General features: G+C 41.0%; 59 protein-coding genes and 1 pseudogene (2 of these 60 cut by a window edge). 23 read left to right on the plus strand and 37 right to left on the minus strand.

What is annotated here, in order from left to right; genetic code table 11:
• The 5 genes in view from SMUL_RS09535 to SMUL_RS09555 are tightly spaced (at most 44 nt apart) and all read right to left on the minus strand, a layout consistent with a single transcriptional unit that may run on beyond the window.
• Positions 1-103, minus strand: the start of a protein-coding gene (locus tag SMUL_RS09535) for a ketopantoate reductase family protein (RefSeq protein WP_025345043.1). Its footprint begins 839 nt before the window's first position; the window shows 103 of its 942 coding nt (coding positions 1-103); its start codon is at positions 101-103; its stop codon lies off the left edge, out of view.
• A complete protein-coding gene (gene hisD / locus SMUL_RS09540; protein WP_025345044.1) occupies positions 100-1395 on the minus strand; it encodes a histidinol dehydrogenase in 1296 nt (431 codons plus the stop codon). The genes SMUL_RS09535 and hisD overlap by 4 nt, the downstream gene beginning before the upstream one ends.
• Before the next feature lie 26 nt (positions 1396-1421).
• Positions 1422-2294: a 1-aminocyclopropane-1-carboxylate deaminase gene (locus tag SMUL_RS09545; protein WP_025345045.1), complete on the minus strand. Its 873-nt coding sequence runs from the start codon at positions 2292-2294 to the stop codon at positions 1422-1424.
• 44 nt (positions 2295-2338) lie between these two features.
• A complete protein-coding gene (gene fbaA / locus SMUL_RS09550) occupies positions 2339-3415 on the minus strand; it encodes a class II fructose-bisphosphate aldolase (protein WP_025345046.1) in 1077 nt (358 codons plus the stop codon).
• A 25-nt stretch (positions 3416-3440) separates the two neighbouring features.
• Positions 3441-4253 (minus strand): peptidylprolyl isomerase, encoded by an 813-nt coding sequence (locus SMUL_RS09555; RefSeq protein WP_025345047.1) that lies wholly within the window; start codon positions 4251-4253, stop codon positions 3441-3443.
• 118 nt (positions 4254-4371) lie between these two features.
• Here SMUL_RS09555 and nth point away from each other — a divergent pair, with 118 nt between their 5' ends.
• The gene (gene nth / locus SMUL_RS09560) at positions 4372-5013 is read left to right on the plus strand and encodes an endonuclease III (RefSeq protein ID WP_025345048.1); all 642 of its coding nucleotides are present in this window, start codon (positions 4372-4374) and stop codon (positions 5011-5013) included.
• Position 5014: 1 nt separating this feature from the next.
• Here nth and SMUL_RS09565 read toward each other — a convergent pair whose 3' ends face one another.
• A complete protein-coding gene (locus tag SMUL_RS09565; protein ID WP_025345049.1) occupies positions 5015-5578 on the minus strand; it encodes a thioredoxin family protein in 564 nt (187 codons plus the stop codon).
• Positions 5579-5581: 3 nt separating this feature from the next.
• On the minus strand, positions 5582-6871 hold the full coding sequence (locus SMUL_RS09570) for a M20/M25/M40 family metallo-hydrolase (RefSeq protein ID WP_025345050.1): 1290 nt from the start codon (positions 6869-6871) through the stop codon (positions 5582-5584).
• Between the two features lie 45 nt (positions 6872-6916).
• Between SMUL_RS09570 and SMUL_RS09575 the strand changes: the two genes are divergently transcribed.
• The 3 genes from SMUL_RS09575 (at position 6917) to SMUL_RS09585 (ending at position 8664) form a co-directional block, all read left to right on the plus strand.
• Positions 6917-7147: a hypothetical protein gene (locus tag SMUL_RS09575; RefSeq protein WP_025345051.1), complete on the plus strand. Its 231-nt coding sequence runs from the start codon at positions 6917-6919 to the stop codon at positions 7145-7147.
• 6 nt (positions 7148-7153) lie between these two features.
• Positions 7154-8053 carry a tRNA 5-methoxyuridine(34)/uridine 5-oxyacetic acid(34) synthase CmoB gene (gene cmoB, locus SMUL_RS09580; protein ID WP_025345052.1) on the plus strand — a complete coding sequence of 300 codons (900 nt, stop codon included), beginning with the start codon at positions 7154-7156 and terminating at the stop codon, positions 8051-8053.
• Positions 8054-8118: 65 nt separating this feature from the next.
• Positions 8119-8664 carry a PaaI family thioesterase gene (locus SMUL_RS09585; RefSeq protein WP_051492691.1) on the plus strand — a complete coding sequence of 182 codons (546 nt, stop codon included), beginning with the start codon at positions 8119-8121 and terminating at the stop codon, positions 8662-8664.
• Here the strand turns inward: SMUL_RS09585 and SMUL_RS09590 are convergent.
• Complete coding sequence (locus tag SMUL_RS09590; RefSeq protein ID WP_025345054.1) at positions 8656-9252, minus strand: MBL fold metallo-hydrolase; 597 nt, start codon at positions 9250-9252, stop codon at positions 8656-8658. The two genes, SMUL_RS09585 and SMUL_RS09590, sit on opposite strands and share 9 nt — an antisense overlap.
• Positions 9253-9386: 134 nt before the next feature.
• On the opposite strand from SMUL_RS09590, the gene SMUL_RS09595 reads away from it, so the two are divergent.
• The 7 genes from SMUL_RS09595 to SMUL_RS09625 all read left to right on the plus strand — a co-directional run bounded on the left by SMUL_RS09595 (position 9387) and on the right by SMUL_RS09625 (position 15884).
• On the plus strand, positions 9387-10154 hold the full coding sequence (locus SMUL_RS09595; RefSeq protein ID WP_025345055.1) for an NAD+ synthase: 768 nt from the start codon (positions 9387-9389) through the stop codon (positions 10152-10154).
• 9 nt (positions 10155-10163) lie between these two features.
• The gene (locus SMUL_RS09600) at positions 10164-11297 is read left to right on the plus strand and encodes a DegT/DnrJ/EryC1/StrS family aminotransferase (RefSeq protein WP_025345056.1); all 1134 of its coding nucleotides are present in this window, start codon (positions 10164-10166) and stop codon (positions 11295-11297) included.
• Positions 11290-12228, plus strand: coding sequence for a tetraacyldisaccharide 4'-kinase (locus SMUL_RS09605; protein WP_025345057.1), 939 nt, complete (start codon positions 11290-11292; stop codon positions 12226-12228). Before SMUL_RS09600 ends, SMUL_RS09605 begins: the two co-directional genes overlap by 8 nt.
• Before the next feature lie 66 nt (positions 12229-12294).
• On the plus strand, positions 12295-13113 hold the full coding sequence (gene argB, locus SMUL_RS09610) for an acetylglutamate kinase (protein ID WP_223809817.1): 819 nt from the start codon (positions 12295-12297) through the stop codon (positions 13111-13113).
• A 13-nt stretch (positions 13114-13126) separates the two neighbouring features.
• Positions 13127-14623, plus strand: a complete 1497-nt coding sequence (gene thrC / locus SMUL_RS09615; protein ID WP_025345059.1) for a threonine synthase — start codon at positions 13127-13129, stop codon at positions 14621-14623.
• Entirely contained in the window at positions 14620-15324 is a 705-nt protein-coding gene (gene kdsB, locus SMUL_RS09620; protein WP_025345060.1) for a 3-deoxy-manno-octulosonate cytidylyltransferase, read from the plus strand. Before thrC ends, kdsB begins: the two co-directional genes overlap by 4 nt.
• Before the next feature lie 29 nt (positions 15325-15353).
• Positions 15354-15884 carry a hypothetical protein gene (locus tag SMUL_RS09625; protein WP_025345061.1) on the plus strand — a complete coding sequence of 177 codons (531 nt, stop codon included), beginning with the start codon at positions 15354-15356 and terminating at the stop codon, positions 15882-15884.
• A 26-nt stretch (positions 15885-15910) separates the two neighbouring features.
• Here the strand turns inward: SMUL_RS09625 and SMUL_RS09630 are convergent, their stop codons facing one another.
• A complete protein-coding gene (locus SMUL_RS09630) occupies positions 15911-16201 on the minus strand; it encodes a hypothetical protein (RefSeq protein WP_038533272.1) in 291 nt (96 codons plus the stop codon).
• Positions 16202-17941 carry a protein-disulfide reductase DsbD gene (dsbD, locus tag SMUL_RS09635; RefSeq protein ID WP_084613115.1) on the minus strand — a complete coding sequence of 580 codons (1740 nt, stop codon included), beginning with the start codon at positions 17939-17941 and terminating at the stop codon, positions 16202-16204.
• Positions 17942-18101: 160 nt separating this feature from the next.
• Here dsbD and ppk2 point away from each other — a divergent pair, with 160 nt between their 5' ends.
• Positions 18102-18935, plus strand: a complete 834-nt coding sequence (gene ppk2, locus SMUL_RS09640; RefSeq protein WP_148295330.1) for a polyphosphate kinase 2 — start codon at positions 18102-18104, stop codon at positions 18933-18935.
• Positions 18936-18989: 54 nt separating this feature from the next.
• Here the strand turns inward: ppk2 and dnaK are convergent, their stop codons facing one another.
• From dnaK to rpsO, 6 genes are all read right to left on the minus strand, one after another.
• The gene (gene dnaK / locus SMUL_RS09645; RefSeq protein WP_025345063.1) at positions 18990-20876 is read right to left on the minus strand and encodes a molecular chaperone DnaK; all 1887 of its coding nucleotides are present in this window, start codon (positions 20874-20876) and stop codon (positions 18990-18992) included.
• A gap of 21 nt (positions 20877-20897) precedes the next feature.
• Entirely contained in the window at positions 20898-21464 is a 567-nt protein-coding gene (gene grpE / locus SMUL_RS09650) for a nucleotide exchange factor GrpE (RefSeq protein WP_025345064.1), read from the minus strand.
• Between the two features lie 3 nt (positions 21465-21467).
• Entirely contained in the window at positions 21468-22271 is an 804-nt protein-coding gene (locus tag SMUL_RS09655; RefSeq protein ID WP_025345065.1) for an HrcA family transcriptional regulator, read from the minus strand.
• Positions 22272-22439: 168 nt separating this feature from the next.
• Positions 22440-22610 carry a hypothetical protein gene (locus SMUL_RS17255; RefSeq protein ID WP_169730525.1) on the minus strand — a complete coding sequence of 57 codons (171 nt, stop codon included), beginning with the start codon at positions 22608-22610 and terminating at the stop codon, positions 22440-22442.
• Positions 22607-22855 carry a helix-turn-helix domain-containing protein gene (locus SMUL_RS09660; protein ID WP_025345066.1) on the minus strand — a complete coding sequence of 83 codons (249 nt, stop codon included), beginning with the start codon at positions 22853-22855 and terminating at the stop codon, positions 22607-22609. The genes SMUL_RS17255 and SMUL_RS09660 overlap by 4 nt, the downstream gene beginning before the upstream one ends.
• Positions 22856-23176: 321 nt before the next feature.
• On the minus strand, positions 23177-23455 hold the full coding sequence (gene rpsO / locus SMUL_RS09665) for a 30S ribosomal protein S15 (RefSeq protein WP_025345067.1): 279 nt from the start codon (positions 23453-23455) through the stop codon (positions 23177-23179).
• 240 nt (positions 23456-23695) lie between these two features.
• Here rpsO and SMUL_RS09670 point away from each other — a divergent pair.
• The 4 genes and pseudogenes from SMUL_RS09670 (at position 23696) to SMUL_RS09685 (ending at position 27640) form a co-directional block, all read left to right on the plus strand.
• Positions 23696-24099 (plus strand): annotated as a pseudogene (locus SMUL_RS09670) (RrF2 family transcriptional regulator).
• A gap of 9 nt (positions 24100-24108) precedes the next feature.
• A complete protein-coding gene (gene flhA / locus SMUL_RS09675; RefSeq protein WP_025345068.1) occupies positions 24109-26301 on the plus strand; it encodes a flagellar biosynthesis protein FlhA in 2193 nt (730 codons plus the stop codon).
• A 41-nt stretch (positions 26302-26342) separates the two neighbouring features.
• A complete protein-coding gene (locus SMUL_RS09680) occupies positions 26343-27368 on the plus strand; it encodes a DHH family phosphoesterase (protein WP_025345069.1) in 1026 nt (341 codons plus the stop codon).
• 2 nt (positions 27369-27370) lie between these two features.
• Entirely contained in the window at positions 27371-27640 is a 270-nt protein-coding gene (locus tag SMUL_RS09685) for a hypothetical protein (protein WP_025345070.1), read from the plus strand.
• Positions 27641-27655: 15 nt separating this feature from the next.
• Here SMUL_RS09685 and cmoA read toward each other — a convergent pair whose 3' ends face one another.
• Positions 27656-28366 (minus strand): carboxy-S-adenosyl-L-methionine synthase CmoA, encoded by a 711-nt coding sequence (cmoA, locus tag SMUL_RS09690; RefSeq protein WP_025345071.1) that lies wholly within the window; start codon positions 28364-28366, stop codon positions 27656-27658.
• Positions 28367-28610: 244 nt separating this feature from the next.
• On the opposite strand from cmoA, the gene SMUL_RS16680 reads away from it, so the two are divergent.
• Complete coding sequence (locus SMUL_RS16680; RefSeq protein WP_025345072.1) at positions 28611-29393, plus strand: GGDEF domain-containing protein; 783 nt, start codon at positions 28611-28613, stop codon at positions 29391-29393.
• On the opposite strand, the gene SMUL_RS09700 is transcribed toward SMUL_RS16680, so the two are convergent.
• Genes SMUL_RS09700 through SMUL_RS09745 form a run of 10 tightly spaced genes read right to left on the minus strand, consistent with a single transcriptional unit; the run spans position 29372 to position 38293 of the window.
• On the minus strand, positions 29372-30235 hold the full coding sequence (locus SMUL_RS09700; protein ID WP_025345073.1) for a bifunctional riboflavin kinase/FAD synthetase: 864 nt from the start codon (positions 30233-30235) through the stop codon (positions 29372-29374). The genes SMUL_RS16680 and SMUL_RS09700 overlap by 22 nt on opposite strands.
• Entirely contained in the window at positions 30195-30911 is a 717-nt protein-coding gene (gene tlyA / locus SMUL_RS09705; RefSeq protein WP_025345074.1) for a 23S rRNA (cytidine-2'-O)-methyltransferase TlyA, read from the minus strand. The genes SMUL_RS09700 and tlyA overlap by 41 nt, the downstream gene beginning before the upstream one ends.
• Positions 30908-32854: an NAD-dependent DNA ligase LigA gene (gene ligA, locus SMUL_RS09710; protein WP_025345075.1), complete on the minus strand. Its 1947-nt coding sequence runs from the start codon at positions 32852-32854 to the stop codon at positions 30908-30910. The genes tlyA and ligA overlap by 4 nt, the downstream gene beginning before the upstream one ends.
• Positions 32851-33612 (minus strand): TSUP family transporter, encoded by a 762-nt coding sequence (locus SMUL_RS09715; protein ID WP_025345076.1) that lies wholly within the window; start codon positions 33610-33612, stop codon positions 32851-32853. Before SMUL_RS09715 ends, ligA begins: the two co-directional genes overlap by 4 nt.
• A complete protein-coding gene (locus SMUL_RS09720; protein ID WP_025345077.1) occupies positions 33602-34300 on the minus strand; it encodes a hypothetical protein in 699 nt (232 codons plus the stop codon). Before SMUL_RS09720 ends, SMUL_RS09715 begins: the two co-directional genes overlap by 11 nt.
• Before the next feature lie 8 nt (positions 34301-34308).
• Positions 34309-35454 carry a dihydropteroate synthase gene (gene folP, locus SMUL_RS09725; RefSeq protein ID WP_025345078.1) on the minus strand — a complete coding sequence of 382 codons (1146 nt, stop codon included), beginning with the start codon at positions 35452-35454 and terminating at the stop codon, positions 34309-34311.
• Positions 35451-36077 (minus strand): DNA polymerase III subunit delta', encoded by a 627-nt coding sequence (locus tag SMUL_RS09730; RefSeq protein WP_025345079.1) that lies wholly within the window; start codon positions 36075-36077, stop codon positions 35451-35453. The genes folP and SMUL_RS09730 overlap by 4 nt, the downstream gene beginning before the upstream one ends.
• Positions 36064-36615, minus strand: coding sequence for a HobA family DNA replication regulator (locus SMUL_RS09735; protein ID WP_025345080.1), 552 nt, complete (start codon positions 36613-36615; stop codon positions 36064-36066). The genes SMUL_RS09730 and SMUL_RS09735 overlap by 14 nt, the downstream gene beginning before the upstream one ends.
• Positions 36616-36618: 3 nt before the next feature.
• Positions 36619-37821 carry an aspartate kinase gene (locus SMUL_RS09740; protein WP_025345081.1) on the minus strand — a complete coding sequence of 401 codons (1203 nt, stop codon included), beginning with the start codon at positions 37819-37821 and terminating at the stop codon, positions 36619-36621.
• Between the two features lies 1 nt (position 37822).
• Entirely contained in the window at positions 37823-38293 is a 471-nt protein-coding gene (locus tag SMUL_RS09745) for an RNA pyrophosphohydrolase (protein ID WP_025345082.1), read from the minus strand.
• Positions 38294-38369: 76 nt separating this feature from the next.
• On the opposite strand from SMUL_RS09745, the gene hemW reads away from it, so the two are divergent.
• A complete protein-coding gene (hemW, locus tag SMUL_RS09750) occupies positions 38370-39425 on the plus strand; it encodes a radical SAM family heme chaperone HemW (RefSeq protein WP_025345083.1) in 1056 nt (351 codons plus the stop codon).
• Between the two features lie 139 nt (positions 39426-39564).
• Here hemW and SMUL_RS09755 read toward each other — a convergent pair whose 3' ends face one another.
• From SMUL_RS09755 to SMUL_RS09765, 3 genes are read right to left on the minus strand one after another with little or no spacing between them, the layout of a single operon-like run.
• The gene (locus SMUL_RS09755) at positions 39565-41175 is read right to left on the minus strand and encodes a cation:proton antiporter (RefSeq protein WP_025345084.1); all 1611 of its coding nucleotides are present in this window, start codon (positions 41173-41175) and stop codon (positions 39565-39567) included.
• 2 nt (positions 41176-41177) lie between these two features.
• On the minus strand, positions 41178-41552 hold the full coding sequence (locus SMUL_RS09760; RefSeq protein ID WP_025345085.1) for a heat shock protein transcriptional repressor HspR: 375 nt from the start codon (positions 41550-41552) through the stop codon (positions 41178-41180).
• 18 nt (positions 41553-41570) lie between these two features.
• Positions 41571-42458, minus strand: coding sequence for a DnaJ family protein (locus SMUL_RS09765; RefSeq protein WP_025345086.1), 888 nt, complete (start codon positions 42456-42458; stop codon positions 41571-41573).
• A gap of 171 nt (positions 42459-42629) precedes the next feature.
• On the opposite strand from SMUL_RS09765, the gene SMUL_RS09770 reads away from it, so the two are divergent.
• The 4 genes from SMUL_RS09770 to SMUL_RS09785 all read left to right on the plus strand — a co-directional run bounded on the left by SMUL_RS09770 (position 42630) and on the right by SMUL_RS09785 (position 46473).
• Positions 42630-44051, plus strand: coding sequence for a Do family serine endopeptidase (locus SMUL_RS09770; protein WP_025345087.1), 1422 nt, complete (start codon positions 42630-42632; stop codon positions 44049-44051).
• 63 nt (positions 44052-44114) lie between these two features.
• Positions 44115-44795, plus strand: a complete 681-nt coding sequence (locus tag SMUL_RS09775) for a response regulator transcription factor (RefSeq protein WP_025345088.1) — start codon at positions 44115-44117, stop codon at positions 44793-44795.
• On the plus strand, positions 44792-46024 hold the full coding sequence (locus tag SMUL_RS09780; RefSeq protein ID WP_025345089.1) for an ArsS family sensor histidine kinase: 1233 nt from the start codon (positions 44792-44794) through the stop codon (positions 46022-46024). The genes SMUL_RS09775 and SMUL_RS09780 overlap by 4 nt, the downstream gene beginning before the upstream one ends.
• A gap of 47 nt (positions 46025-46071) precedes the next feature.
• The gene (locus SMUL_RS09785; protein ID WP_025345090.1) at positions 46072-46473 is read left to right on the plus strand and encodes a hypothetical protein; all 402 of its coding nucleotides are present in this window, start codon (positions 46072-46074) and stop codon (positions 46471-46473) included.
• An 18-nt stretch (positions 46474-46491) separates the two neighbouring features.
• Here the strand turns inward: SMUL_RS09785 and SMUL_RS09790 are convergent, their stop codons facing one another.
• Both SMUL_RS09790 and secA read right to left on the minus strand, forming a co-directional pair.
• On the minus strand, positions 46492-47694 hold the full coding sequence (locus tag SMUL_RS09790; RefSeq protein ID WP_025345091.1) for an ABC transporter permease: 1203 nt from the start codon (positions 47692-47694) through the stop codon (positions 46492-46494).
• Positions 47695-47703: 9 nt separating this feature from the next.
• Positions 47704-50277 carry a preprotein translocase subunit SecA gene (gene secA / locus SMUL_RS09795; protein WP_407701815.1) on the minus strand — a complete coding sequence of 858 codons (2574 nt, stop codon included), beginning with the start codon at positions 50275-50277 and terminating at the stop codon, positions 47704-47706.
• A gap of 131 nt (positions 50278-50408) precedes the next feature.
• Between secA and lolA the strand changes: the two genes are divergently transcribed.
• A complete protein-coding gene (gene lolA, locus SMUL_RS09800) occupies positions 50409-50924 on the plus strand; it encodes a LolA-like outer membrane lipoprotein chaperone (RefSeq protein ID WP_025345093.1) in 516 nt (171 codons plus the stop codon).
• Positions 50925-50927: 3 nt separating this feature from the next.
• On the opposite strand, the gene SMUL_RS16685 is transcribed toward lolA, so the two are convergent.
• The 5 genes from SMUL_RS16685 to yidC all read right to left on the minus strand — a co-directional run.
• Positions 50928-53507: an EAL domain-containing protein gene (locus SMUL_RS16685; RefSeq protein WP_025345094.1), complete on the minus strand. Its 2580-nt coding sequence runs from the start codon at positions 53505-53507 to the stop codon at positions 50928-50930.
• Positions 53508-53558: 51 nt separating this feature from the next.
• Complete coding sequence (gene nhaA / locus SMUL_RS09810; RefSeq protein WP_025345095.1) at positions 53559-54746, minus strand: Na+/H+ antiporter NhaA; 1188 nt, start codon at positions 54744-54746, stop codon at positions 53559-53561.
• A gap of 63 nt (positions 54747-54809) precedes the next feature.
• Positions 54810-56147, minus strand: a complete 1338-nt coding sequence (gene mnmE, locus SMUL_RS09815; RefSeq protein WP_025345096.1) for a tRNA uridine-5-carboxymethylaminomethyl(34) synthesis GTPase MnmE — start codon at positions 56145-56147, stop codon at positions 54810-54812.
• Positions 56144-57121 (minus strand): Jag N-terminal domain-containing protein, encoded by a 978-nt coding sequence (locus SMUL_RS09820; protein WP_051492693.1) that lies wholly within the window; start codon positions 57119-57121, stop codon positions 56144-56146. Before SMUL_RS09820 ends, mnmE begins: the two co-directional genes overlap by 4 nt.
• Positions 57118-57671, minus strand: partial view of a membrane protein insertase YidC gene (gene yidC / locus SMUL_RS09825; RefSeq protein ID WP_038533978.1) — the end only. It continues 1009 nt past the right edge of the window; 554 of the gene's 1563 nt are visible here — the last part of the coding sequence; its start codon lies off the right edge, out of view — the gene reads right to left on this strand; the stop codon is at positions 57118-57120. The genes SMUL_RS09820 and yidC overlap by 4 nt, the downstream gene beginning before the upstream one ends.

The following is a 57671-nucleotide window of genomic DNA, read 5'->3' on the forward strand; positions in this document are numbered from 1 at the left end:
AATGATCACCTCGCGCAACCAGCAAAACCTCATGCCCTGCTTCTAATAATTTGGCGGCGAAGTAGCTCCCTACTCCGCCAGCGCCAAAGATGATAATATTCATTTGGAAGAGAGGCGAACGCGCACACTCGCTTCATGCGCACCAAGCCCTTCGGTATGTGCCAGAAGTGCGCACGCTTCACCGATCTCATCAATGCCCTGCTTGCTCATGCTAATGATGGAGGAGCGCTTCAAGAAGTTCTCAACACCCAACGGTGAGTAAAATTTTGCCGTGCCACCCGTTGGAAGCGTGTGGTTTGGTCCAGCGATATAATCGCCAATCGGCTCAGGCGTGTATGCGCCCATAAAAATAGCACCCGCATGACGAATTTTAGGCAAAAGATCAAACGGGTGTGATGTGACGATTTCTAAATGTTCAGGAGCGATTTGATTCATCAAATCCACCGCTTCATCCATCGAAGAGGTCACAATAATCGCTCCTCGCTCTTTGATGGAAACTTCGGCAATCGATTTGCGATCTAAGGTCTCAAGCCACGCATACACTTCGGTACGTGTTTTCTCCGCAATCTCTAAAGAAGGGGTAATCAAAATGGAACTTGCCATCTCATCGTGCTCCGCTTGGGAGAGCAGATCAATCGCTAAAAGATGCGGATCGGCACTCGTGTCAGCTAAAACGCCAATTTCACTAGGGCCTGCGATCATATCGATGTTAACGTCACCAAAAACCAGTTTTTTAGCCGTCGCAACGAAAATGTTACCTGGTCCCGTGATGACATCCACTTTTGGGATGCTCTGCGTACCATACGCCATCGCACCAATCGCACTCGCTCCGCCAACTTTAAATGCCTTAGTGATGCCACAGAGGTGCATCGCCGCAAGCAGTAATGGATTGAGTTCATTATGAGGCGCGGGAGTACAGACGACAATCTCTTTGACTCCCGCAACACGTGCTGGAATCGCGTTCATCAACAAACTGCTTGGATACGCCGCTTTACCGCCAGGAATGTAAAGCCCTGCACGGTCGACTGGGGTTACTTTTTGACCTAAAACCGTGCCATTGTCTTCAAAATCAAGCCAAGATTTTGGCATCAATTTTTCATGGTACGCGTAAATGCGTTTATACGCCAATTCTAACGCTGATTTTAGTTTGACATCCAACACATCATAGGCTTTTTTCATCTCTTCAGTTTTAACTTCAAGCGCTTCATCACTTCCAACATGCCATTTATCGAATTTTTCAATGTGATTTTTTAAGGCGCTATTGCCCTCGGCTTTAATCTCAGAAAGGATCCCTCCCACAATTTTGGAGACATTTTCCATATCCATATTCCCACGACGGAGAAGTTCATCGAATTGGACTTGAAAATTTGCTTCATTGGTTTTTAAAAGTAACATGATTTATCCTCTTTATAAGTGCTTTATTATAGCATATTTGCCTTACGCGCATACCTTTGAATCATAGAAGTATTGCCCAAAACTCCTCCTTGATGGAGATAAATGGGCGTTCCGTTAAGTGATGAAAAATGTTCCAATAAAACGCTCCAGCCCACAGGATCATACACCAAATCAAACTCTACGCCCATTTCATCCTTTAAATATTGCCATAATACATATAATTCTATGTACAATTTTCCGTAATGATACTTTTTTGTACTTTCCAAAATAGTAGGCAAAGACGCTAATTCAGGTTCAACCATCTTCCACTGCTTTTGCAAATACGCACTATTGCCAACCGTGTTACATGTAAAGACCGGAAAGGGAAGATGCTTTTGCAAAAAGAGTGCCGTTGTGCCCGTTCCTGAGGGTAAGAAGAGATAAGGATTGGGAATGGAATGCGTTTGAATATCGACTAAAAGCTCGTTCGCTAAAATCTTTATGCCCTCTTCCGCCTCTTTTTGCCTACCACCTTCGTTTACATGTAAACTCTTTGCATCAAACCAGTTTAAAACTTCGTCCTCACGCGTCAGCGATTCAACGATCTTCATGCCATTTTCGAGTGCTGCTTTGTAATTTCCCATAGGATTGTCTTTCAAAAAACGTGGAATATGATCGCAAACATAAATAAACTCCCACCCTTTGAGGCGCGCTAAAACGGAGAGTGAATACATCGCATTGGATTGGTTGGAACCTGAACTTACGACACGAGTGATGTGAGGAAAATCGTGCGTTAAAAAGAAGTGAAATTTTCGGGCTTTATTGCCTGAGAAATCTTTGTCTATCAGATCATCGCGTTTAAGGTAAAAAAGTTGGTTTTGGAAGGTTTGTTTTTCAAAAGGAGAAGGAGGAAAAAACATTTACATGTAAAGCCAAAGAAGCCCTATTTTAGGGCTTCTTTGGATTAGCAACGGTTTAAGCAATTAAGGTCTTCAAAGGCTTTTAAAAGACGATTTTTAACGCTCTCTTCACCGGGGCGAAGCCATTTGCGTGGATCATAGTATTTTTTATTGGGTTTATCATCACCTTCAGGGTTACCAATTTGCCCTTGAAGATACGGTGCATATTTTTCAACATATCCCTTTGTTCCTTCCCAAAATGCCCATTGGGTGTCGGTATCGATGTTCATCTTGATGACGCCATAACCAACCGCTTCACGAATGTCACAAAGTTCGCTTCCGCTTCCACCGTGAAATACAAAATTGACAGGTTTGGCATCGGTTTTAAATTTTTCCTCAATGTACTTTTGAGAATTATCTAAGATTTTTGGCGTTAAATTGACATTACCTGGCTTGTAAACCCCATGAACATTACCAAAAGAGGCTGCAATCGTAAAATTAGGGCTGATTTTCAAAAGCTCTTCGTACGCATACGCGACATCTTGTGGCTGTGTGTAAAGGGCTGCATTGTCCATGTGGGTGTTATCCACGCCATCTTCTTCACCACCCGTACACCCAAGCTCAATCTCCAAGGTCATCCCCATTTTGCTCATGCGTTTGAGGTACGAAACACAGGTTTGCACGTTTTGCTCTAATGGCTCTTCGGAAAGATCTAACATGTGCGAACTGTAAAGTGGCTTGTTCGTTTTTGCAAAATGCATCTCACTTGCACTGAGAAGCTCATCGATCCATGGAAGCAGTTTGCGCGCTGCATGATCGGTATGTAAAATCACCGCAACCCCGTACGCTTCAGCCAATGTATGTACATGTAAAGCACCACTGATGGCGCCAAGTACGCCCGCTTTGAGTCCATTGACACCTTTTCCTGCGTAAAACTCAGCTCCACCGTTAGAAAACTGAACAATCACAGGAGAATTTGCCGTTTTGGCTGCCTCTAAAACAGCATTGATCGAATTTGTTCCCACAACATTAACAGCAGGAATGGCAAATTGGTTTGCTTTTGCAATCGCAAAAACCTTCTGCAGATCACTTCCTGTAATAACACCCGGTTTTACAAAATCAAAAATTTTCGCATTTACCATACACTACCTTTGGATTAATCTGGAATTACTTGATCGTTACTTTTGCATTTTTTCTGAGTGTTTTAGCTTTATCGGCTACTAGAATACGGAATTTTTCCATTTTTAAGCCATTTTCAATTTGCGCTTTAACCACGTCAAACGTTGCTTTTTCAGCTGCTTTGGTATCTTCCACTAAAATAACATGGAAACCGAATTGTGTTTGAACAGGCGTTTTAGTGATTTCACCTTTTTTAAGTGCAAATGCTGCATCTGAGAAAGGTTTTACCATTTGATTTGCTGCGAACCAACCAAGTTCACCGCCACCTTGACCACTTGGACCTGTTGATTTAGTCGTTGCAAGCTCAACAAATTTGTCATTGAGTTTTTGACCACTAAGACCGTCCAATTCTTTAATGACGTCTTTTGCTTCTTGCTCCGTTTTTACAAGTACATGGCGTGCTTTAACCGTTGCAGGTTGCATAAATTTGTCAGCGTTTTTGTCATAATAATCTTTCACATCTTTTGCATCCACTTTAACGCCATCGTAGATTTTTTTCATCCAAACTTCAAGAGCAAGGTCTGCTTTGATACGTTTAAGCGCCGCAGCATAATCTTTCTCTTTTTCAACACCACTTTTGGTTGCTTCTGTGGTTAAAAGTTTACGCTCGACTGCTTGCTCAACAATTTTTTGCTTTGCATCAGCAGGAAGTTCTTCAAACTTTGCACCTTGCATTGCACGCATAAGCACGGCAATGTCTTGATCGTTCACATCTTCGCCGTTAACAGTTGCATAAACGGTTGCATTTAAACTTACACTTAATACTGCCGCAGCAATACTGCTTAGAATAACTTTTTTCACTAATATCCTTTGATAAATTAATACGCGTATTGTACCCCAAATCTTATTACTATTTCTTAAATGAAATGTTAATTTTAAGGATTGTCGGTATAATTTTTCAAAAACAGATGAGAATGAAATGAAAAAAGCCACCCAAAAAGAGATTGCCGCCATTAAAGCTCTTTTTTTAGAACACTATGAAAGCGCTGTTACCGAACTTAAATACACCTCTTTGTACGAGCTCTTAGTCTCTGTGATGCTCTCAGCCCAATGCACCGATAAACGGGTCAATCTCATCACTCCTGCACTATTTGAGCGCTATCCTGATGCTAAAGCGCTTTCCATTGCTGATCTTGATGAGATCAAATCATTCATCAACTCGTGCTCATTTTTTAACAATAAAGCGGTCAATCTTCTTAAAATGGCTCAAAAAGTGGTCGAACTCTATGATGGTGAAATTCCCTTAGATGAGCAAAAACTGATGGGACTGGCAGGTGTGGGGCAAAAAACAGCCCATGTTGTCATGATCGAATACGCCAATGCCAATTTAATGGCAGTTGACACCCATGTTTTTCGTGTATCACACCGTTTGGGACTCTCAAGCGCTAAAACAGCGATTAAAACCGAAGAAGAGTTGACGAAGATTTTTAAAAATGATCTGCACACCCTTCACCAAGCGATGGTGCTTTTTGGCAGATACACCTGTAAAGCCGTCCATCCCATGTGTGAAGCGTGTTTTTTAAACGCCTATTGTAAAACAACGCAAACGTTTAAGGTCTAAATTACCCCGTAACGGTGTCGATCCATTTAATGGAACAACCTTGCGAAGGGTGTTGCACTTTTGGGGCATCTTGTTTGCTAAAGAGCATCATCACCGCTTCTCTGAGTTCTTCTTCTTTGACACTGCGCGCATCTTGCCAGTTATCATCCAACCGTCCATGATAATAGAGCTTTGCGTCACCATCAAATAAGAAAAGGTCAGGCGTACAGACCGCTCCCAAGCTTTTGGCGACATCTTGGTTTTCATCGATAAGATACGGAAAGTCGATGTTCATCTCAGCGATTTTATCGAGCATGTGTGAAGGCGAATCTTCAGGGTAATTAGGGTGAATATTGGGATTGATCGCCACAGTGCCAATGTCTAATTTTTTCGCAAATTCAGCCACCGTGATCAATCTCTTCCAAATAGCGTTGGAATACGGACAATGATTGCACATCACGGCGATCATAAAACCACCTTTTCCAAACAGTTCTTGACTCTTAAAACGTTTTCCATTCGGATCTTCAAGTTCAAAATGCTCGAGTGTTTTGCCAAGCTTTAGTAAAGCAGAGTGTACCAGTGCCATGATTTAATCCTTATAGGTATTTATAATTTTTTGAACGATGGAAGCCGTGTTGTGAACAGAATTTAAATCGCACTCTTCTCGAAGAGAATGCGGATAACGAATGGTAGGTCCTATCGAGACCGCTTCGATTTTTCGAGGTTGTCGTGCAATTAACTCCCCACACTCAAGCCCTGCATGAATCGCTTTAAACGGAGCATGTGCATAAATGCTCTGCATCGCTTCTTGAACACGAAGCGCAAACGGTGTGACTTCGGGCTTCCATGCACCATGCCAACCTTCTTGCGCTACTTCAAAGCCAAGTGCTTTAAAAAACGCCTCTGTTTCTCCTGCTAGTATAGCCAAATTTTCATCATCCATCGCTCTAGCTGCGCAGTCCAGTTGTAGCATGCCATTGCTATTGGAAATCACTCCCAGATTGATGCTCATCGAAGGAATATCAAGCACCCTATCCCACTCACGAACCCCTTGTGCAAAGGCGCTAAGCGCTTTAATGATAGCATTGGACGCTGCAATAAAATGCGTATAATTTCCTCGCTCTAATGGCTTTACATGTAAACGTAAATCGTTTACATGTAAAGGTGTTTTGGACGCCACAATCGCCGTTGCACTCTTAGGAATGGCATTGCGTCTCTCACCGCCTTCTAACGCGATCAAAACAACATCTTGGTTTAAAAGTTCATACCCAAGCGCTTTAATAGCAGAAGGGATTTTTTTATCAATATCCACACCCGAATGACCGCCTAAAAAATCAAACGCGTGAATCTCATACACATATGCAAAATCTCCCAAAGGTTCATACGGAAGGCTCAAAGAGGCAATGACATCCACGCCACCAGCGCACCCAATGTAAATTTCACCCTCTTCTTCAGCATCCAAATTGAGTAGGCATGCAGATTTTAAAGGCAGGCTAAACTGCATCGCACCAATGAGCCCCACCTCTTCATCGACGGTAAAAAGGCATTCAAGATTTTCATTATGTTCCATCGCCCAAAACATGATCGCCATACCCATGCCATTATCGGCACCAAGCGTAGAGTTTTTGGCTCGTATGATCCCCTTTTCTATCACAATTTCTATGTTTTGAGTATTGCCAATGCAAACCATGTCGTAATGCGCTTGCAAACAGACTTTGGGAGTACCTTTTTGGCATAAGATATTGCCAACCGCATCTTCGAGCACTAAAAAATCATGCGTTTGAGCGAACGCTTTAATCGTCTCTTTCATCTGAGTGGTATGATAGCTGCACCGAGGAATGGCGGTAATTGATCTAAAATGTTCTACTATTTGCTCCATTAAAACCCTTGAAAATTTAATAAATGAAATGCTATTATACAACCCATGAAAACAATATTAATCCTTCTCACTGCACTTCTTTTACAAGGTTGTCTCTATTTTAACGATCGAGGTGTCTCAAATCGCTACTACAACGGTTGTAAAGAATACTACGATGGTATGGGCATCTATCATAAAGAGTGCGATGAAAATTTGGTCGAATACAAAACCGTAACTGATGGCGTTTCAAAAGGCGTCGACAAGAGTGTTAATGCCACCAAAAGCCTATTTGAATAAGCCTGTATGCCTTTAAATAAAATTCGCCAAGAGCGACTAGCGTGGCTAGAATGGAAAGATATTGCACCGATGAGAGAAGCCCTCGCCTCTCTTCCTGAGATTGAAAACATCACCACAACTTTGGGCAATAGCATTCATCTGGATGCTTTACATGTAAACGATTCTGACAAAGAAAAGATCCAAGAATGCGCCCTTGCCCTTCGTCCTTGGCGCAAAGGTCCTTTTGAGCTGTTTGATACCTTTATAGACACCGAATGGCAAAGCTTTATCAAGTACAATCTCTTAGAGCCCTATTTTAATCTAGAAGGCAAAATCGTTGGAGACATCGGCTGTAACAACGGCTATTATCTCTTTCGTATGCTTTCACACAAACCTAAAAAACTGGTTGGGTTTGACCCTTCCGCTTTGTATAAAACGCAGTTTGATTTTATCAACCATTTTCTCAAAAGTGATATTGTCTACGAAATGTTAGGTGTCGAGCATCTGCCTTTGTATGAACATAAATTTGATACCCTCTTTTGTTTGGGCGTTCTCTACCACCGAAGCGACCCAATTCAAACCCTTAAAGCGCTCTACCAAGGTCTCAATCCTGATGGAGAGCTCATTTTAGATACGTTTATGATAGATGGAGATACCCCTGTGGCACTTTGTCCTTCTAAAACCTACTCTAAAATTCCCAATGTCTATTTTGTGCCAACCATTCCAGCCTTGACAAATTGGTTGGAACGCGCAAAATTTAGGGACATTGACGTCCTAGAGATCAAAAAAACCGACGCTTCTGAACAGCGTAAAACCGAGTGGATTTACGGTGAAAGTTTGGAGCATTTTCTTGACCCACTTCATCCTGATTTGACGATAGAAGGCTACCCTGCACCTCAAAGGGTCTATATTAAAGCAAAACGTTAAATCAGTCGATTTGCTCACATCTAAAGAATAAAATGAATGTTTTATAACAACAGCAAGGATGCTTTATGGCAAAGAATAACGCGGGATTAGTCAAAGATATGATCGACAACACCACCAATTTTGAAGATGACTTAGAACTGTTGGATGACACGTCTCTTGATTCTGCCAATTTTTTAAATGACGATCTTAAAACCCATCTCAAAATTAAAAGTACTCTCGTTGGCAATCTTGTAGCCATGTCAAAAAACAGTTCTAAAGTTGTTTTACAAACCACACATGATATGAGCGTTGATGAGTTTGGGCTGATTCACAGTGGATTTCTCTTTGGTTCAGCAGAATATGCAGCCGTTGCCGCTGTGAATGAACCCAATGTCGTTGTTATTGGCTGTCGTTCAAAGTTTTTTGCTCCTGCCAAAGTGGGGGATCTAATCACATTTGAAGCCAAAGGGCGTTTTGAAGATGCACGTAAACGCGAGATCAAAGTGATTGGCATGATCAATGAAATCAAAGTGTTTGAAGGTCTCTTTCAAGCTGTTTTACTTGAGAGACATATCCTTCAAACAAAAATTGATGAGTTACAAGCCAGTTTCAACCCCAAAGATTTAGCCTAAAAAACTAAACCAATACGGTACATTTTTTTGCTCCACTTTAAGTGTGGTACTGGCTCCATGTCCTGGAAAAATCTCCCAATCTGCATCGATTTGTAGGAATTTTTCCAAACTTTGACGCATTTGTTCACTGCTGCTATAGGGAAAATCATACCGACCAATCGAATTTTTAAAGATAAAATCTCCGCTAAACAGTGTATTGTCGATTAAAATAGCACTGCAACCAGGTGTGTGTCCTGGAAAATGCAAAAATTGCACCGCTATGCCTTCAAGGTCAAAGCGTTGATCACCCACAACTTTGACATCGGCGTAACTTGCGGGTGTGCCTTGAATAAAAGGATCACTCTCTAACATAAAACAGTCATCAATCGGGGCATAAAGAGGAATATGAAGCGCTTTTACCAGTGCTGCATTGCTCCAAACATGATCAAAATGACCGTGCGTGTTTAAAATGGCAATAGGATTCGATACCTGAGCTAACACCCATTCAGCCGCTTCCATTCCAGGATCAATAATAATCTCTTTACCGTCAAGTGTAACGATGTAACAATTGGTTCCATAAGCGCCACACGCTCTACTTTTGATCTGCATCATTCACTTCTTTTGATTGTTTTTTCAATTCTAACACAACTCATCTTATTTTGCTTTGGAAGCTTAAAAGATTGCATTAATTTTAAGTTTAGTATAATTGGAATGTTGCTCAAATTGCTTATAAGGTTACCATGATGAACAAATACCAAACCATTGAAAATTTTTTAATTAAGTTCCTTCAAGATGAGGTGCAAAAAGCTGGTTTTTCTAAAGTGGTTTTGGGTATCAGCGGCGGCGTAGATTCGGCTGTTGTTGCTATTCTTGCCCATAAAGCTTTTCAGGATAATTTATTAGGAATCATGCTTCCTGCGTCGACTTCAAGTCGTGCAAGTTTAGAGCATGCGAGCGAGCTTTGCCAAAAATTTGGCATCAAGGTCGAGAAAATTCCTGTTGGTCCCCTCGTAGATACCTACTTTCACGATAAAAAAGATGCTTCAAAACTTCGCATTGGTAATTTTAGTGCACGCATGCGTATGTCGGTTCTTTATGATATTTCAGCACGTGAAAATGCGCTTGTATTAGGTACGGGCAATAAAAGTGAAATTTTGCTCGGATACGGCACCATTTTTGGCGATCTAGCGTGTGCGATCAACCCTATTGGCGGACTCTATAAAACCGAAATTTTTGAATTTGCAGCCTATCTTGGTGTTCCAAGTTCTATCCTCACCAAAGCACCTTCCGCAGATCTTTGGGAAGAGCAAAGTGATGAGGGCGAGTTCGGATTTAGTTATGCCCAGATTGATAAAGTGCTGTACGCACACATTGAAGAGGGAAAAGACAAAAAAGCCCTCCTTGCCTCTGGTTTTGAGAAAGAGCTTGTTGAAATGGCACTAGAGCGCATCGCAAGTAATCTTTTTAAAGGAAAACTTCCAACCATTGCTGATTTGACAGCGGTAAAATAAAGGATAAACATGAGAGAAATACCGTTTTATAAACCATTTATCGATCAACGTGAAAAGAGCCTCATCAATGAAGTTTTAGATTTAGAAAAAGCGAACAAAGTTGAAACACTTGAAAAAGAGTTTATAAAATACACAGGATGCGGTGACGCTATCTCCACCGTAAACGGAACAGCGGCAATGCACCTTGCAATGTGCGCTCTGGATCTTAAACGCGGTGATAAAATCATCTGCTCCGTCAATGCGTTTCCATCCGTTGCCGAGGTTGTGCGCCATTTTGATGCTGAGCCTATCTTTGTAGACATTGACAAAGATGATTTTAACATCGATATTGACCAACTTGAGAGTGTTTTGAAAAACAACAAAGCCAAAAAGCTCAAAGGGGCATTTATCAGCCACATTGCAGGTCAACCTGCGGACATGGCGCGTATTTATGAGTTGGCTAAAATCTACGATATTAAAATTATCGAAGATGCGACAGCCGCACTTGGGGCTACTTACAATGGTAAAAAAATTGGTTCATTGGATGCAGACATCACGGTCTTTCGTTTCAATCCGCAATCTAATAACTCCGTCTCCAGTGCAGGAATGATGACCACCAAAGATCCTGAACTCTCCGAGCGTGCACGCTTACTTCGTAACCACGCACTTGTGGGCGAAGGTTGGGATAAATTTGGTAACCTTGGATATGTGTATGATGTGGTTGATATTGGTCTTAAATACGACCTTAATGAGCTTAATGCAGCTTATGCCATTGGTCAACTGGAAAAAAATGAGAGCTTTATTGAACGTCGAATGGAAATTGCAGACATTTATAACCGCGAACTCGCTTCGTGCCCCCATGTAAGCACTCCGATTAAAAAACGCGATCACGTTTATGCACAGTACATTATCAAAATTGACAAAAACCGAGATAACTTTGCCAAAGAGCTTAAAGAGCGCGGTATTTACACAGGGCTTCATTACATTCCATTGCACCTTTTAAGCTACTACAAACACAAATACACCTTACGTGTCAATGACTTTCCGAAAGCGTTGAGCAATTACCAACAAATTTTATCACTCCCCATCTACTCAAGTCTGAGTGATAAAGATGTGCTTCATATTTGTGAACAGATTAAAGAGATTGCTAAGAACCGTGTTTAACCGCTCACGTTTTGTTCTCTGGGTAGAAGCCTATCTCTTCTACCCTACCTCTTTTTTTCAACGACTTTTATCGTACCTTTTACTCCCACTTAGTGCCGTGTATTGCGCCGTTGTTCTGGGCAAACGCTTCTTCTGCCGTAAACGAAAACTCTTTTTTACCATCCCGATTGTCAGCATTGGCAATCTCACTGTCGGTGGCAATGGCAAAACACCGTTTTGCATAGCTTTGGCTAAAAATCGTAATCGTGTAGCTATTATTCTTCGAGGTTATGGACGAAAATCGCATGGACTTATTTTGGTCTCCGATCACGGTCAAATTATGTGCGATGCAATGGCAAGTGGGGATGAAGCGATGCTGTATGCAAAATCTCTCCCTGACGCGACAGTCATCGTGAGTGAAGACCGTGTCGAGGCGATTCGCTTTGCCAAAAAAAGAGGCGCAAAAATTATCTTTTTAGATGATGGCTTTTCAAAAAGTTATATCTCAAAGATCGACATTCTCCTTAAACCAAATCCTGAGCCACGTAACAGCTTTTGCATACCCAGTGGACCATATCGCGAACCACGGTTTCTTTACAAATTTGCCGATCTGATTGTCTCTGAAGGCAATGACTTTGTGCGCCATGTCGAAGTGTTAAACGCAAGCAAGCGCATGCTTTTAATCACGGCTATCTCCAAACCCAGTCGTTTAGATGCGTACCTTCCAGAGAATGTCATTGGAAAAATTAGCTTTGAAGATCATTACATGTACACTGAAAAAGAGCTTGAGACCTTACTTCTTGAACACAACGCCACAACCATTTTAACCACTCAAAAAGATGCTGTCAAAATGGCAACGTTCGATATTCCGCTCTCCATTCTCAAACTTGAAATCGAAATCTTCCCCGAAACACTCGCAAAAATCAACACACTTTTAGCTCCTAAACGCTAAAATAAAGGATTAACCTTTACGCAAGGATTTGCTGTGCAACATAAAATACACCAAGCACAAATCTTGATGGACGCCCTGCCGTACATTAAACTTTTCAATAAAAAAACCATTGTAATCAAATACGGTGGCGCCGCACAAATCAACCCAGAGCTCAAAGAGCAGTTTGCAAAAGATATTGTTCTGCTCTATCTTGTTGGCATTAAGCCGATCATCGTCCATGGCGGTGGCAAAAAGATCAATGCACTCTTAGACAAACTCGAAGTCAAAAGTACCTTTGTGGATGGCTTACGCGTAACGGATGATCAAGTGATGGAAGTCGTTGAGATGGTGCTTAGTGGAAGCATCAACAAAGAAATCACCACGCTTTTGAATCATCATGGTGCAAAAGCGATTGGGATTACCGGTAAAGATGCCAATTTTATCCACGCAAAACCGATGGACGATGGCAAATACGGACTTGTGGGTGACATCACCAAAATCGATAAAAAAGTGCTCAAACACCTTATTCGTGAAAAATTCATCCCAGTTATTGCCCCCATTGCAGCAGGTGATGATGTAGATCATCCAGGCTATAACATCAACGCAGATCTTGCTGCAAGTAAAATTGCAGTGGCAATGAAAGCCAAAAAAATCATCTTTCTAACAGACACTCCCGGTGTACTGGATAAAGAAGGACATCTCATTTCAAGCCTCGATAAAACAAAAATCAAAGCGCTTAAAAAAGATGGCACCATTAGTGGTGGCATGATCCCAAAACTAGACGCTTGCTTAGAAACCATTCGTGGTGGGGTTGAATGCGCGCACATCATTGATGGAAGAGTGCAACACTCCATTTTACTAGAGCTTTTTACCAAAGATGGTATTGGCACGATCATTAAAGAATAAAGAAGGAAATTGTATGTTTATAGAAACCAGAGGTAATGACGGGCAAAGACCTAATAAAGTTCCCTTTTCATTTGCTATCTTAAATCCAAGCGCAAGCTTTGGCGGACTGTATGTGCCAGAGAATTTACCTAAAATCGACACAACCTTTTTAGAAAAAGCTTCAAAAAAAAGCTACAAAGAGATCACGCTGGACATTTTAAGACTCTTTAACATTGACATTGAAGAAGAAGTCATGCAAAAAGCAGTCGCATTGTATGATACGTTTGATGATGCGAGTGAGCCTACTCCACTGTCTCAAATTGAAGAGGATTTGTTTGTCAACGAGCTCTATCATGGCCCAACACGCGCCTTTAAAGATATGGCATTGCAACCTTTTGGCTACATTCTCTCTCACCTTGCACAAAAGCTCAATGAGCAGTACCTCATTTTGGCGGCAACCAGTGGCGACACAGGGCCTGCCACACTTGATACCTTTGCCAATAAACCTAACATCAAAGTCGTCTGTCTTTACCCTGATGGTGGAACGAGCGATGTACAACGTCTTCAAATGACGACGCAAAAAAGCCCCAATCTAAAAATCATTGGTATTCACGGAAATTTTGACGATGCTCAAAATGCGCTCAAAAGCCTGCTCGCATCTCCTAGCTTTAAAGAAACGCTGAATGCGAAAGAGATTAAACTCAGCGCCGCCAATTCGGTCAATTTTGGACGCATCATTTTCCAAATCATCTACCATATTTATGCCTATGTTGCGTTGCTGAAAAAAGACAAAGTCGAACTTGGCAAGCCTTTTTACACGATCATCCCTAGTGGCAATTTTGGTAACGCTTTAGGAGCGTATTACGCGAAAAAGATGGGTCTTCCGATTGAAAAAATTCTGATCGCTTCTAACATTAACAACATCCTCACCGATCTTATCACGACAGGTGTGTACGATCTTCGCAACCGAAGTCTGCTTCAAACAACCTCCCCTGCGATGGATATTTTAATTTCATCCAATGTCGAGCGTGTTTTGTTTGACAAATTTGGCGCAGCGCGAACCAAAGAGCTGATGGATTCGCTTAAAGAGAATAAATTTTATACGCTAAGCAAAGAAGAGCTTGCACAGCTACAAGAAGATTTTGAAGCCGTTTACTCCGATGACGCCTTTGGAAAAGAGCAAATCAAGCATTACGCCGATCAAGGCTACATCATGGACCCACATACAGCAACGTGTCTTAAAGCCTACAAAGAGCTCAAAGCCAAGCCACTTCCGTGTGTGCTTTGTTCCACCGCAGAATGGACAAAATTTGCACCAACGATGTTCAATGCCATCCAACAAAATAGCGTCAAATACAGCGATAAAGAGGCACTTGAGGGCATCAGCAAAGCGTTACATGTAAAGATTCCAGAGTGCATTAGCACACTGTTTAACGAGCCTGTCATCCACAATAAAATCGTTGAAAAAGAAAGCATCGAAGCGGAGATTTTTGATTTTTTAAACCTTACATGTAAAAAGGAATGCCAGTGATTATTATCCCAGCACGCCTTGCGTCCACGCGTTTTCCTGGTAAAATCTTAGCCGATATTCACGGTCTTCCCATGGTCATTGCCACGGCAAAACGTGTGCAAAATCTGGATGATGTTGCTATCGCAGCCGACACAGAAGAAGTCGTAACACTCGCTCAAAAGCATGGTTTTAAAGCCATTTTAACGTCTCAAAATCATCAAAGTGGGACGGATCGCATCAATGAAGCCGCTTCAAAACTAAGTCTTCCTGAGGATGAGATCATTATCAACGTGCAAGCTGATGAGCCATTCATCGAAGAAGCGGTGGTAAAAAGTGTGATTGAACGCGCCCAAAAGACAGAGGCGATGATCACCAGTGCATGCAAGAAAATTGATCTCTTACATGTAAAAGATCCAAACCTTGTTAAAGTCATTTTAGACACACATGATAATGCCATTTATTTTTCAAGAAGCGCCATTCCGTATGACCGTGAAGGTGGATTTGAGGGCTATTTTGGACACTTAGGCATTTACGCATTTCGCAAAAATGCACTTGAGACGTTTTGTGCCCTTCCCTACGCGCCTATCGAGCATATCGAAAAATTAGAACAGCTACGTGCCATCTACCACGGATATAAAATTGCGATGGTGGAAGTGCAAAGTCAAAGTTTTGGCATCGACACGCCTGAGGATTTAGAACGAGCCCTCGCTTTTTTTAGTTAAATTTAACCCATTTTATTTCAAGGAAACCTATGCAAAATACCCTTTCGGACGAATCACAAAAAAGTTTAAATGCGCTGATGGTGAGATGGTTTATCATCGCGGCAAGCTTGGTGGTATATCTTTTTATCGGTTACATGCTTGTCGTAACGCAAACCTACACATCACCCTATACCGTAGAAATTTTACAAACCACTCTCTTTAGTGGTATGAGCATTCATGCAGCACTTTATCTCTTTGCAGCGATTATCTTTGTAGGTGGCGATGTTCACGCTAAATCTTCCTATAAAAAACTGCTTCAAGCCGCAAGCGAGCAAAAATTTAAAAATAAAGACGATGAATTTAATTTCTATAGAATACGCTATGCGTCCATTATGTTCGTACATATCGCTATTTTTAATGTTATAGCGATTTTAGGCGTCATTGTATTTTTGGTAACATTGGATTTTGCAACATTGATGAATCTTACTATTGTCTCATTATTGGGATTCGTACTGATGTTTCCCCATAAAGCAAAATTTGAATTTCAAACTGAGAAGAGTTGCCCTCTTAAGAAGAAATAACAGAAAAAGGGTTCAACCCCTTTTTCTTAAAGCGTAACCTGCTCGAACGTATCGTTTTCGTGATTGAAAAGATAGGCTTCCATCTCGTTTTCACCCACTTGAAACATGATCTTACATGTAAGAAATCCTGACTTTTTAAGCCCTTTTTCGACCACTTCCAAGATAAACGCCCGTGTACTAAACAGATGCGTTGTTGTATTGCCCTCGTACGCAAACACTTCACCCTCAATCGGTGTAAATCCCTCTTTTTTAAGATGCTTTTCAAACACCCCTTTTTCATTCAAACCTTCTACATCAACAATCAGTATAACCTTCATTTACATCCCTACTTTTTCTAAATGCGCCAAAAATTCATCGGCATTTTTAAATCCCGCTAAACGAAGTTCACTTACCTCTTTGCCCTCTTTAAAAAACAAAATGGCAGGAGGTCCGTAAATCGTAAAGGCTTTTTGCAGTGCTTTATCGTCATCGCTATTTTTGGTCACATCCGCTTTTAAAAGCGTGAATTTTTCAAGCTTTGCTTTGACCCGAGCATCGCTAAAGGTAAACTGCTCAAACTCAACACAGTTCACGCACCAGTCTGCATAAAAGTCCAACATCACAGGTTTTTCGGCATTTTTTAACGCAAGATTGAGCTCTTCAATCGTTTTTATCTTTGTAAACAGTGTCGAAGAAGTGGAGGCGCTAACACCCTCTTTTGCCGTAAACTTCTCAAAAGGCGCTAATGGATTGGTAGCACCGCTTAAAAAGCCAACCAAAAGTGCCACACCATACACAAGCGCCATAAACAAAATGCTTTTGAGCACTTTTTGCCACCCTTTGGTCTGCTCGCTAAAAGACTCCAACGCACCAAAATAGATCGAACTACTGATGATCAGCACTGCCCACAAAGACATACTCACAAAAGAAGGAATGATGCGTGAGAGCATCCAAATGGCAACGCCAAGAAGCATCACACCAAAAAAAGCGGTAATATTTTGCATCCACATACCAGGACGAGGCATATAACGCCCCGCCGTTGTGCCAATGAGCAGAAGTGGAACGCCCATACCCAAACTCATCACAAACAGTGCGCTTCCACCCAAAAGAGCATCGCCACTTTGTCCGATGTAAATGAGCGCACCTGCAAGCGGAGCTGCGACACAAGGTCCTACGATCAATGCCGATAAAAAGCCCATCACCGCAATGCCAAAAACACCTTGGGCTTGCGCTTCGCCTGTTTTTTTATTGATTCTATTTTGAATGAAGCTTGGCATCTTAAGCTCATAAAACCCAAACATCGAAAGCGCTAAAAGCACAAAGATGGCACTAAAAACACCAATGATCCAAGGATTTTGCATCGAAGCTTGAAGGTTTGCACCAAAAAGTGCCGCTAGAACCCCTGCTATCGTATACGCCAACGACATCGCAAGCACATACACTAAGGAGAGCCAAAATCCTTTTTTGGCATTCATTGAGACGCTCGGTTGTGAGACGATGATGGAAGACAAAATGGGGATCATTGGAAAAACACATGGTGTTAAAGAGAGCAAAAGTCCAAATCCAAAGAAACTGAGCAGTACTAGCGCACTATTACCACTCATAAAACTTTGCGCAATCGTATCTTGTTCGGAAAGTGGCGTAGCGCTGCCCCCTTTGAGTTTAAACGTAAACTCTTTAGTCATGGGCTGATAGCAAATGCCCATCTCAGAACAGCCTTGATACGAAAAACGGAGCGTAAAACTACCTTTTTTGACCTCATTGTCGAGTAAACTTTGAGGCACAAAAAGCTCAAAAGATTTACGTTGCGTTAGGGTATCGTGAAAATACTCTGCTTTGGGGCGTTCGACCCATTGTGTCATATCAAGCGTTTTAGGTTGAGTCAGCTCTAAGCTAATTTTGTCATCGTAAAGATAAATTTTCTCACCCAACGTAACATTGATCATAACACCTTGGTTACTGTGGGTTGCGGTGACATTAAAAGCCTCTTCCGGCGTTAAGAGTTTGGGCTTTTCAACAGCAAAAAGTGTGACCACGAGGAGAAAAAATAGAGAGAAAAAGCGTATCGTATGTTGCACAAAATCACCTTTGGTAAAATTTTTCTTTATTGTAGCGAAGAAGACTAAATGTTTTTTAAATTACAACGATTTTTGGAGTATTATACTTTTACATGTAAAACAGGAGCGGGCAGTGGGCAAAAAGAAAAAAGAGAAGATTGTCTTACAAAATGAGGAGCTTGTGGTTTCAAAAGAGAAAAACGACAAAGTACAAATTTGGGTTAAAAAAAGTGAACTAAAGTATGAAAAAGAGCTTAAGAATCTTCAAATTGAGCTGCTAAAATTTCAAAACCATGTGAAAGATAAAGGGCTAAAGGTGCTCATTCTTATCGAAGGGCGTGACGCTGCGGGTAAAGGTGGAACCATCAAACGTATTACAGAGCATCTCAATCCAAGGGGTGCGCGCATTGTAGCCCTTTCCAAACCCTCTGACACCGAACGCTCTCAGTGGTATTTTCAACGCTATACGGCACATTTACCTTCCGCTGGAGAGATCGTTCTTTTTGATCGTTCATGGTATAACCGAGCGGGTGTTGAGCCTGTGATGGGCTTTTGCAGTCAAGAAGAACATAAAGAATTTCTACGAGAAGTGCCTAAATTTGAAACCATGTTGGTCAATTCTGACATTATACTTTTTAAATTTTACTTTTCTGTGGGCAAAGAGGAACAAGCCAAACGATTTCATGAGCGTAAAACTGACCCACTCAAACAGTTCAAACTCTCTCCCGTGGATGAAAAATCACAAGAGTTGTGGGACCAATACACTGTAGCAAAATACTCGATGCTCTTAGCCTCCAATAACCCTCGCGCTCCATGGACTATCGTCCTCTCAGACGATAAAAAAAGAGCACGCCTCAATACAATTAAATACATCTTAAAAAATGTTGAGTACCCTGAGAAAATCAAGAAAAAACACCTTCAGATGGATGAGGACATTATTCGTACCGCAAAACAGGAGATTGAAATTATGGAGAAGAGCTTACCGAGTGAAAATCTTTCACACCTAAACGGATAAACGTTACATGTAAGAAGGTGACCTAGCCCAAGCGGCTAGGTCATTAAGCGTTTTTTACTCTACTTCAGCATCGATGACATCGTCATCTTTTTTAGCTTTTGGTTTTTCACCACCAGCAGCACCCGCTTCACCTTGATCTTTTTTGTACATTGCTTCCGCGAGTTTATGACTTGCTTCACTCAAAGATTTGACTTTCGCATCAATCTCTTCTTTGCTTGCACTCTCATTGGTAAGCACTTCTTTAAGCGCTTTAAGCTCTGCTTCGATTTTTGCTTTTTCTTCAGCGCTAATCGCATCACCCATTTCACCTAACGATTTTTCTGTTTGGTGAGCAAGCGCATCGGCTTGATTTCTAGCATCTACAGCATCTTTTCGTTTTTTGTCTTCTTCTTTGTGAAGCTCAGCATCTTTCACCATTTTCTCGATTTCAGCATCATCTAGTCCTGAACTACCAGAGATTTTGATCTCTTGAACTTTACCTGTTGCTTTGTCTTTAGCCGAAACCGTCAAGATACCATTTGCATCGATGTCAAATGCAACTTCAATTTGTGGAACACCACGAGGTGCTGGTGGAATACTCTCAAGATTGAACTGTCCTAGTGATTTATTATCTCTAGCAAACTCACGCTCACCTTGAAGGGCATGAATCGTAACGGCAGGTTGGTTATCTTCCGCAGTTGAGAAAACTTGAGATTTTTTAACAGGGATCGTTGTGCCTTTCTCAATAAGCTTAGTCATAACGCCACCCAAAGTCTCGATACCAAGGCTTAGAGGCGTAACGTCTAGAAGAAGAATGTCTTTTACGTCACCCTTGATAACCGCGCCTTGAATCGCAGCACCAATCGCTACAACTTCATCAGGGTTCACAGATTTGTTAAGCTCTTTCTCGAAAAACTCTTTTACTTTTTGTTGAACTAAAGGAACACGCGTTGATCCACCAACCATTACGATCTCTTTGATTTCGCCTTTTTTAAGGTCAGAATCATTCACAACTTCTTTGATTTTTTTAATCGTAAGAGCGACTAAATCTTCGATCATTGACTCAAATTTTGCACGTGTGAGTTTTTTAACCAAGTGTTTTGGACCCGTTGCATCCGCAGTGATAAACGGTAAGTTTACCTCTGTCTCATTCGAAGAAGAGAGCTCTTTTTTCGCATTTTCAGCCGCTTCTTTAAGTCTTTGAAGTGCCATAACATCTGATTTAAGATCGATGCCATTGTCATTTTTAAACTCTGCAACCAACCAGTCGATCAGTCTGTTATCGAAATCATCACCACCTAAGAAAGCGTCGCCACCGGTTGCTAAAACTTCAACAACATTATCACCTGTCTCAAGAACGGTAACGTCAAATGTTCCACCACCCAAGTCGTAAACAACGATTTTTTCAGCCTCTTTTTTATCTAGACCATAAGACAAAGCCGCGGCTGTTGGCTCGTTGATAATACGAAGAACGTTTAAGCCCGCGATCGTACCAGCTTCTTTGGTCGCTTTTCTTTGGCTATCGTTAAAGTATGCAGGCACGGTAATAACTGCATCTGTTACCTCTTCACCAAGATACGCTTCCGCATCTTCTTTAAGTTTCATCAACACTTTTGCGCTGATCTCTTGTGGCGTATAGACTTTACCATCAATTTCAATCGCGCAGGCACCATTTCTATCAACAACCGCATACGGAAGACGTTTTTTAGCTTCGTTTGCTTTGTCTTCGTTGCTCATAAGACCCATAATTCTTTTAATAGAATAGATGGTTCTTTTTGGGTTGGTAACCGCTTGACGTTTCGCCGTATCACCGACTAAAACCTCTTCTTTATCGGTAAATGCAACGACAGAAGGTGTTGTATTTTTACCCTCTTTATTTGGTATAACTTTGCTCTCACCGCGCTCGTATACAGAGACACATGAATTTGTCGTTCCTAGATCAATTCCTATAACTTTTCCCATTTTTTATCCTTTTACTTTAATTTATTTTACGATACTGACCATTGCTGGTCTTAAAATGCGCTCTTTGATTTTGTAGCCCTTTTGAAAAACCTGCAAAATCTCACCACTATTTTTCTCTTCACTCTCTAATTGCATAATGGCTTCATGGAAGTTTGGATCAAATGTTCCATCAATTGCAACTAATTCAACACCATGTTTTTCAAAAGCTTTTCTAAACTGCTCAATAGTTAACCCTAAACCCTCTTTGACCTTACCAAGAAGCTCACCACTTTCAATCTCCGTGTTACTTCCTGCAAGAATTGCCATCTCCAAAGAGTCAATGACAGGTAAAAGATCGCGTGCAAAGACTTCGTGCGCATAAGAAATCGCTTGCATTTTCTCTTTTTCCAAACGTCGTTTCATATTGTCAAAATCAGCGTTGGCTCGTAAATACCGATCTTCAAGTTCCGCCACTTTGGATTGGAGCTCTTCAAGTTCACTTTTTTGCTCGCACTCACACACGAGCTCTTCATCATTTTCAGAACACTCAGGAACTATCTCTGCAGAAACATCAGAGACACTCTGTTCCTCTTTTAGTTTTTCATCCACATTTTACTCCTTAACTTGATTAAAAAAGTCTTCAAAATCACTCTCGATGCGACCAAAACAGAAAAGATCTACCGTTGTGTCTTCATCTTTAAGCTGAGCTTTTTGTTTGATTGCCATGCATCCTTGCGGAACAAAACCATCAAAGTAGAGTCCATCTAACATAGATTCTACAAAATGAAGCGTTTGAAACCGTTGGATAAACGCCTCATTTTGGAGCTCGTGTGCAATGGAATACATCTCTTTCTCGCCTTCTCTTAAAATCGGTGCTTGCGAGAAAATGGCGGAGAGTTTTTCGTGCAACTCATACAACCCAACTTGCGCTGAAATGTCTTTGAGTTCACGCATTTGGCACCCAACAAGGCGTTGTAAAAATTGCTCCACTTTGGCATTAAATTTTAAAACGACCTCGTGCTCATCAAACACTAAAATCAAAAAGCGATTTTGCACCGTTACCAACTCTTTAAAAGGGGTATTGGCTGTTTTTTCAACAATGCAAAAAAGGTTGTGTTCATGGGTCGAGCGTTTGATTTTATCGATATTTTTGATCGCTAAAGGCTGTGTGAGGTCGAGTTTTTCTTGCCAATAGCCCATCAACGCTTGGTGCGTTGGAACCCGTCCACCGCTTACATGCAACTGCTCAAGTGAGCCTACATCCGAGAGCTTTTTAAAGTAAATGCGTATGGTCGATGGCGATATACCAAGGGTCATCTTCATCTGTAATTCGGAGGAGCCGATAGGCATTCGTGATTTCAGATAAGTTTGGATGATGGCATCTAAAATCAACTCTTGCTTCGAAGGTTTTTTCATTTTTAGCACTCTTCATGTTTAATTGCTTGGAAAATTATACAACATTGAGTGTAATGTTGTCAAGTAATGGGCAAAAAGAGAATACGTGCAAGTTTACATGTAAAGAAAAAGGTGATATAACAGGGCATAGGAGTAGTGCTTTAGAAGAAGGAAAAGAGGAAAGAACGATTAGCGAATAGGATGTTTGAGTCGTTTTCTATTGCGCATAATAAGGAGTTTTAAAAAGTGTTTGATCTCACCTTTACTCTCTTTGAGCTTGGAAAAGAAGGTCTCTTTTTCCGTAATGGCAGTAAAGATGTCATTTAAAGCTTGTCTTTCATTTTGGGACAACGTACTCATTTTTCATCCTTTAGTTCATGTGATATGCGTTGAATCAGACGAAGAGCATCGCCTTCATCTAACTCTCCAAGCATTTTAAAAATAGCGGATGCGGCTTGTGGCTGAGAATTACCAAGTTTCCAGTCTTGATACGTTCGCATCGATACACCCAATTTATCTGCCATCTCACGCTGAGAAATCTTCTTGCCTAAAAATTTAGACTCAACAGCATTATGAAGGAGATTAAAAATATCGTTTGTTTTCATGTATAGGATTCTAGCTAAGGCTGGTTTAATTATACATAAATACGATGTTTTTATAAGTTATTATATCTAAAAAATAACGTTTTACTACGTTTTTAACACATTATTTTGTTAAAAACTACTTTTATTTAAGTATTTTACTCATTTAGTGTTTATATTTATACGGTTTTTCGTATAAATATAAAAAACAGAAAAGAATGACTGTGAAAGTAATGTATGAAAAAGGAGAAGCTAAAGATATTTATATGTAAAAGAAAAAAGGGGATGAAAGGAAGAGAAAAAGAGGTGTAGGACGGAATTTCCATCCTACATGTAAAGCACTGACTATTTTTTATTATCTCTAATAGAAAGCTCTTTGATGATTTTGCTGTAAGTCACAAAATCTGTACGTTTAAGATATTTCATCAATCGTTTACGTTGACCAACGAGTTTAAGAAGTCCTAATCTTGAAGAGTGATCTTTTTTATTACTCTGAAGATGTCCTGTTAAATCAACAATTCTTTTAGAAAGAAGCGCGATTTGTACCTCTGGAGAACCTGTGTCTCCCTCTTTTCTGCCAAACTGACTAACAATTACTTGTTTTTCCGCCGAACCTAAAGCCATAATGACCTCCTGATTGGTATTTGATTTTTTGCTTTTATACAAAAGCTTGGAATTGTAGCTAAAAAAAGTAAAATTGTCTATCTCTACGTTCAGCCGTATCGTTTATCTTTGCAAAGAGCCTCTTAGCGCAACTTCAAGTCTCTCCAGCCTTTAGGAATTATCTTCGTAATTAAAGCTAAATATAACGTTTATTTAGTACAATATTTCTCTTATTTAACCTAGAATATTTGAGGAAAACTCATGCTATTAACCAAAGCCAGTGAATATGCATTGCTATCATTAATTCTTATTTCTCAAAAAATACCCCACAAGATGTCGATACACTCTCCAGCCAACTCGGTATTTCGAAAAGCTTTTTAGCCAAAATCCTTCAAGCGTTAGCCAAAGAGAACATTTTAAGCTCTTTTAAGGGGGCTCATGGCGGTTTTCTACTATCAAAAAAACCCGAAGAACTTACGTTGAAAATGATCGTAGAGTGTGCTGAGAAAAAGCAAACGATGGTTTTTGAATGCTCACCTTCGACCCAAAAATGCCCCAGTGGCAAGGGAACATATTGTCGTGTTTGGCCTATTCTCAATAAGCTTCAAACAAAAATTGATCTATTTTTAGATACTATGACACTTAAAGATATTATTGAAATTTAAGGGTGTTGATTGGCTAAAAATCAAAATGCGCTTCTATCAAGGATCATTCCTTATTTAGAGCCTATTGTCAAAGCAAAAGATCTTACAGTTGTTGTTTTTATCGTCTCTATTTTGGCGATTATTATCGTTCCACTTCCCAGTGCTATACTCGATTTTTTCTTGGTTATTTCGCTCTCTATTTCAGTTTTGATCATTCTGATTTCGCTTTATATCCCAAAGCCCACGGATCTTTCAACGTTTCCGACACTTATTTTGATCATCACACTCTTTAGGCTCTCACTGAATATTGCGACCACGAGGATGATTTTGACCAACGGGCATTTAGGACCTGATGCAGTCAGTGAAATTGTCTCTAGTTTTGGACAATTTGTTGTCGGCGGCAATTATGTTATCGGTGTTGTTGTCTTTACGATTCTCGTCTTAATTAACTTTATGGTTATTACCAAAGGTTCCACGAGGGTAGCAGAGGTTGCAGCACGTTTTACACTCGATGCGATGCCGGGTAAACAGATGGCAATTGACGCCGATCTTAATGCAGGTTTGATTGATGAAAAAACCGCGCGTAAACGTCGTGAAGAGATCATTCAAGAAGCAAACTTTTACGGTGCGATGGACGGTTCGAGTAAGTTTGTTAAGGGTGATGCCGTTGCTGGTATCATCATCACGATTATTAACATTATTGGTGGTTTTCTTATTGGTGCATTCCAACACGGGCTTGATCTTGGAATGAGCGCTGAAACCTATACTATTTTGACCATTGGTGATGGTTTGGTTTCGCAACTTCCTGCCTTGATTACGTCTACAGCAACAGGTATTTTGATTACGCGTGCCAATAAAGCAGATGATGTGAGTTTCTCTGATGGTGCGATGGATCAACTCTTTGGTGAGCATAAAACCCTGCTCATCGTAGGCTTCATTTTGGTTCTTTTTGCGCTGGTTCCAGGACTTCCCACACTCTCATTAATGTTTGTTGGACTCATTTTCCTAGGGCTTGGATACCTTGTTAAACAGACCAATGATGGCAGTTTTTCCTTCCAAAAGTTCTTTGCCTCAACCCCTCTTGCGATGCAAAAAGCCAAACAAGAAGCGGACACTAAAGCACAAGGTGCTCAAGCGCCTAAAAAGACGCCTGAAGAGCTACGTAAAGAAGAAGAAACGACCCTTAATGACATTCTTAAACTCGAAATTTTGGAACTTGATTTGGGCTACCAACTCATCAAACTTGCCGATCCTGCACAAGGGGGAGACCTTTTGGATAGGGTTAAGAGCATGCGTCGTAAAATTGCGTCTGATTTTGGTTATTTGATTCCACAAGTGAGGATTCGTGATAATTTACACCTTACGCCCAATCATTACCAACTCTTGCTTAAAGGCATTGAGATCGGCAATGGCGAGATTTATCCTGATAAATTTATGGCGATGGACAGTGGACTTACCATCGATAAAGTCCAAGGTATTCCTACCAAAGAGCCTGCGTTTGGGCTTGATGCCATTTGGATTGAGGCGAGTGCCAAAGAAGATGCGATTATTAAAGGTTACACAACGGTTGATCCAGCCACAGTAATTTCAACGCACCTAAGTGAACTCATTAAAAAATACGCCGAAGAGCTTCTCACACGCCAAGAGGTTCAAAGCCTGATTGATAAACTCCAAAAAGATTATCCTGTCGTGGTGACCGATTGTCTCAAAGTTGCCAATGTGGGGCTCATTCAAAAAGTCCTTAAAGCATTGCTTCGTGAGAAAATTCCGATTAAAGACCTTCTCACCATTGTTGAGACGATCAGCGATGTGGCCGAAGTGACCAAAAATGTCTCGATTATTGTGGAGCAGGTACGGGCCAAACTTTCACGTGTTATTACCAAGCAGTATAAAGACGACAACGGTGTCCTAAAGCTTCTGACCTTTAATGCAGGAACCGAACAAAAGCTTTTAGATTCACTCAGAGAACGCGATGGCGTGCGTGATTTGGTGCTCAACATCGGGCAAATTAACACGCTTGTTAAAGCCAGCAGCGATGAAGCATCCAAACTTCTTCACAAGGGCATTGCACCGGTTGTCATCATCGTTGATCCACTTTTACGCAAACCGCTCTCAGATATTTTTGAGAAATTTGGACTCGACATCGTGGTACTCTCTCACGCAGAGATCGATTCAAGCTCCAAATTTGAAGTGATGGGCTCTATAGAGATTGAAAAACTCTAAGCTCATCTTATAAACTAAACCATTCAGCATTAAGGATTTTTATGAACTACACGTTACACCACCTCTCACACACGGATTTAGATGGCTATAGCTGCCAGATGGTGAGTGCGCACTATTTTGATTCGATCCGATTTTATAACTCCAATTACGGCAAAGAGATCAACGAGTGTTTCAACCAAATTTTAGCCACGATTCAAAGCTCAGAGCTTCAAAAACATGTCATTCTTATCACCGATTTAAACCTTACGATGGATCAAGCCAAAGAGTTTGAATCCAAAGTGAGCATTTGCGACAAAGAGATTATGATGTTTGTACTCGACCATCACAAAACAGGTCAAGAGTGCGCGGATGCTTTTGAGTGGTATTATCTTGATTCAAGCCGTTGTGCTACCAAAATTACGTATGACTTCTTCAGCGCCTTGTATGGTAAAGATGAAAAACTAAGTCATTATGTAGACGTCGTCAATGCCGTCGATATTTGGCTTGAGGATAAACCTGAGTTTGAATTAGGAAAAGTCTGTATGGGGCTTGTCAGTGGCGCTAGAGAGGTCAATAAGATCATGTTCCCTGAAGAGAACAGCAAATACATTTTTGCCCTGCTTAATAAAGCACAAGAGTACTTTACATGTAAAGAGGCACATATCGCTTTAGACGATGCAATACACGGAATTAAAAAGTCATTTTTCACAACCAGCAAAAACGATACACTGAGCAATCTCGTCTCCGCTTATAATGTTATTTTATTGACCCAAAATAGAGACAAAATGCAGATTAGCTACAAAGAGTACAAGGGCATTCTCACCTATAACATCGGTAATGTATCGGTCATTGGCAATGACTTTTTAACGGCAAATCCCGATTTGGACTTCTTTATGGACATCACCTCGAAAAAGACTATCAGCCTGCGTTCCAACGGCAAAGTCGATGTCAGCAAGATGGCAGCACACATTGCCAATGGTGGCGGTCATCACAATGCAAGCGGTGGACTTCTCAGCAATTTCAAAGATGCTTTTATCTATGATACTATCAAATCACAAGTGATGAGCATCATCACCAATAAAGGATAATCATGGAAGCCAAGGACCTTAAAAAAGAGTTAGAGCGAGCCGAGATTGAAGTCGAAGAGATGGCGATGCAGTTGGCTGACATGTTAGGCGCTGCCCTCTTCTTCGCAGGCGTTCAAAAAGAAGATCTGCCTAAGGCAATCGATCTTTACCTAAAAGGGCTTGATGAAGTCTTTGAAGACGAAGATGAAGACAGCGAGATGGGCTTTGAAGAGGTCATTGAAGTCATTGAATACATCCGCAACAAAAACCCTAAACTTTTCCATAAAGCCTAAGTGTAGAGAATCTCTCTACACCTTTTTTTTAGCGATAAATGTCGCGAAATTTCCCCATTTAAAAATAACTTCGATCGTCTCAAACCCTGCATTTTTCAGCATTGCTTTGTTCTCATCTTCGGTGTAAGGAATCAAAACATTCTCTAACGCTTCTCTTTTTTGCGCGATTTCAAAGTCACTGTAGCCTTGTTCACGTTTAAAATCATAGTAGAGATCGATCATCTCTTTATTAAGAACCTTATCTTCAAACACAATCTTCTCACTAAAAATAAAAAGACCATTCGGATTGAGCGCATCATACAGCTTAGCAACAAATTCAGCACGTTGCAGAGGGCGAATGAATTGGAGCATGTAGTTGGCAATAATGACATCTTTACATGTAAGCTCTACCTGGGTGATATCTGCGTGTTCTAGATCTATATTTGCTCCATACGCATGCACCTTTTGGCGGGCAAGATGCAACATCGCTTCCGCATTATCGATGCCTAAGAGGTGATAGCTTTTATCGCTTTTTTTATGCAAAGCCAGCAGTGTATTGGCAGTTGAACACCCAAGGTCAACAATGTGTGCGCCCTCTTTTACATGATGACAAATCGTTTTACATGTAAGCGCAATGACCTCTTTGTAAAAAGGGATGGAGCGCTCTAACATGTCGTCAAAAACGACCGCGACATCCTCGTCAAACTCAAATTGCTTGGTAATTGGTTTTGTAAATACTTTATCCATTAAAATATGCTTCCATTCCTTAGAGTTTTTCAGAACTCCTTGCACGTCTTTAAAGCAAAGCTCTAAAGACTACGTTAACACTGCGTTTTCTTCGGCAGAATGCCCACGCACCTTTGGTGCTTTTTCTTCTTGTAAAACCAGTTTTACAAGAAGTCTCTTAAAATTCTTCGCGATTATATCAAAATATTAGTTACTATTAAGCATTCACTTCTTATACTGTTACTACTTTCAAACAGGTTTTACAATGAACAAACAACTGCAAGAGCTTACCGATTTAACGATTAAAGAGATACGCAACCTTGAAATTGTTTTGCCTGAAATTTACCGCGACATTTTCTACAGCAAAGCCAAAGATCTTGGCATTAAACTCAGTGACATTGACAAAGAAGCCGCCATGTTCTACGCGCTTCGCAAAATTCAACTGATTCAAAACGAGACCGAGCGCTCAGCCTCAGCGCTCAAAGAAAATGTGATGAATGCCAAAATTGCCATCACCAATAAAGACAATATGGCACTTCAATTTATTGAAGACAATATGGTTGAGTTAGAGACACGCATCGCCTCGTTGCTAGAAGAGCTTTACATTGATGATTTGACGCGCTTGTACAATCGAAGGTGGCTTTTTGAAAAGTTTCTCAAAGACGATCACTTTAAAAGCAGTGGGCATTTAGCCTTTGTCGACCTCAATCACTTTAAGGAGGTCAACGATCAATTTGGTCATATCATTGGCGATAAAGTCTTACATGTTATTGGAAAAGTGCTTATGAAGGTACCCAATACGACAGCGATTCGTTTTGCAGGCGATGAGTTTATCATCTTAAGCGAACAGCATGACGAAGACGAAATACATAAAATTTTACATACAGTCAATCAAAACCTACTCAAAACACCGTTTAAGCATAATACCGAGCTCTTTTACATCGATTTTTCATTTGGTGTAGCCTCTTTTAAAGCCAAAGATAGCTTTAAAAAAGTGCTCGAAGAGGCCGATACGAAGATGTATAACTACAAAAAATCTCTCAAATAGACTCTACAGGTTCCAAGGTATTTTCGAGCTTCCTCGCAATCGTGTTCAATGTGAGATTTAAGTTCACTTAAGCTGTTAAATTTTTGATTATCGCGCAAAAACGCTACAAAAAAGAGCTCAACGGCGCCATGAATTTGCGGAAGTGTCGCGTCTAAAATATGCGTCTCAATGGAAAATGACCCATCGGTACTCTCTCTCACCCCAATAAATGAAACCGAATCGTAAATTGTTTGCGCAATGCGCGTACGTGTCGCATAAACGCCTTGATGGGGAATGAGATACTCCAAAACTTTAAGATTCAGAGTTGGTACAAGCTCTGTTTTACCAAGCCCTTGCCCCGTGACAACATCGCCTGTTATGGCATATTCACGCCCTAAAAAACGGTTCGCCTCTTCTAAACGCCCCTCTTGTAAGTAGGTGCGAATCAAGCTTGAATGCACGGAATTGCCTTGGTAGCTAAACTCTTCAACAATCACCACGTCACCATCAAAAAACGTTTTAAGATCTTTCGCCGTGCAAGAGCGATGTTTTCCAAAACAAAAATCATAGCCAACAACAATCTTTTTAAGATGGGGAAACTCTTTTTTTAAAAGGTTGACAAACTCAGCGCCACTGAGGTGTTTTACTTTGAGAAAATGAAAAAACATACACGGATAGCCCGCATATTCGCTACGCTTAATCCCAGGGGTTAGGTTTGCTTGGTCTTTGTCGATGACAAAAAGTGCCCCGTGAGATCCTAAATGGTTGATAAGCTGTCTGTGCCCTACATGAATGCCATCAAAACTTCCGATGGCAAGGGTGTCAACACTCTCTTTTTTTAAAATAGTAGAACGTCTCAACATTCCCCTCTTTTCCTTTTATAAGCGATTCTCTTTTGTCGATCAATGTCCATCCAAGCGTAACGGCAAGTGCCTCAAACTGATAATGTGCGCGCATAATAGCCGAGCCATCTTTAACGACTCCTTTAGTGGAGCGCTTGACATCTTTGCCCACTTCAAATTGGGGCTTAAACAAGATGATAATAGCACAATTTGCTAACGTATCGATTACGTCGATAAGTGCTCCAATCCCAATAAACGAAACATCGCAACTGACCATATCGTAGGTTCGTTCAGGCTTAAAAAGTCGGATATCGCTATTTTCATGCAAAATAATGCGAGAATCGACTTTTAATGAGGGGTGAAGCTGCTCACTTCCTACATCTACTGCGGTTACACTTTTGACATCTTCTTCCAGCCACACCTGCACAAAACCACCCGTACTACTGCCAATGTCAAGAACATCAAGACCCTTTACATGTAACCCTAATTCATTGATAAATCCACGCAGTTTAAGCCCCGCACGACTGACATATTGCGCCATTTTTGTCACGTCAACCGTGTCATTCTCCCCAATCTCCACAGAGCTCTTACGCTCTACTTTGCCGTTGAGCCAAACACTTCCCTCTTTAATTAATTCCGCCGCTTTATTGCGACTTTGGGCGAACCCTTTTTCAAACAGATAACTATCCAGTCTCATTTTATCATCCCGTTTAATTCACTTTCACTCAGTGTCTTGACACCCAGTTCTAAGGCTTTAGCTAACTTACTGCCTGCTTCTTCGCCATAAATGACAAAATCGGTCTTTTTAGAGACACTTCCACTCACTTTTGCACCCAATTTCTCTAACATCACTTTTATCTCATCGCGTGGTTGGCTCATTGAGCCTGTAAGCACCACCGTTTTGCCCGTAAAAACAGACTCGGTTATCTCTAGTTTTGAAGCGATAGGCTGAAGCACTGCCATCAGCTCATACGTTTCGGCTTTGTTGACATGGATAAACTCAACTAAACTCTTCGCCATCTCTTCGCCAAAGCCTTCAAGGGCGATGATCTGCTCGTAATTTGCTTCCAACCACTCCAACCCAAACGCACGCGCGATCTTTTTAGCCGCCACTTCACCGATATGTTCAATACCAAGCGCGTTGATGAACTTCTCTAAACTCACCCCTTTGCTCTGCTCAATTGCCGCTAAAAGGTTGTCTGCTTTTTTCGCTTTAAAGCCCTCCAATGCGAGGAGTTGCTCACTATTCAAGGTATAGAGATCTTTTACATGTAAAACGAGTTTTTGCGCGTAAAGTTGCTCAACGATTTTATCGCCAAGCCCGTCAATATTGAGCGCTTTTTTAGACGCAAAGTGAATAATCGCCCCCACGACCCGCGCATCGCAGGAGAGATTTTGACATTTAATCAGTGCGCCATCGTCCAAAAGCTCACTGCCACACACAGGGCAATTGAGCGGTCGCTCAACGACTTTTTCACTTCCATCACGTCGCTCCGTTAAAACCTTAATAATTTTAGGAATCACATCACCACTGCGAATGATAATGACGCTATCGCCGATGCGTATGTCTTTACGCTCGATCTCATCAAAATTGTGCAGTGTTGCTCGCTCTACGATGACGCCTTCGATATTGACTGCTTCCACTTCCGCCACAGGTGTTACCACGCCTGTTCTGCCCACTTGCAGCGTAATATCTTTAAGTCGTGTTACTTTCTCAATCGCAGGAAATTTAAACGCGACCATCCATTTGGGGTATTTGACGGTATAACCAAGCTCTTCTTGCAAGCTCACATCGTCGACCTTAACAACCATACCATCCATCATCATCTCGATCTCATCACGCTTAGCAATGAGTTCTGCGTAGAGGGTATGCACATCATCCACGCTTTGCGTTACGACGATACGAGGTGGTTGTAAAAAACCAAGGCTGTAGACAAAGCTCATTTTTTGACTCAAAAAACTCTGTGTTAAGCTATTAATCCCAATGCCCCATGGGTAAAACATCAGTTTACGCTTTGCCGTAATGCTCGTATCGAGCTGCCTGAGGCTTCCTGCTGCAGCATTGCGTGGATTTGCAAACAACGCCTCACCTGCGCTTAAACGATCAGTGTTGAGTCTTTCAAAGTCTGCTTTTTTGATGACCACTTCGCCACGAATTTCAATGGGTTCTTGATAGTTGATGCGTAAAGGAATAGAGCCGATGGTCTTAACATTTTCAGTTACATCTTCGCCAATGCTTCCATCACCTCTTGTAATCGCCTGCTTTAACATACCATTTTCATAAATGAGGTTCAGACTCGCACCATCAAATTTTGGTTCGCAGTAAAAAGTAAAATTCTCTTTGACTTTCTTAACACGTTCGATCCATGCATCAAGATCCGCTTCATTAAACACATCTTCCATGCTCCACATGCGCGCTTTGTGTTCTGCTTTATTAAAGCCCTCTAGCACCATGCCACCCACACGTTTTGTGGGACTGTGCTCATCGGCAAAGAGTGGATTTTCATTCTCGTAGTTTAAAATTTCATGGTAAAGTGTGTCGTACTCTTCATCACTCGCAAGCGGCGCATCATCGACGTAATAGGCTTTTGCCCACGCGTTGGCACGCTCGATTTTGGCTAAATACTCTTCGTGATTCATGCGATGTAACTGCTGTAAATAAGTTTTAAAAGGGTCAGCCCCACCATCGTGAGGAAAAAGGTACGGATAAACTTCACCTCTTTTTTAATGACCATATTAGATCCTATGTACGCTCCGATAATCTGCCCAAAGCCCATCAGCAACCCTACTAAAATAAGCACATTACCACTCCAGAGAAAAACGGCTAAAGAGACAATATTACTCGTAAAATTCATCACTTTGGTTTGTGCGGTTGCTTTTTTAAGATTGAATCCAAGCAGTGTCACAAGCGCAATCGTCCAAAAAGTTCCTGTTCCTGGTCCAAAAAAACCATCGTAAAAGCCAAGTCCTATACCAAAAATCAAGAAAAAGAGATGGTTGCCAAGATAGGCATGGCGATCGTTTTCTCCCATTTTAGGCGATAACAGCGTGTAGATAAAAATCCCCACAAGCATGGCAGGAATAATCTTCGCCAAAATGCTCGCATCCATGAGCAAAATCGCATAGGTTCCAAGCGCCGCACCAATGAACGTATAGATAACCCCGATCATCACTTCCGACCACGTGATAAAACCTTTGCGGATGAAGTTAATCGAAGCCATACCACTCCCAAACGTACCTTGAAGTTTATTGGTCGCAAGCGCGATGTGTGGGGGCATACCAGAAGCTAAAAGGACTGGAATCGTAATAATGCCACCTCCGCCTGCAATCGCATCAATAAACCCCGCCACAAGCCCTGTCAGCAAGAAGATCACGTAATAATAAAATTCAAATTCCACTTTTTTTGATCTCCTCGGTCTCAATGCTACTGCTTACCTCTTCAGGTGCTGGTATCACCGTTTCGACGCCTTCAGATTCGTTTACATGTAAAGCTATTGCCTCTTGTTCTTCAGGCAAAGCAGGCTCAGGTACGACGGTTTCACTAAGCGCATCCGTCGTCTGCTCTAAAACAGCTGAAACGTCGCTTTCATCTTGTTCTTTGGCCTCTTCAAGTTGTGCGTAGATGTCCAACGCCTCTTTGGTGGCCGTTGCAACCTCATTGTACGTTCCCTCTCGAATATGCCTCCAAATATCACGCCTGACCAAGCTTAAGACATAACGCCTATCGCCGCCAACCACACGACCAAGCTCATGACCGCCACAGGTTGGGCAGACAAAAAAGGTGATTTTATGCTGTAAGGTCTCTTCTGAGCGGCAATTTTCATCATCCACCATTAACATGCTTTGACACTTAGGACAATAACACCAAAGGCCGATGACATCGCCTTTTTTATACTTCCAACGCCACAACACTTTAAATAAAATGAGTTCGCGAAATCTAAAATATTTGGGGCGCATCAAGACGCGAGCAACAAAAGGGAAGGCAAGTAAAATAATACAAATCGCAATGGCGCCACTGTTGACAACCCATTGAGGAATAGCGTAAAGCTCGCTGATACGGTTTAAAAGATCGATAATTTTTTCCAAAAAAAGTCCTAAAAGGTTGTTTGATTGAGAGCCCGCAAAACACTCAGTGCTTGCAGATGCTCTTTAACGTCATGAACGCGCAGTATTGTGGCACCGTGTTCATACGCCTTAAGATGAAGGGCTAAAGTACCCGCTAAACGCTCAGAAATGGGCGTAGGGATGATTTTGTCGATCATCGATTTTCGACTGGCTCCAAAAAGTAATGGATAGCCAAAATGCAAAAAGTGTTCATGGTGTTTCAGAAGTGTTAAATTGTGCTCTAAATTTTTTCCAAACCCAATGCCCACATCAAGAACGATCTTGAAAATACCAAAGCTTTTTGCCTTCGCAATACGCTCTTCAAAAAAAGCATCCACTTCAATGAGAACATTGTCATACTGAGGCTCTTGTTGCATGCTCAAAGGTTCACCTTGCATGTGCATCAAAATGACGGTTGCATCGTACTTTGCCGCAACACGTGCCACATCATCATTGGCAAGAGCGGTAATGTCGTTAACGATACTAAAACCACGTTGCAGTGCATATTCCAAACACAAAGGTGAATAGCTATCGAGCGAAAAACGTGCTTTTTCAAACAGTTTATGCTCGTAAATCAGATCGATGATAGGCTTCACGCGCGCAAGCTCTTCCATTTCACTCACGCTCAGGCTCCCCGGACGACTCGAAACACCACCCAAATCGATGATACTCGCACCCTCACCTATCATCGTTTCGATGTGTTTGAGTGCAGCTTCACCACTGAAACGACTGCCTTGAAAAAAGCTGTCTTCATTCGTGTTAATAACGCCCATAATCTCAAAATCATTCTTACATGTAACGCACAATTCATTCAATTTTAAAGCAACCTCTTTGAGTCCAAAGGGTTGCGCTTTCTCTTTGCGCGCAAGCTCTTTCAGCTGTTTATCATTGGCAATTAAGATCGCATCGACCAAAGCTGTTTTACATGTAATCGTATCTTTAGGCACCGCAAGATCGGCGCCAATAGACAAGGCATCTTGTTTGAGAATATTGGCTGCAGGTGTTTTAAGATCTTTAATGTAGATAAGATTGTGATGCGCCTTTTGCTTTAAAATCGTACTTCCTTCACGAGTGACACCTAAAGTGTGAAAGAGCGCTGCAACATCGCTGTTAGCGTTTAATTTACAAAGTTTCATCGGTATTTTCTTAACATAATGGAGAGCAAAAGAGAAGTTAAAATCGTTTGCGCTCTGGTATTAAGTTCCACCAAATGCAACAGTTTTGCAAAATGTTCCAGCTCTTTTTCACTGAAACGCAGATGATGCTCATGAATCGATTCATACACAATGGCTTGAACCAACTCTTTGAGCAGCCCTTTTTCAACATTTTGGTGTTTTTGAATAAACGGATACATATCGCCTAGATCGAGTTTCGCAAGGTTGAGTCCACTGTGCGTCACCTCTTGTTCAATCAAGAGCTCTTTTTGAAGAAGGCGTGAGCGAACGGTTGGCAAAAAAGCTGTTTTAGAAGGGGCAACGACAATGAAAACAATGTGGCGAGGAGGTTCTTCTAGGATTTTCAAAAGCGCATTTTGCGCCTCGACGCGGTATCCTTTGGCGATGAGAATAAGGTATTTATTTTCAGATTCGGCGATATACGCCTCTTTGATCACCTCTTTGGCATCATCGATGAGAAACTCATCTTTGATGAAAAATAGGTGACGCTCTTTGGCATACGTTTCATGCAGACTCTCTTTGGCTTTTTCCACATTTTTACAAATCAAAATATGGCTGAAAACCCCTTCATCATTCGTTTTCAAAGTTAACCTCGGCAAAAAGCACGGCATCGATACTTTTATCGAGAAGTCTAAAGAGTTGAATCAATTTAATATCTAAACTATCGTCATCGCTTAAAAGGTAAAAACTATTTTGAACATGTTCGTCCATAATCCATAAAAAACTATCGTCTTTACGTTTGGCAATTTGCATCTTTACATCGCTATTTTTACCGACATAAAAAAACGTGTAACCACTCGGAAAAGCTTGGGAGAGCATGTTTTCTAAAAGCTCGATGTCTTCTTTCGTTTTGACTTGGTAAAGGTTAGGATAGAGTGTTTGCAACGCAATAAAAGGCAAAATCGGTCTATTTTTGTGGTGATTGTTGATGGCTCTGAGCATATAGTGCGAAAACCACGCGCGATCATCATCGGTGATCACAATAAACGTATGGCCATCCAGAAGATTTTTGAGCATGGAAGCGGCAAGAGGAACCCATTCGAACCTCTTCTCTTCCATCCAGCTCATCATAGAACCGTCTTTGCGGATCTCCTCAAGTGTCCATTTTAGAAATTGTTGCATCGATTATTTATCCAATTGGTAAGCACTGTGAAGGGCACGAACGGCAAGTTCACCGTATTTTGCTTGAATAACCATAGAGATTTTGATCTCGCTGGTACTGATCATCTCGATGTTAATGCCCTCTTTTGCCATCGTGTCAAACGCTTTACACGCCACACCACTGTGCGATTTCATACCTACACCCACAACTGAGACTTTAACGATGTCACTGTCATACTCCATAACATCACTTGCTCTAAGCTCACTCATAGCAGCTTTTGTCATCTCTAGCTCATTTTGAGGAACAGTAAAACCAAGGTTTGTTGTGCCATCGTGTCCTACATTTTGGATAATCATATCAACGTTAACGTTACAATCAGCGAGTTTTTTAAAAATCTCAGCCGCAATGCCAGGCTTATCCGTAACACCGCGAAGTGTCACTCTGGCTTGGTTTTTATCGAGTGCAATACCGCTAACTAATGGTTGTTCCATAATCTTATCTTCCTTTGTAATAAGTGTTCCTTCGTGTTTGTTAAAGCTACTGCGTGTCACGAGATTGACGTTGAGTTTTTTTGCCATCTCAACAGAGCGGCTTTGAAGCACTTTCGCCCCCAAACTTGCGAGCTCTAACATCTCATCGTAGCTGATTTTATCGAGTTTTTTAGCCTTAGGTTCAATGCGAGGATCGGTTGTATAAACACCATCCACATCGGTGTAAATCTCACACAGATCCGCTTCTAACGCTCCTGCAATCGCAACCGCAGAAAGATCACTGCCTCCACGACCCAGCGTTGAGACTTCACCGTTTTCGGTCACACCTTGAAAGCCTGCAACGACGACAATTTTGCCTTCTTTTAGCTCTTTTTTCATCAGTGTGGTATCAATGTATTCAATACGCGCTTTGGTATGAACCGCATCGGTCACAATCCCAGCACGACGTCCACTCATCGAAACAGCAGCATAACCCTCTGCTTCAAGCGCAATCGCAAGCAAAGCACTGGTCACACGCTCACCAGAACTTAATAACATATCGACTTCGCGATGATTGGGTGTTGTGCTAAAATGCGCTGCATACTCTAAGAGTTTATTGGTCTCACCACTCATCGCGGAAACAACGACGACAAGATCGTGTCCCTCTTGTTTGCTTTCTATGACTCGTTTGGCAACAGCCTCAATGCGCTCAACATTGCCAACACTCGTTCCTCCGTATTTTTGAACGATCAACATCTTAAAGATACCCTTCTTTTTTGAAATATTCTAACACTTGCTTATACACAGGTCGCTTGAAATAGGTAATAAAATCAAACACTTCTTCTAAATTGACAAATTTATAGTCGCAAAACTCTGGCTCTTTGGTTGCAAGGTTAATCTTGGCATCTTTTTTGAGTCTTACTAAAAAATATTTCTGGCTCTGTCCATCAAAAGGGTACATTTTTTGAGCAATTTTTTGAGGAAAATCGTATTGTAACCACTGAGGATACTCTGCAATGATTTCAACATCACCGGTACCAATTTCCTCTTCAAGCTCACGATAAAGGGCTTCTTGAGGGGTTTCTCCCGCATCAATTCCACCTTGTGGAAACTGCCAAGCGTCGGCAATATCACTACGACTGGCAATAAAAAGTTGGCATTGAAAAGGGTATTTGGCAGAGACAATCACGGCAGCAACATTGGGTCTGTATCGTTTTGGTGATTCCATAATTGCGCATTACCTCTATATTTTTGTTAAAATAGTATCGAAATAGTCATTAAACTTGCTTGATACAAGGAAATCCGTGTTAGCTTACCTCCATATCCCTTTTTGCGATAGCAAATGCCACTACTGCGCCTTTAACTCTTACGATAACAAAAGTGTACTCAAGCAAAATTACATGCAACAGATTACAAAGCAACTGCGCTATGAGTTGGAAAAATTTAATACACCTTCCAAAAGTATTCGCTCTTTATTTATTGGAGGCGGAACACCTTCAACCATTCAAGCCTTGTGGTATGCACCATTTTTTGAGATGATCACGCCCTATTTGGCAGATAATGCCGAAGTCACCTCCGAAGCCAATCCTCAATCGGCAACAAAGGAATGGATAGAGGGAATGCGCACGTTAGGCGTCAATCGTCTCAGCTTTGGTGTGCAGAGTTTTAATGCACAAAAATTGACCTTTTTAGGGCGCAATCACACGCCCAAACAGGCTTTAGACGCTATCACTTCGGCGGCAAATCTGGGCATTCAAAACATCTCCCTTGATCTCATTTATGGCACCGCACTGGACACGCCAGCTCTGTTGCAAGAAGACCTTAACATCGCCAGCTCCTTGCCCATCAATCATCTGAGTGCCTACGCGCTCACCCTCGAAGAAGAGACGCCCTTTTTCAAACGAACCGATGTTGCCAATGGCTCAGAGGAACTTGCCAAAGATTTCGTACACGCGATTATACAAGCAGGATTTCCCCAATACGAAATCTCCAATTTCGGAACCTACCAAAGCGTTCATAACAAAGGGTATTGGGAACATCAAGACTATTTAGGAATCGGGGCTGGTGCAGTAGGATTTTTAAAAAATAGGCGTTTTTATCCCGCAAAAGAGATCGAAGCTTACGTTCAAAATCCTCTTTTTCAAGAGATCGAAAAACTTAGCCTTGAAGATTTACATGTCGAAAAAATTTTCCTAGGATTGAGGAGCATGATTGGCATCGCACTAGCCAGTTTTAGCCCCAAAGAGATGATGCAAGTTAGCATTTTAGTGGAAGAAAACAAGCTTACATGTAAAGATCATCGTGTCTTTAACACGGACTACTTTTTAAGCGACGAGATAGCGCTTTTTATTACTCAATAGAGTTCCTACAGAACTCTTTTATCACGCCTTTTAGGCAAAGCCCAAAACAAAGTTTCCTTGAAAAGGCTACGCTAAGCCGCTGTGGCACTAAAGCTAGCCTCTCGCGAGGCAGAAGACTTCTTACAGTTTTGTAAGAAGTCTAATAATCTATATCTTCATCCATCGCCACTTTCAAAAGTGCTTTGGCGGCTTCTCTTCCTTCGTTGACAATATGCTTCACCTGAAGTGCTTTAAGCAGTTTTTTTTCATCGTAGTCACTCGCTTTGGCAACGATCTTAATCGGTGCATCAAATGATTTGAGCACCTCGCACAGCAGAATGAGTTTTTTCTCATTGTTAATCGCAATAATAACCGCTTTAGACTCTTCCACAAACGCATTTTTCAAAATACTCTTCTCAGCTGCATTGCCAAAATAAACTGGTTCACCCCTGTTTTGCCCGAGTTTGACCAGATTGATGTCATGTTCTAAAACCAAATAATTGACATTCATCTTTTTGAGACGATACACAATCTCTTGCCCTAGCTTTCCATATCCACACACAATGATGTGATCTTTAATGCCTGAAGAGTGAATCATAAAATCGCCGTTATTGGGCTCTTTCGTAATGGCATCGACAATTTTTTTCATATTTTTCAGAATAAATGGCGTCATAATCATCGATAAAACAACCGTAACAATCAAAATCTGAGATGTCTTGGCACTGATAAGCTGCGTGGAGCTTGCAAGGGCTAAAATCGCCAACGAAAACTCACCCGCTTGACACAATGCCAAACCCGTTTTCAGCGCAACTCGACCACCCACAGCAAAAAATAAAATCCCAAAAACAACCAGCGTTTTAAAGGCAACCATTGTGACTAAAAAAAGCAAAATCGTGCCATAATTTTGAGAAATCAACCCAAGATCAATCTGCATACCAACGGTGATAAAAAAGAGTCCGAGCAACAAGTCTCGAAAAGGAACCAAGTCGGCTTCAATTTGGTGTTTGTACTGCGTCTCAGACATCATCATGCCTGCCAAAAAAGCGCCCAAAGAGTAGGAAAAGCCTAAAGTGTGCGCTAAAAATGAGGCACCCACAACGAGGAGCAACACCGAAGCGATGAAAATTTCTTGGGTATCCGCCCAGACAACAAGCGATAAAAAGCGGTTAAGCAGATACTTGCCGATGATAAACATCAAACCCAAAATGATAATCACACTGTACAACGTCTGCAAAAGAAGCTCAGAAAGGGAACTGTTTTGATTTGAGAAGATGTTAAGCATCAACAAGATCGGAATGACCGCAATATCTTGAAAGAGTAAAATCCCCAGCGCTTTACGCCCGTAAATGGTATGAATCGTTCCACTGTCATTCAGAATCTTAAGCACAATCGCCGTGGATGAAAGCGCAAGCGCATACCCGATAATGATCGCACTCTTTTTTTCAATACCAAAAAAATGCTCAGCACCCAAAGCGATCACGCCGCCAACCAGAGAGACTTGAAGTAGTCCGTAAAAGAAAACATCTTTTTTCATACTTAAAAGATGTTTGATGGAAAACTCAAGCCCAATGGTAAACATTAAAAAAACAACACCAAATTCTGCGATATGCGTCAAAGATTCATTATTGCGACCCAATTTATACATGTAAGCAATAGCAAATCCCGTGATAATATAGCCAATAATCGTTGGTATATTAAAACGCTTCAACAAAAGGTTAAAGAGGGTTGCTAAAGCGGTTGCACTCAAAATGATCGCTAATATATTATCCACGACTATTCCCCAAATAAAATGATCTCGTAACTGTTTTTATGTTTCACCAAAGGATTTTTGGTTTGCGTACTTTTTTTCGTAAGCCCACTGAGTTCCATGCGTAAACTCTCCACCAATACTTCAAAATCATCGATTTTATCTTTGAGCTGCATAATGATGTCAACACCAGCAAGATTGACCCCAAGATCGCGTGTAAGGCGCTGAATCATCTTGATTTTGTCAATATCTTGTTGTGAATAAAGCCTCATCTTCCCATCGGTCCTTGAAGGCCTAACAAGCCCTTCTCGCTCATACTGGCGAAGTGTTTGAGGGTGAATGGTTAAAACTTTTGCGACAACACTGATCAAATAAACCGGTTCTTCATACCCATGATGCATGGCATACTCCTCGTAAGTTTAATGTGGTAAATGTTCTTCCAACAGTGCTTTTAAGGAGCTATCCAAAGAAGCAAGAGGAGGAAGAACGATGTTAGCCACTAAGTACAAATCACCTTTACTTTGCGTTTTACGGTTCAATGCACCATACTCTTTGACTCTAAATTTTTGTCCATTTTTCGTATCTTCTTTGACTTTGAGGGTAATCTCTTTATAGAGCGTATCCACAGCGATTTTACCACCAAAAAGAGCTGTTTTAAGCGGGATATCAATGCTCTTTACCAGATCATCACCTTCTCTGGTATATTCAGGACTGGAGGCGACTTCCACACTTAAGATAAGATCGCCCTTTTGACCTTGAAACGATTTACCTTTCTCTTTCACGCGCATCTTTTCGCCGTTTTTGATGCCAGCAGGAATTTTGACATCAAAACTTTCATTGTTGTATGAGAGCGAATGTTTGCCACCTAAAATAGCCACATTGAAAGGAATAATAATTTTAGCACTGACATCTAAGTCTGGCTCACTAAACCCACCAAAACCGCCGCTACCAAAGCTTCCAAAGCCGCCTCGCCCACCACTGCTAAAGCCTCCAAATCCACCGCCGCCTCCGCCACCGAAGATGCTACGTAAAATATCGTCTAAATTCGCACCCCCTTGTGCATTGGCAAAATCGTGGAAATTCTGACCGCCAAACATGCTATCGCCGTATTGGTCGTACTGACGACGTTTTTGCTCATCACTGAGGATTTCATAGGCAGCATTAATTTCTTTAAATTTCTCTTCCGCCCCTGAATCTTTGTTGATGTCAGGATGGTACTTACGCGCTAATCTTCGGTAAGCTTTTTTGATCTCTTCCGCACTCGCATCGACGGCGACATCTAATGTTTCATATAAGCTCTTACTCATGAGTGTTAACCTTGTTTTGGACTCTTTTTATCCATTAATATTTATAGCGATTATACCATAAAAGTTTAGTCTAGATCAATCAACTTCCCTGCTTCTTAACTTAATATTTACTTTATGTTTACCTCTCTCCTTTATAATTCCATAAGACAAAGATTTCAAAGGAGTTTGACTATGAAAAAAATAATTTTACTATCGCTTGTTGCATCACTATCCCTCTTTGGCGCGACGATTGACATCGCTCAAATGCCTAAAGATTCTGAACGCAAAGATGCCACAGCTTCCAATGTGATCCTCTCTTACAATACCGCTATCAAAGAGGCTAAGAAGAGTGTTGTCAACATTGCAACGACGAAAAAAAGTAAGCAAAACGACCAACTCAATGAACTCATGCAAAATCCGTTCTTTAAAGAGTTCTTTGGAAATAAGATGCCTGAACTCAAACAACAAGAACGTAAATCGCACTCTTTGGGTTCAGGTGTCATTATCTCCGCCAATGGCTACATCGTTACCAACAACCACGTCGTTGAAGGGGCGGATGAGATTGTCGTAACGCTTCCCGATGATGAAAAAGAGTATAAAGCTAAAGTGATCGGCGAAGATCCTAAAACTGATCTAGCCGTTGTTAAAATCGAAGCGAAAGATCTCCAAGTAGCTAAATTTGGCGACTCGTCTAACCTCTTAGAAGGCGATCTTGTTTTTGCCATTGGTAACCCTTTTGGCGTGGGTGAGACGATCACGCAAGGTATTATCTCCGCACTCAATAAAAACAATGTCGGACTGAATCAATACGAAAATTTCATTCAAACTGACGCTTCCATCAACCCTGGAAACTCGGGTGGTGCGCTTGTGGATAGCCGAGGGGCTCTCATTGGTATAAACAGCGCGATTCTCTCCAAAACAGGCGGAAATAACGGCATAGGCTTTGCCATTCCTTCCAATATGGTGCAAAAAATTGCAACCTCTTTGGTCGAAACAGGCAAAATTGAGCGTGGATTTATGGGTGTTTCCATTTCCGATCTTACCAATGATCTTAAAGAGCTGTATGAGAACAAACAAGGCTCCGTTATTTTGATGATCGAGAAAAATTCGCCTGCTGAAAAAGGGGGACTTCAAGTCTCCGATCTGATTCTTGAAGTGGATGGCATCAAAGTGAAGAACTCTAATGAGCTCAAAAATACGGTTGCAAGCATTGCGCCCGATAAAACCATTACCATTACGTATGAGCGTGATAAAAAAGTCAAAACAACCAAGATCAAACTTGCAAAAATGGATTCAGAAGAGGTAGTGGCAAGCAGTGATGGCAAAGCGACAACAACGCCTATTGAAGGGCTAAGTCTTTTGGAAATCAACGATAAAACCAGAGCCCAATACCAAATCCCCAAAGAAGTTGAAGGCGTGCTTGTTCTCGAAGTCAAAGAGGACTCGAAGGCTGAAAAAATGGGCTTTAGAGAAGGCGACATCATTATCCAAGTGGAACAGATGCACATCACCTCTCTTAAAGATTTAAACAGCGCAATTAAAGCACATAAAAACAGTAAAAAACGCGTTATCATCAACCGTCAAAACTACCGTGCTATCCTTGTAATGCCCTAATATTTAGGAGGCAAAAGCCTCCTAAATAGGCTATAATATCCTTTACATGTAAGGAGTGGGTTGATGACAAATGTTTTGATGATCGAGGATGATTTAGAACTTGCCGAGATTTTGATGGAGTATTTAGAACCGTTTGATATTGCTATTACCATCGCGGACGATCCTTATCTTGGACTTTCAACCCTTGACACTCAAAAATTTGATCTTGTTATTTTAGACCTCACGCTTCCAGGACTCGATGGTCTTGAAGTCTGCACAGAGATACGCAAACACCACAGTATACCGATCATCATCTCCTCTGCACGCACTGACATTACTGACAAGGTGACTGCTTTGGAAAATGGTGCCGATGACTATCTTCCAAAACCTTACAATCCAAGGGAACTTCAAGCACGTATTATGAGTCTACTTCGTCGGCAAAAAGGGTTGATTCCTACCGAACAGAGTGTGCAAAAACCAAAAGATTTGATCTTGAATGAAGAGCAGATGAACATTGTGTTACAAGGGAAACAGCTGCATCTTACCGCTGCAGAGTATGGTATTTTAGGCTATTTGATGAAAAAAGAGGGCGGTGTGGTTTCAAGAGAAGAGCTTATTTATAATATCGAAGCGATCAGCGAAGAGACGACCAATAAAAGTATCGATGTGATCATTGGCAGAATTCGTCAAAAACTGGGTGAAAACCCTAAGGAGCCTACGTATATCCATGCAATTCGTGGTGTGGGATACAAATTTTTACAATGACAAAATCTTCGATTTTCTACAGTATCACCTTTATTTTTTCCATCAGTATTGTCAGTATTTTTTTAGCACTCCTTTTTTTGCTGGAATATGACAAGCAAATGTATACGGAAAAACTCAATATAAAATACTCCATTATCTCGCGTGCAACGCTTTTTCACCTGAATAACTTTATCACCAATGATGAGCTTAAAAGGCAGGTACAAGGGTACCAAATGCGTGAAATTACCGATAAAGAAGACAAAGAGCAAATCATTCAAAATGCACAAATTATTCAAAAAATTGCTGATCGTATTGGTACGAGTGCTATTTTGCGCTACGAGAGTAACCACTACCTGCACATCGAGACGAAATACGCTTCCTTGCTTCTTAAAGATGAAGATTTTCAGCCCTACCGCTATGATCTGATTAAAGTCATTTTTGGTGTTGTTTTTGCCATTATTATCATCGCGTACATTCTCACCATCCGTAAACTAAAGCCTCTTCGTAAACTCAAACGCCAAATGGACCGTTTTGCAAAAGGTGATCTTGATATCAACTGTAAAACCGATGGGGAAGATGAAATTTCTCAAGTCGCCAATGCTTTTCACAATGCCGTTGAACAGATCAATAAACTCAACCACTCCAGACAGCTTTTTTTACGCAACATTATGCATGAGCTCAAAACACCGATTACCAAAGGGCGCATTAGTGCGGAGATGCTTGAAAGTGGGAAACAACGTGAGCGACTGATTGGTACGTTTGAGAAACTTGAACTTCTGATTAACGAATTTGCCTCCATTGAGCAGATCACCTCAGGTGAAGGACTTAAAAACATTAAACCGTATCGTCTGGTGGATATGCTCGATGAGGCAATTGATCTTGCGATGATCTCGCCTTCACAGATTGAGATCGAATTGGATGATGAAATCATTTTACATGTAGACTTTAGACTCTTCACGACTGCGATGAAAAATGTGATCGATAATGGGATAAAATACTCCATTGACCAAACCATTAAAATTGTTGCGACCAAAGAAGCTATTGCTTTCATCAGCCAAGGAAAACCCCTAAAATACGATCTTGAGCACTATTTAGAGCCTTTTGTTCAAGAAAAAAACTCTCATCAAAGTTTTGGTTTAGGGCTTTATATTGTCTATCACATTATCAAAGCCCATCATCTTAGCTTTACTTACGAACACAAAGAGGGATATAATTATTTCAATTTTGAAAAAATTGAAACGTTAGCATAGATTTTACAGTACAATTAAACACACAGTAGGAATATAAAGGAGTTTTTATGTCTGGTATCACTTTTTCAAAAATCAATCTTTCCCATCTTATTGATCACCATATCGCACTATTAGAGCGCTTTGGTATTAAAGACGAAGTTCCTTTTTCACTTATCTTTTTTTCCTTGGAAGAGCGTAAAGAGATCGATAGTTTAGAGATGTTCCAACGCATTCTTCGAAGAACTGATGCTATTTTTAACCACAGTAACCACTACGTTGTTATGCTGACAGGAACGGATTGGAATGGTGCTACAGAAGTGCTCTCAGGGATTCAAAACTTCTTAGATCAAGAACCTTTTGATAACGTTGTCACCTACCCAGAAGATGGTGCTGATGCCAAAGCACTTTTACACAGACTCCGTGATTTAGTGGAAACAAACTGCAATATTAAAACCGATCTTTTAAAGTAGGCTTTTTAAGCCTACTTCCTACTCATTTCGAAGGGTATCTAAAACGTTAATTTGCGTCGCTTTATAGGCAGGATAATACGAAGAGAGTGCTACAATCACGCTGGTTCCAACCACCGTTAAAACAAAATCCAGCATAGAGAGATCCAGAGGCAAGCGTGCTGTGCCATAGACATCTGCAGGCAGAGAGATAATGTCAAATGAACCTAAAACAAAAAGGGCTAAAGAGCCTAAAAGAATGCCAAACACCATTCCCCCTCCCCCAATGACTAACCCAAGGTAAAAGAAGGTATTTTTTATCTCTTTCTTATATGCTCCAAGGGAGAGTAAAAGAGCGATTTCTTTACGCCTGTTCATTACCGTCATCAAAAGAGAACTGATGATGTTTAAGGATGCGATCAAAATAATCAGCATTAACACAATAAAAAGTGCGCGCTTTTCAAGGGCAAGGGCTGCAAAAAAGTTACCATTCATCTGCCACCAACCGACAATACCTAAATCATCAGGAAGCACTTTACGGATTTTTTCAATGTCTACTAAAGGATTATCCGAATAGATATGAACACCATCAAAATGTCCCTCATCGTACTGCATCACTTGCGCCAAGGATTCCAGCGTAGTGTACATGTAAGCTTTATCATACGCCATCAACCCTGAACGAAAAGAGCCTTGATAGTTAAAGCGTTTCATCTTCGGAATGAGGCTCATGCCACCTGGATCGTTTTTTGTGAAAATAAGTGTTGCTTTTTCGTCAGGTGAAAATTGGTGGGTTTTAGCGATCTCACTGCCCGTAATGAGGTCGTATTTATCCAGTGTTTTACCCTGAATCGCCTCAGCAACAATGGAATTAATCTTCGCTTCTTGCTCAAAATGGACTCCAAAGAGCATTCCACCTTCTAAACGATTGCCTTTTTTAATAATCACTTGCGTCGAAATATAGGGGCTAAAAAGAAGTTTGGGAAATTGCTCTTTGAGCGTATTGAGTTGCGCTTGATCCACAGGCGAAAAACTACGCGAATAGATGGAGAGTGGATAATTCATCGTAAAGAGTTTCTTTTCAAACTCCTTATCAAATCCATTCATAATCGCCATGGCAACCATCAAAACAGTCAGTCCAATCGCCACACCAAAAAATGCTAAAAGCGAAATAACGGTAATAAAAGGTTGTGACTTGTCAAATCGCAAATACTTTTTGACAAGGTAGAGACTCAGATTTTTTTGCACCCTATTCCCTTACGCTAAAAGCCCTTTTTTAGGACCACTCTTACCACAACACTGTTTATACTTTTTACCACTTCCGCAAGGACATGGCTCATTACGCGCTGCTTTTTTATCTTTTTCATCTTCTTCGTCGGCATAAGGACTTTGATGTTGAAGTGTGGCGTTAGCATTAGCGGCTTCCATTCTTCGAATCATCTCTTCCATGGCACGCTTCTCTTCTTCTTCTTTGTTGTCACGCAGTTGAACGATATGCAGTGTTCTAAAGCTCTCAAATTTGATCTGCTCTACCAGTTCAATAAAGAGGTTATAGCTCTCTTTTTTGTACTCCGTTAGTGGATCTTTTTGGTTATACCCACGAAGTCCAATACCCGTTTTTAAGATGTCCATTTGATACAAATGGGCTCTCCACGCATTATCAAGTACTTGAAGGTATAAAATACGCTCAATCTCTTGGCGTTGCGTTGCATCCACCACAGACATTTTTGCATCAAAAATTTTCTCTAATGATTCTAAAATAAACGTACGCAATGTGTCAAAGTCTAAGCCCTCTAAAGAACTACGCTCAAAGGTTTCATTGAGGTCATCTTGAAGAACCAAGATAAGACGTTCTATGTTGTATTCACTCTGAGCAATGCCCTCATAAATCTCTGCTTTAAAGAGCAAATTGGTCACAAATTCAAAACGAATCTCTTTAATTTTGGTATCAATATCGAACGTTGGATTTAAAAGTTCATTTCTAAAGTTGTAAATCGTTTTACGTTGCTTATTGGCAACATCGTCGTATTCAAGGAGGTGTTTACGAGACTCAAAGTGAAGTGCTTCCACTTTCTTCTGTGCATTTTCAACGGCGCGCGTCACCATTTTAGACTCGATGTGTTCACCCTCTTCAATGCCTAAACGCTCCATAATCGCTTTGATACGATCGCTTCCAAAAATCCGTAATAGATTGTCTTCCAAACTTAAATAAAAGCGACTTTTGCCGTTATCGCCTTGACGACCTGAACGTCCACGAAGCTGATTGTCGATACGACGACTTTCATGACGCTCTGTACCAATGATATAAAGACCTCCAAGGGCTTTAATTTCATCCTCAAGCTTGATGTCGACACCACGACCTGCCATATTGGTTGCAATCGTTACAGCGCCTTTGACACCTGCATCCTTAATAATCTGCGCCTCTTTTTCATGGTTCTTCGCATTTAAAACCGAATGTGGTACTTTTTCTTTTTTCAAAAGAGCATGCAGTAGCTCACTTTTCTCAATCGAAGCGGTACCGACAAGAACCGGCTGCCCTTTTTCATGGCACACTTTGATGTCTTTGATAACGGCTTCAAACTTCTCACGCTCTGTTTTATAGATAAGATCGTTTTTATCTTCTCTACGCATTGGCACATTGGTAGGAATCGAGATAACTTCAAGATTATAAATCTGAGCAAATTCGGTCGCTTCAGTTTGAGCCGTTCCAGTCATACCTGCTAGTTTTTTATACAGTCTAAAGTAGTTTTGAAAGGTGATGTCAGCTAAGGTTTGTGACTCTTCTTTGATCATAACACCCTCTTTTGCCTCTAGGGCTTGGTGCAGTCCTTCAGAAAAACGTCTTCCTTCACTTAAACGACCTGTAAACTCATCAACGATGATGATTTCACCTTCGCGAACCACATAATCCACATCGGCTGTAAAAAGGTAACGTGCTTTGAGCGCTTGATCGAGATGATGGGAAAGTACCGCATTATCAAGGCTGTAGAGGTTATCGACACCGAAAAGTTTTTCAGCATTGCTAATACCATCTTCCGTCATTAAAACCGTTCTGTTTTTTTCATCAATCGCAAAATCAGTCTCTTTGGTCAGCTGTTTAGCAACGCCATCAGCAATTTTATACCCATCAAGTGTGCGATTTGCAGGACCTGAAATAATCAAAGGCGTACGCGCTTCATCGATTAAAATAGAGTCCACTTCATCGACGATAACAAAGTTATGGGAACGTTGAACTTTTTCATCCAAAGAGTAGCGCATATTATCGCGCAAGTAGTCAAAACCAAACTCATTGTTGGTTCCATACGTAATATCACTATCGTACTGCGCTTTACGTTTGGCATCGTTTTCAAGGTCATTGGTCACAACACCCACACTCAGACCTAAGAAGTTATAGATACGTGCCATATCCGCCGCATCTCTTTTAGCAAGATAATCATTGACGGTAACAACATGCACACCCTCACCCGACATGGCATTTAAGACAACCGGAAGTGTTGCCACAAGGGTTTTTCCTTCACCGGTTTTCATTTCAGCGATGTCGCCACCGTGTAACACCAAACCACCGACCATTTGGACATCAAAATGGCGCATTCCTGTCGTTCGTTTGCTCGCTTCACGGGTCATTGCAAACACATCATTTAAAATAGCATCTAAGGTTACTGTTCCTGCTTTGACATCGACTCTTAAAGCATTAAAGGCTTCTAACAAGGCTTCATCACTCATCTTTTCATATGTTGGCTCTAAGGCATTGATCTTTTTTACGCGTACTTGGTGCTCTTTAATAACGCGATCATTTTTAGTGCCGAAAATTTTACGAACAATATTACTCAACATCATGTGATTTCACCTCTATTTTCTTTACTTTTATAGCATAAGTTTCTCTTAAAACTTGGGATTTTATCATACTTTTACTATCTATTTGATAAAACTCCATATCTTATTTATCATCTCAAGGAGTCTTTATGCGTTTTTTTGGAATGTTACTCTTTTTAACCACACTCCTTTTTGCTAAAATCGAGCACTTTAAAACGATTCAAAGTGATTTTACTCAAAAAGTAACGAACGATCAGAATAAAACCATTGTGTATGAGGGAACGTTTTACGCAACCAACGACAAAAAAGCACTGTGGATTTATGAAAAACCTGTCTCTAAAAAGATCTATTTTAATAACACACGCGTTTTAATTATTGAGCCGGAGTTAGAGCAAGTAATTATTACAACGCTTGAAAATACGCCAAATATTGCCCAATTGTTGCAAGAGGCAAAAGAGGTTACACCAAACAGGTACATTACCCACTATCAAGAAACAACGTACACCATTCATACGCAAAAAGAGCAGATTGAAAAAGTTTCTTACCGTGATAAACTCGATAATGCTGTCGAAATTCTCTTCACCAACCAATCCACCAATCTCTTTTTAGATGAGGAACTTTTTCGTGCAGAAATCCCAAGAGGCTACGATATTGTCCGTGAATAATCTTTACATGTAAAGATTTTCTGGCGGTGTTGGCTTTCCAAAGAAATACCCTTGGAAATAGTGACACCCCATGGCTTTGAGTCTTTCAAACTGCTCTTCGCTCTCAACACCTTCAGCGATCACTTCCATATTGAAATTTTTACCAATAGAGATGATCGTCTCTACAATCAAAGCATCACTGCGATCGGTGAGAAAATCCCGAATAAACGATTGATCAATTTTAAGCTCATCCACATTCAGATGCTTTAAATACTGCAAACTCGAATATCCTGTTCCAAAATCGTCCAAAGAGAGGGAGACACCTAAGGCTTTGAGTGCTTGTATCTTCACAAGTGCTTTAGCACTATCTCCAATCAAAAGGCTCTCCGTAAGCTCCAAACGAATCAACGAAGGCTCAATCGCTGTCTCGTTTAATACGCTCTCCACCACGTGGACAAAATCTTCGCGCTCAAACTGCTTGGTGCTGACATTGATGGAGACGCGCCATTGTGACTTTTGGGCATCTTTTTCCCAGCGTTTCACTTGCATCATCGCTTCGCGTAAAACCCACTGCCCTAGGGGTACAATCAGACCTGATTCTTCACATAAGGGAATAAACTGCCCAGGAGGAATCAGCTCTCCTGTAGCTTTTTTCAAACGAATCAGTGCCTCAACGCCGATAACATGCGCGTTTTGGTCAACTTGAGGTTGATAATAGAGTAAAAACTGTTTCGAATCAATTGCGTCTCTGAGTTGTTGGAGCATAGAAGATTTTTCTTCCATGACTTTTTGGATGTAAGGATCAAAAAAGCGAATCGTGTTACGTCCATCACTTTTAGCCGTATACATCGCACTATCGGCGTGACTCAGTAACTCCTCAGCACTCTCGTTCCCATCAAAAAGCCCAATGCCAATACTCACTGTCATATAAAAAGGATGCCCATCAATGATAAAAGGCTCTTTGGTCGCCAACAAAATTTGCAACGCAATTGCTTCGGCTCTCTTAGCGGCTTCTTCAAGGACATTGCCTAGATTGGGAAGGAGTAGCGCAAACTCATCACCTCCAAAGCGTGCAATACTATTGTTCTCCTTCGTATAAGACTCCAACCTCTGCGCCATCATCACCAAGAGTTTATCGCCTGTTTCATGACCTTTGAGATCATTGATGGATTTAAAATTATCCAAATCCATAAAAAGAAGCGCCCCAAAAAGGACGTTCAGTTTATTTGTAGCAATACAAAGCCTCATTTGCTCGATTAAGAGAGCTTTATTGGCAAGATGCGTCAGCGAATCATAATACGAGAGTTTTAAAATGCTCTCTTTTTGCATAAAGGAATTAATAGCAAACCCAATATCACCGGCTAACTCCTCGATCATAGAGCGCTCTTCGGAACTAAATCCTTCTGGAATGGTGGTGCAAATGCTCAAAACCCCTAACGCCGTAAGGGTAAATCGATCGCTTTTCAGTGCCGTAACATAGGCTTCACTCACGTGATGACGACGCATGGTTTCTTGGCAGCTTTCAGGGACATCTTCACTCGCTCTGGTGATGATACGAAATCCACCATTGCTAAAAACAGCCTCTTCCATGGCATTAATCTCATGCTCTTCATCAAAGCCTCGTGACTCTTTTACATGTAAATCACCGTTCTCATACAACGCGATTTTAACATGGGCAAAAGAGTCATTGGCAAAAAGGCACAACGCTGTTTCATAAAGTAACTCTTCGAGTGTTTGAGTGGTAATAAGAATTTGGTTACTATCGGCAACCGTGCGTAAAACAGAATAGAGATGTTGCTGATGAGTGTATGCTTTTTCAAGTTCAGCACTTTTTTGAACCAATGTTTTTGTACGCTCAATGACCAACCCTTCAAGCTCTCTTTTTTGTTCAACATCGCGCTTGGTAAGCTCTCGAATTGCAATATACATTAAAACGAGCAAGGAAAACATAACCAAGGAGCTAAAAAGTACCTCCTTCAAAAAAAAAGAAAATACTTCATCAAACAGAATGTTTTTAGGAATTTTTATACTCGTAAGCCCTCTTACTTCATTCAATTTATACCCATACGCATTTTCATAGCGATTGGCAATATAAGGTAACACTTCACTCTTCTGTCCATGACACACCAAACAATACGCTTGAATCCGAAGAGGTGATGCAAAAAAGAAAAACTCTTTATCACCATCTTTAATCAGCGCTATACTCTCGTTTTTATCGGGGTTTTGATTGAAATAAGTAATGGCGTTTGTCTCAAGCGCATCCGCTTGGTTAATCGCATTTCGTGGACGATCCGAAACATTGTGCATGCGAATGCCTTGCGTCGAGCGTTTCAAAAACTCCTCACTGATATGAGAAGAGGCATGGGCAGGTAGAAATCCAATCGTAGAATCGTTAAGATCAATCCCACTTTCTAAAAATTGTTGATGATACACATAGCGCATAGATGTAAAGTAGTCTTGAAGGGTTTTTGCTTTGGAGTAAGCACGCATCTGCGCTAAATTTTCAGCTTGATGATAGAGAAAAAAGACGATAAGCGTATTGGCACATAAGACACAAAAAGCAATAATCCAAAAAAGACGTTTGCTAAGATTGAGCTGTCTCATGCAAATCCCCCTATTGCTCCATTACAAGACTTTCTTAGATTGTAATATCTCTTAACTTAAAGTGTCTTGTATCTTTTGAGGCATACTGTGTAAGTAAAGATACCCTACGATTCCTGAGAGAAACGAGCCCAATAAAATGGCTAATTTATCAGCATAATGGAACAAATCCGTATCATTGTAAGCTAAGGAGTTAACAAAAAGGCTCATCGTAAAACCAATGCCTGTGAGAATGGCTACACCATATAGCTGCTTAAAATTACTACCTGTAGGTAAAGAGGCAAACCCGAGTTTAATCGCAAGAAAACTAAAGCCAAAAACACCCACTTGCTTACCCAGGAAAAGCCCTAAAATAACGCCCAAAGAGACATCAGAAGCAATAGCAGAAGGGGCAAGATCTTTAAGATCCACACCCGCATTTACAAAAGCAAAAAGAGGCAAAATAAAGAAAGCAACCCAGTAATGTAGGTCATGTTCCATCTCTTTAAGCATTGAGAAATGCTCACCTTTTCGCGTTGTCGAATACAGAGGAATACAAAATGCCAACACAACCCCCGCAATGGTGGCATGAACTCCTGATTTTAAAACACTAATCCACAGCACAATACCGACTAAAATATAGGCGGCTTTTTTGATGACTTTTAACTGATTCATTCCCACTAAAACGACAATGGAACCTAAAGCAATGCTAATCGATACGAATGATAAATCACTGGTATAAAAGAGCGCAATAATCACAATCGCACCTAAATCATCAATAATAGCAAGTGCCATTAAAAAGATTTTTAAAGAGACAGGAACACGGTTTCCGAGTAAAGAGAGAATACCCAAAGCAAACGCAATATCGGTTGCCGTTGGAATCGCCCACCCATTCATAGCAAACGCATCTGTATGGTTAAAAAATGTAAAAACAAGCGCAGGAATGATCATACCACCCAGTGCTGCAATGGCGGGCAAAGCTATCTGGCTTTTAGATGAAAGTTCACCTTCTAAGACTTCGCGTTTGACTTCAAGACCTATTAGGAAAAAGAAAATCGCCATTAAACCATCATTCACCCATAAAAGCAGTGGCTTAGCAATGCCAAATGTTCCGATACTGATATGCACAGGCGTATGAAGAAAATGGGTATAGGCGTCGGTTAAAAAACTATTTTGAAGAAGCAGCGCTAAAAGTGTTACCGCAATGAGAAGAATGCCAGAAGAGGACTCTTTTTTAATAAACTCTTCTATCGTTGAAAACATAATGACCCCTTTGTGTTGCTCTTTTTATCGTAGCATACAGAGGTAAACAGTTTATAAATACCCTTATTTCCCAAGGCAAAAATTGCTAAACATCTTCTCTAAAATCTCATCACGATCAAACGCTGTGGTGATCGAAGAGATGTGCTGGATCGCTGCATTGATGTGAAAAGCAAAGAGTTCTAACTCGCCCTCACCTAAAAGAGTGTAGGAACTTTGCACGTTTTCATGCGTATTTTTAACGGCATCAATTTGACGAGTAGAGGTCAGCATCAGGCTGTCTTCAACCGTTGTTTGATCTAAGATTGTTTGTAATTTTTGGGTCAGTTCGTAGCTATCATTTTGACACGAAAGGGCTATGAAATCTCCGTTTAAATGGCTGGTTTCAAAGTGATTGGGAAGATCAATTTTATTCAAAACCATCACAATCTGTTTTGAAGCACTGTAGGTTTGAAGCAATGCGAGCATTGTTTCATCTTCATGATCATAGGGCGTACTGTTATCAAACAGTGCGATCACGATTTCGGCCTCTTCAATCGCTGCGATGGAACGTTCAATGCCAATCTTCTCAATCGTATCGTGTGCTTGTCTGATGCCCGCTGTATCGACAATGCGCACCAAATGTGACCCTATACGAAGCTCTTCTTCAATTGTATCGCGTGTCGTTCCAGCAATGTCACTGATGATCGCTCTATCGTAACTCAGAAGCGTGTTTAAAAGCGAACTTTTACCGACATTAGGCTTACCCACAATCGCGATTTTAAAGCCTTGCATCAAGCCTTGACGTCTTTGACTGCTCTCATAGGTTTTGAAAAGCTCTTTAGCTAATGTATCTAATTTAACTTTGATTTTCTCGATCATATCTAAGGGCAAATCTTCTTCCGCATAGTCAATATTCACTTCCACAAAGGCAAGAATTTCTATCAATAACTCTCTTACATGTAAAACAAAATGACGAAGTTCGCCTTTGAGCTGGCGCGTCAGCATCTTAGCCGCGTCCACACTTTTGGTCTCGATCAGTGCGGCAATCGCTTCGGCTTCAGAGAGATCAATGCGTCCATTCAAAAAAGCACGTTTAGAAAATTCACCTGGATTGGCAAGTCGTGCCCCATGATGAAGCAATGTCTCTAAAACAATCCCCGCCACCACACTACCACCATGGCATTGAAACTCCACAACATCTTCAGCCGTAAAGCTATGTGGTGCTTTGAAGTAAATGACAATCGCTTGATCAATGGCATCATCCTGTGCGTCATGCAAAAACGTTAGGGTAGCAAGGCGAGGCTCAAAGTTTTTTTTATGGGAGAGTTTAAGCGCCAAAGCAAGGGCATTGGGTCCACTGACGCGAACAATCGCGATGGAACCAACCCCTGCACTGGTGGCAATAGCAGCAATCGTATCTATGCGTTTTTCCTATTAAAATCATTGACAACGATAAATTTACCGCCATCTTTACCTGATTTAATCCCAACGTATTTTTCAGGAAATTCACCACGTAACGCTTCAAGCGCGATCTTAATCAAAACACCATCTAAAATTTTGGTTTGCCCTTTGCCGCTGTTTCGAATACGCTCAATCACAGGAATAAGATATTTTTCGATCATCTCTTCTTGATTTTTCAAAAATTCGGCAATTTCAAGGCGAATATTTAGACCGTATTTAAGGTTAATCCAGTTGTAAAGCAAATACGAGAGTGCTTTGTAACGATACCCCTCTTTACCAATCAATAACGCAGCATCTTCACCGCTAAATTCGATTAAGATCGTATCGTCGTTGTATTTAGAAACACTAGGACTTTCCAGCGTAAAGCAGCTGTATTTAAAGAGATTTTTAATTTGTACACGCACTTTATCAATGACGTCATTGAGCTCACGCTTCTCATGGTGAAAATTTTGATCAATCGCTGTTGGTGCAATGGTATGTCTAGGCTCTTTAACAGGCATAGCTTTAGGCATTTCAACCTTTGGTTCCGCTTTGGGAGTCGCTACACTAGGGGTTTCTTTAGGAGGAAGTGGCTCTGAGCGTTTAGGCTCAGAAAATTCACTCTTAGGAAATTCCCTATTTTTATTCTTATTGCGTCTATTTTTTGGACGACGATTGCGATCTCTTCGCTGGTCATCATCACTGAGCGCCGTTTCGACCTCACGACTCTCTTCTTTACGTGGAGGTGCCACGAACTCTTTGCGTTCGCGCTCTTCTCTAAAAGGCTTAGAACCTTTACGCTGCACTTCGATAATGGCACTCTTTTTAAAAAGCCCAAGAAATCCGCTTGAGCCATTTTGAATAATATTAATCTCTAAATCGACGACCGAACAAGACAACTCACTCGCGGCTTTGGAGTAAGCTTCTTGGAGTGTTGCTGCTTCTACTTTGATCATTTCTCGACCTTTGGTTCTTCATGTTTTTTGGCAAAAAGTTTATTAACATAAAACTGTTGTACGATAGAGGCTACGTTATTGGTAAACCAGTAAAGGGTTAGACCTGCAGGGAACGTTACAAAGAAGAATGTAAAGATAAGGGGTAAAAACTTCATAATCTTCTCTTGCATTGGATCGGTAAAGGTTGTGGGTGTAATGCGTTGGTGTAAAAACATCGTAATACCCATCAAAATTGGAAGAATAAAATAAGGATCTTTGATCGCTAGATCTTGTACCCATAAAATCCACTCAGCACCTTTAAGCTCAATCGCATTTTGTAAAACACGGTACACTGCGAAGAATACAGGAATTTGCAAAAGAATCGGCAAACATCCGCCCATTGGATTCGCACCGTTTTTCTTATAAAGTTCCATCATATGCGTATTGAGTTTTTGCTTATCATCACCATATTTTTTCTGTAACTCTTTGACTTTTGGCGCAAGCTCTTTGAGCTTGTTCATCGAAACCATACCTTTGTACGTCAAAGGATAGAGCACTAAACGAACGATAA

The organism is Sulfurospirillum multivorans DSM 12446 (assembly GCF_000568815.1).
Classification (GTDB): Bacteria; Campylobacterota; Campylobacteria; order Campylobacterales; family Sulfurospirillaceae; genus Sulfurospirillum; species Sulfurospirillum multivorans.

What these genes read in the sequence shown, in the direction of transcription:
- SMUL_RS09765 (WP_025345086.1), bottom strand. Translation starts at nt 42,458, where the DNA reads ATGAGTAAGAGCTTATATGAAACATTAGATGTCGCCGTCGATGCGAGT.
- SMUL_RS09735 (WP_025345080.1), bottom strand. Translation starts at nt 36,615, where the DNA reads ATGCAACAATTTCTAAAATGGACACTTGAGGAGATCCGCAAAGACGGT.
- SMUL_RS09745 (WP_025345082.1), bottom strand. Translation starts at nt 38,293, where the DNA reads ATGGAATCACCAAAACGATACAGACCCAATGTTGCTGCCGTGATTGTC.
- SMUL_RS09740 (WP_025345081.1), bottom strand. Translation starts at nt 37,821, where the DNA reads ATGTTGATCGTTCAAAAATACGGAGGAACGAGTGTTGGCAATGTTGAG.
- folP (WP_025345078.1), bottom strand. Translation starts at nt 35,454, where the DNA reads ATGAAACTTTGTAAATTAAACGCTAACAGCGATGTTGCAGCGCTCTTT.
- thrC (WP_025345059.1), top strand. Translation starts at nt 13,127, where the DNA reads ATGTTTATAGAAACCAGAGGTAATGACGGGCAAAGACCTAATAAAGTT.
- SMUL_RS09760 (WP_025345085.1), bottom strand. Translation starts at nt 41,552, where the DNA reads ATGCATCATGGGTATGAAGAACCGGTTTATTTGATCAGTGTTGTCGCA.
- SMUL_RS09590 (WP_025345054.1), bottom strand. Translation starts at nt 9,252, where the DNA reads ATGCAGATCAAAAGTAGAGCGTGTGGCGCTTATGGAACCAATTGTTAC.
- tlyA (WP_025345074.1), bottom strand. Translation starts at nt 30,911, where the DNA reads ATGAGACTGGATAGTTATCTGTTTGAAAAAGGGTTCGCCCAAAGTCGC.
- SMUL_RS09780 (WP_025345089.1), top strand. Translation starts at nt 44,792, where the DNA reads ATGACAAAATCTTCGATTTTCTACAGTATCACCTTTATTTTTTCCATC.
- SMUL_RS09700 (WP_025345073.1), bottom strand. Translation starts at nt 30,235, where the DNA reads ATGTTGAGACGTTCTACTATTTTAAAAAAAGAGAGTGTTGACACCCTT.
- dnaK (WP_025345063.1), bottom strand. Translation starts at nt 20,876, where the DNA reads ATGGGAAAAGTTATAGGAATTGATCTAGGAACGACAAATTCATGTGTC.
- ligA (WP_025345075.1), bottom strand. Translation starts at nt 32,854, where the DNA reads ATGAATCACGAAGAGTATTTAGCCAAAATCGAGCGTGCCAACGCGTGG.
- SMUL_RS09775 (WP_025345088.1), top strand. Translation starts at nt 44,115, where the DNA reads ATGACAAATGTTTTGATGATCGAGGATGATTTAGAACTTGCCGAGATT.
- nhaA (WP_025345095.1), bottom strand. Translation starts at nt 54,746, where the DNA reads ATGTTTTCAACGATAGAAGAGTTTATTAAAAAAGAGTCCTCTTCTGGC.
- nth (WP_025345048.1), top strand. Translation starts at nt 4,372, where the DNA reads ATGAAAAAAGCCACCCAAAAAGAGATTGCCGCCATTAAAGCTCTTTTT.
- argB (WP_223809817.1), top strand. Translation starts at nt 12,295, where the DNA reads ATGGACGCCCTGCCGTACATTAAACTTTTCAATAAAAAAACCATTGTA.
- SMUL_RS16685 (WP_025345094.1), bottom strand. Translation starts at nt 53,507, where the DNA reads ATGAGACAGCTCAATCTTAGCAAACGTCTTTTTTGGATTATTGCTTTT.
- hisD (WP_025345044.1), bottom strand. Translation starts at nt 1,395, where the DNA reads ATGTTACTTTTAAAAACCAATGAAGCAAATTTTCAAGTCCAATTCGAT.
- SMUL_RS09585 (WP_051492691.1), top strand. Translation starts at nt 8,119, where the DNA reads ATGGCAAAGAATAACGCGGGATTAGTCAAAGATATGATCGACAACACC.
- SMUL_RS09660 (WP_025345066.1), bottom strand. Translation starts at nt 22,855, where the DNA reads ATGAAAACAAACGATATTTTTAATCTCCTTCATAATGCTGTTGAGTCT.
- SMUL_RS09575 (WP_025345051.1), top strand. Translation starts at nt 6,917, where the DNA reads ATGAAAACAATATTAATCCTTCTCACTGCACTTCTTTTACAAGGTTGT.
- SMUL_RS09785 (WP_025345090.1), top strand. Translation starts at nt 46,072, where the DNA reads ATGTCTGGTATCACTTTTTCAAAAATCAATCTTTCCCATCTTATTGAT.
- SMUL_RS09545 (WP_025345045.1), bottom strand. Translation starts at nt 2,294, where the DNA reads ATGTTTTTTCCTCCTTCTCCTTTTGAAAAACAAACCTTCCAAAACCAA.
- rpsO (WP_025345067.1), bottom strand. Translation starts at nt 23,455, where the DNA reads ATGGCTTTAGGTTCGGCGGAAAAACAAGTAATTGTTAGTCAGTTTGGC.
- SMUL_RS09685 (WP_025345070.1), top strand. Translation starts at nt 27,371, where the DNA reads ATGGAAGCCAAGGACCTTAAAAAAGAGTTAGAGCGAGCCGAGATTGAA.
- SMUL_RS16680 (WP_025345072.1), top strand. Translation starts at nt 28,611, where the DNA reads ATGAACAAACAACTGCAAGAGCTTACCGATTTAACGATTAAAGAGATA.
- SMUL_RS09680 (WP_025345069.1), top strand. Translation starts at nt 26,343, where the DNA reads ATGAACTACACGTTACACCACCTCTCACACACGGATTTAGATGGCTAT.
- SMUL_RS17255 (WP_169730525.1), bottom strand. Translation starts at nt 22,610, where the DNA reads ATGAGTACGTTGTCCCAAAATGAAAGACAAGCTTTAAATGACATCTTT.
- SMUL_RS09600 (WP_025345056.1), top strand. Translation starts at nt 10,164, where the DNA reads ATGAGAGAAATACCGTTTTATAAACCATTTATCGATCAACGTGAAAAG.
- SMUL_RS09625 (WP_025345061.1), top strand. Translation starts at nt 15,354, where the DNA reads ATGCAAAATACCCTTTCGGACGAATCACAAAAAAGTTTAAATGCGCTG.
- cmoB (WP_025345052.1), top strand. Translation starts at nt 7,154, where the DNA reads ATGCCTTTAAATAAAATTCGCCAAGAGCGACTAGCGTGGCTAGAATGG.
- SMUL_RS09565 (WP_025345049.1), bottom strand. Translation starts at nt 5,578, where the DNA reads ATGGCACTGGTACACTCTGCTTTACTAAAGCTTGGCAAAACACTCGAG.
- lolA (WP_025345093.1), top strand. Translation starts at nt 50,409, where the DNA reads ATGCGTTTTTTTGGAATGTTACTCTTTTTAACCACACTCCTTTTTGCT.
- SMUL_RS09570 (WP_025345050.1), bottom strand. Translation starts at nt 6,871, where the DNA reads ATGGAGCAAATAGTAGAACATTTTAGATCAATTACCGCCATTCCTCGG.
- fbaA (WP_025345046.1), bottom strand. Translation starts at nt 3,415, where the DNA reads ATGGTAAATGCGAAAATTTTTGATTTTGTAAAACCGGGTGTTATTACA.
- SMUL_RS09770 (WP_025345087.1), top strand. Translation starts at nt 42,630, where the DNA reads ATGAAAAAAATAATTTTACTATCGCTTGTTGCATCACTATCCCTCTTT.
- SMUL_RS09820 (WP_051492693.1), bottom strand. Translation starts at nt 57,121, where the DNA reads ATGATCAAAGTAGAAGCAGCAACACTCCAAGAAGCTTACTCCAAAGCC.
- cmoA (WP_025345071.1), bottom strand. Translation starts at nt 28,366, where the DNA reads ATGGATAAAGTATTTACAAAACCAATTACCAAGCAATTTGAGTTTGAC.
- SMUL_RS09630 (WP_038533272.1), bottom strand. Translation starts at nt 16,201, where the DNA reads ATGAAGGTTATACTGATTGTTGATGTAGAAGGTTTGAATGAAAAAGGG.
- SMUL_RS09655 (WP_025345065.1), bottom strand. Translation starts at nt 22,271, where the DNA reads ATGAAAAAACCTTCGAAGCAAGAGTTGATTTTAGATGCCATCATCCAA.
- SMUL_RS09595 (WP_025345055.1), top strand. Translation starts at nt 9,387, where the DNA reads ATGAACAAATACCAAACCATTGAAAATTTTTTAATTAAGTTCCTTCAA.